This window comes from Bacillus nakamurai (assembly GCF_001584325.1).
Taxonomy (GTDB): Bacteria; Bacillota; Bacilli; order Bacillales; family Bacillaceae; genus Bacillus; species Bacillus nakamurai.
On record NZ_LSAZ01000001.1, the window covers coordinates 1 to 56,841 of the forward strand.

59 protein-coding genes and 10 pseudogenes are annotated in these 56,841 nt (G+C 45.6%); 56 read left to right on the forward strand and 13 right to left on the reverse strand.

Translation table 11 applies throughout. The annotated features are described in order from the left end of the window. The first annotated feature begins 278 nt into the window (after positions 1–278). The 7 genes from AXI59_RS00005 (at position 279) to sufB (ending at position 6,355) form a co-directional block, all read left to right on the forward strand. Positions 279–650: a carboxymuconolactone decarboxylase family protein gene (locus tag AXI59_RS00005; protein WP_061527041.1), complete on the forward strand. Its 372-nt coding sequence runs from the start codon at positions 279–281 to the stop codon at positions 648–650. A 189-nt stretch (positions 651–839) separates the two neighbouring features. After that, a complete protein-coding gene (locus tag AXI59_RS19910) occupies positions 840–992 on the forward strand; it encodes a YuzK family famiily protein (protein WP_167348351.1) in 153 nt (50 codons plus the stop codon). 176 nt (positions 993–1,168) lie between these two features. Continuing rightward, positions 1,169–1,954 (forward strand): Fe-S cluster assembly ATPase SufC, encoded by a 786-nt coding sequence (sufC, locus tag AXI59_RS00010; RefSeq protein ID WP_003151872.1) that lies wholly within the window; start codon positions 1,169–1,171, stop codon positions 1,952–1,954. 17 nt (positions 1,955–1,971) lie between these two features. Continuing rightward, entirely contained in the window at positions 1,972–3,285 is a 1,314-nt protein-coding gene (gene sufD / locus AXI59_RS00015; RefSeq protein ID WP_061522179.1) for a Fe-S cluster assembly protein SufD, read from the forward strand. Further along, on the forward strand, positions 3,285–4,505 hold the full coding sequence (gene sufS / locus AXI59_RS00020) for a cysteine desulfurase SufS (RefSeq protein ID WP_061522180.1): 1,221 nt from the start codon (positions 3,285–3,287) through the stop codon (positions 4,503–4,505). The genes sufD and sufS overlap by 1 nt, the downstream gene beginning before the upstream one ends. Then, positions 4,495–4,938, forward strand: coding sequence for a Fe-S cluster assembly sulfur transfer protein SufU (gene sufU, locus AXI59_RS00025; protein ID WP_061522181.1), 444 nt, complete (start codon positions 4,495–4,497; stop codon positions 4,936–4,938). The genes sufS and sufU overlap by 11 nt, the downstream gene beginning before the upstream one ends. 19 nt (positions 4,939–4,957) lie before the next feature. After that, on the forward strand, positions 4,958–6,355 hold the full coding sequence (sufB, locus tag AXI59_RS00030; protein ID WP_061522182.1) for a Fe-S cluster assembly protein SufB: 1,398 nt from the start codon (positions 4,958–4,960) through the stop codon (positions 6,353–6,355). Between the two features lie 51 nt (positions 6,356–6,406). On the opposite strand, the gene AXI59_RS00035 is transcribed toward sufB, so the two are convergent. Further along, positions 6,407–6,868 (reverse strand): DUF2691 family protein, encoded by a 462-nt coding sequence (locus AXI59_RS00035; protein ID WP_061527042.1) that lies wholly within the window; start codon positions 6,866–6,868, stop codon positions 6,407–6,409. Between the two features lie 73 nt (positions 6,869–6,941). Between AXI59_RS00035 and AXI59_RS00040 the strand changes: the two genes are divergently transcribed. From AXI59_RS00040 to AXI59_RS00050, 3 genes are read left to right on the forward strand one after another with little or no spacing between them, the layout of a single operon-like run. After that, complete coding sequence (locus tag AXI59_RS00040) at positions 6,942–7,622, forward strand: class I SAM-dependent methyltransferase (RefSeq protein WP_240491466.1); 681 nt, start codon at positions 6,942–6,944, stop codon at positions 7,620–7,622. A gap of 60 nt (positions 7,623–7,682) precedes the next feature. After that, positions 7,683–8,816 (forward strand): NAD(P)/FAD-dependent oxidoreductase, encoded by a 1,134-nt coding sequence (locus AXI59_RS00045; protein ID WP_061527043.1) that lies wholly within the window; start codon positions 7,683–7,685, stop codon positions 8,814–8,816. A gap of 49 nt (positions 8,817–8,865) precedes the next feature. Then, on the forward strand, positions 8,866–9,240 hold the full coding sequence (locus AXI59_RS00050) for a nucleotide excision repair endonuclease (protein WP_061527044.1): 375 nt from the start codon (positions 8,866–8,868) through the stop codon (positions 9,238–9,240). Positions 9,241–9,279: 39 nt separating this feature from the next. On the opposite strand, the gene AXI59_RS00055 is transcribed toward AXI59_RS00050, so the two are convergent. Continuing rightward, positions 9,280–9,552, reverse strand: coding sequence for a DUF1648 domain-containing protein (locus AXI59_RS00055; protein WP_061522186.1), 273 nt, complete (start codon positions 9,550–9,552; stop codon positions 9,280–9,282). 174 nt (positions 9,553–9,726) lie between these two features. Between AXI59_RS00055 and AXI59_RS00060 the strand changes: the two genes are divergently transcribed. Genes AXI59_RS00060 through AXI59_RS00070 form a run of 3 tightly spaced genes read left to right on the forward strand, consistent with a single transcriptional unit; the run spans position 9,727 to position 11,742 of the window. Further along, positions 9,727–10,209, forward strand: a complete 483-nt coding sequence (locus tag AXI59_RS00060) for an SdpA family antimicrobial peptide system protein (RefSeq protein ID WP_061522299.1) — start codon at positions 9,727–9,729, stop codon at positions 10,207–10,209. Further along, a complete protein-coding gene (locus AXI59_RS00065; protein ID WP_061527045.1) occupies positions 10,206–11,150 on the forward strand; it encodes a sporulation-delaying protein SdpB family protein in 945 nt (314 codons plus the stop codon). The genes AXI59_RS00060 and AXI59_RS00065 overlap by 4 nt, the downstream gene beginning before the upstream one ends. Next, positions 11,143–11,742 (forward strand): sporulation delaying protein family toxin, encoded by a 600-nt coding sequence (locus AXI59_RS00070; protein WP_240491468.1) that lies wholly within the window; start codon positions 11,143–11,145, stop codon positions 11,740–11,742. The genes AXI59_RS00065 and AXI59_RS00070 overlap by 8 nt, the downstream gene beginning before the upstream one ends. 32 nt (positions 11,743–11,774) lie before the next feature. On the opposite strand, the gene AXI59_RS00075 is transcribed toward AXI59_RS00070, so the two are convergent. Beyond that, positions 11,775–12,701: a MerR family transcriptional regulator gene (locus AXI59_RS00075; RefSeq protein ID WP_061522188.1), complete on the reverse strand. Its 927-nt coding sequence runs from the start codon at positions 12,699–12,701 to the stop codon at positions 11,775–11,777. Positions 12,702–12,896: 195 nt separating this feature from the next. Here AXI59_RS00075 and AXI59_RS00080 point away from each other — a divergent pair, with 195 nt between their 5' ends. The 6 genes and pseudogenes from AXI59_RS00080 to AXI59_RS20110 form a co-directional block, all read left to right on the forward strand. Beyond that, positions 12,897–13,883, forward strand: coding sequence for an SIS domain-containing protein (locus tag AXI59_RS00080; protein ID WP_061527046.1), 987 nt, complete (start codon positions 12,897–12,899; stop codon positions 13,881–13,883). Between the two features lie 46 nt (positions 13,884–13,929). Next, a pseudogene (locus AXI59_RS18905) lies at positions 13,930–14,130 on the forward strand (ABC transporter substrate-binding protein); the annotation flags it as partial. Continuing rightward, a pseudogene (locus AXI59_RS19595) lies at positions 14,125–14,310 on the forward strand (ABC transporter substrate-binding protein); the annotation flags it as partial. The pseudogenes AXI59_RS18905 and AXI59_RS19595, both read left to right, overlap by 6 nt. A 33-nt stretch (positions 14,311–14,343) precedes the next feature. Beyond that, on the forward strand, positions 14,344–15,222 hold the full coding sequence (locus tag AXI59_RS00090; protein WP_061527048.1) for a carbohydrate ABC transporter permease: 879 nt from the start codon (positions 14,344–14,346) through the stop codon (positions 15,220–15,222). Between the two features lie 3 nt (positions 15,223–15,225). Further along, a pseudogene (locus AXI59_RS20105) lies at positions 15,226–15,372 on the forward strand (carbohydrate ABC transporter permease); the annotation flags it as partial. After that, a pseudogene (locus AXI59_RS20110) lies at positions 15,361–15,576 on the forward strand (PfkB family carbohydrate kinase); the annotation flags it as partial. The pseudogenes AXI59_RS20105 and AXI59_RS20110, both read left to right, overlap by 12 nt. A gap of 24 nt (positions 15,577–15,600) precedes the next feature. On the opposite strand, the gene AXI59_RS00100 reads toward AXI59_RS20110, so the two are convergent. After that, positions 15,601–16,329 (reverse strand): transcriptional regulator FrlR, encoded by a 729-nt coding sequence (locus AXI59_RS00100; RefSeq protein ID WP_061527049.1) that lies wholly within the window; start codon positions 16,327–16,329, stop codon positions 15,601–15,603. A 156-nt stretch (positions 16,330–16,485) separates the two neighbouring features. Here AXI59_RS00100 and AXI59_RS00105 point away from each other — a divergent pair, with 156 nt between their 5' ends. Continuing rightward, positions 16,486–17,589 carry an ABC transporter ATP-binding protein gene (locus AXI59_RS00105; RefSeq protein WP_061527050.1) on the forward strand — a complete coding sequence of 368 codons (1,104 nt, stop codon included), beginning with the start codon at positions 16,486–16,488 and terminating at the stop codon, positions 17,587–17,589. Positions 17,590–17,670: 81 nt separating this feature from the next. Here the strand turns inward: AXI59_RS00105 and AXI59_RS00110 are convergent, their stop codons facing one another. Then, on the reverse strand, positions 17,671–18,543 hold the full coding sequence (locus AXI59_RS00110) for an endonuclease I family protein (protein WP_061527051.1): 873 nt from the start codon (positions 18,541–18,543) through the stop codon (positions 17,671–17,673). Positions 18,544–18,786: 243 nt separating this feature from the next. Between AXI59_RS00110 and allC the strand changes: the two are divergent. From allC to AXI59_RS00135, 7 genes and pseudogenes are all read left to right on the forward strand, one after another. Beyond that, positions 18,787–20,012: pseudogene (allC, locus tag AXI59_RS00115) on the forward strand (allantoate deiminase). Positions 20,013–20,030: 18 nt separating this feature from the next. After that, a pseudogene (locus AXI59_RS00120) lies at positions 20,031–21,284 on the forward strand (pyridoxal-phosphate-dependent aminotransferase family protein). A gap of 143 nt (positions 21,285–21,427) precedes the next feature. Continuing rightward, positions 21,428–22,624, forward strand: a complete 1,197-nt coding sequence (locus AXI59_RS00125; protein ID WP_061527092.1) for an MFS transporter — start codon at positions 21,428–21,430, stop codon at positions 22,622–22,624. A gap of 177 nt (positions 22,625–22,801) precedes the next feature. Beyond that, positions 22,802–22,903, forward strand: coding sequence for an XdhC family protein (locus AXI59_RS20755; RefSeq protein WP_167348352.1), 102 nt, complete (start codon positions 22,802–22,804; stop codon positions 22,901–22,903). Positions 22,904–22,935: 32 nt separating this feature from the next. Further along, positions 22,936–23,181: a hypothetical protein gene (locus AXI59_RS00130; protein WP_061527052.1), complete on the forward strand. Its 246-nt coding sequence runs from the start codon at positions 22,936–22,938 to the stop codon at positions 23,179–23,181. Between the two features lie 425 nt (positions 23,182–23,606). Continuing rightward, positions 23,607–23,732, forward strand: a pseudogene (locus tag AXI59_RS20760) (IS3 family transposase); the annotation flags it as partial. A gap of 554 nt (positions 23,733–24,286) precedes the next feature. Next, positions 24,287–24,667: a hypothetical protein gene (locus tag AXI59_RS00135; RefSeq protein WP_061527053.1), complete on the forward strand. Its 381-nt coding sequence runs from the start codon at positions 24,287–24,289 to the stop codon at positions 24,665–24,667. 38 nt (positions 24,668–24,705) lie between these two features. Here the strand turns inward: AXI59_RS00135 and AXI59_RS00140 are convergent, their stop codons facing one another. Continuing rightward, positions 24,706–25,419, reverse strand: a complete 714-nt coding sequence (locus AXI59_RS00140) for a cytochrome c biogenesis CcdA family protein (RefSeq protein ID WP_061527054.1) — start codon at positions 25,417–25,419, stop codon at positions 24,706–24,708. 41 nt (positions 25,420–25,460) lie between these two features. Between AXI59_RS00140 and resA the strand changes: the two genes are divergently transcribed. Beyond that, positions 25,461–25,997, forward strand: coding sequence for a thiol-disulfide oxidoreductase ResA (gene resA, locus AXI59_RS00145; protein ID WP_061527055.1), 537 nt, complete (start codon positions 25,461–25,463; stop codon positions 25,995–25,997). A 33-nt stretch (positions 25,998–26,030) separates the two neighbouring features. Here the strand turns inward: resA and AXI59_RS00150 are convergent, their stop codons facing one another. Next, positions 26,031–26,651 carry a hypothetical protein gene (locus AXI59_RS00150; protein ID WP_061527056.1) on the reverse strand — a complete coding sequence of 207 codons (621 nt, stop codon included), beginning with the start codon at positions 26,649–26,651 and terminating at the stop codon, positions 26,031–26,033. A gap of 735 nt (positions 26,652–27,386) precedes the next feature. Between AXI59_RS00150 and AXI59_RS00155 the strand changes: the two genes are divergently transcribed. Next, complete coding sequence (locus AXI59_RS00155) at positions 27,387–28,796, forward strand: hypothetical protein (RefSeq protein ID WP_061527057.1); 1,410 nt, start codon at positions 27,387–27,389, stop codon at positions 28,794–28,796. A gap of 275 nt (positions 28,797–29,071) precedes the next feature. Here AXI59_RS00155 and AXI59_RS20765 read toward each other — a convergent pair. Next, positions 29,072–29,213, reverse strand: a pseudogene (locus AXI59_RS20765) (hypothetical protein); the annotation flags it as partial. A gap of 144 nt (positions 29,214–29,357) precedes the next feature. Continuing rightward, positions 29,358–30,907: pseudogene (locus tag AXI59_RS00160) on the reverse strand (PucR family transcriptional regulator). A 181-nt stretch (positions 30,908–31,088) separates the two neighbouring features. Between AXI59_RS00160 and AXI59_RS00165 the strand changes: the two are divergent. The 12 genes from AXI59_RS00165 (at position 31,089) to yunB (ending at position 39,640) form a co-directional block, all read left to right on the forward strand. Further along, complete coding sequence (locus AXI59_RS00165; RefSeq protein ID WP_061527058.1) at positions 31,089–32,453, forward strand: allantoinase; 1,365 nt, start codon at positions 31,089–31,091, stop codon at positions 32,451–32,453. A 71-nt stretch (positions 32,454–32,524) separates the two neighbouring features. Beyond that, on the forward strand, positions 32,525–32,668 hold the full coding sequence (locus AXI59_RS20980) for a YunG family protein (RefSeq protein ID WP_476693132.1): 144 nt from the start codon (positions 32,525–32,527) through the stop codon (positions 32,666–32,668). Continuing rightward, positions 32,613–32,840 (forward strand): YunG family protein, encoded by a 228-nt coding sequence (locus AXI59_RS00170; protein WP_476693133.1) that lies wholly within the window; start codon positions 32,613–32,615, stop codon positions 32,838–32,840. The genes AXI59_RS20980 and AXI59_RS00170 overlap by 56 nt, the downstream gene beginning before the upstream one ends. A 26-nt stretch (positions 32,841–32,866) precedes the next feature. Then, positions 32,867–33,718, forward strand: a complete 852-nt coding sequence (locus AXI59_RS00175; RefSeq protein ID WP_061527059.1) for a DUF72 domain-containing protein — start codon at positions 32,867–32,869, stop codon at positions 33,716–33,718. 19 nt (positions 33,719–33,737) lie between these two features. Further along, complete coding sequence (locus tag AXI59_RS00180; RefSeq protein WP_061527060.1) at positions 33,738–34,559, forward strand: sulfite exporter TauE/SafE family protein; 822 nt, start codon at positions 33,738–33,740, stop codon at positions 34,557–34,559. A 20-nt stretch (positions 34,560–34,579) separates the two neighbouring features. Continuing rightward, entirely contained in the window at positions 34,580–35,968 is a 1,389-nt protein-coding gene (locus AXI59_RS00185) for a bifunctional metallophosphatase/5'-nucleotidase (protein WP_061527061.1), read from the forward strand. A gap of 465 nt (positions 35,969–36,433) precedes the next feature. Then, positions 36,434–36,832, forward strand: coding sequence for a hypothetical protein (locus tag AXI59_RS00190; RefSeq protein WP_061527062.1), 399 nt, complete (start codon positions 36,434–36,436; stop codon positions 36,830–36,832). A gap of 12 nt (positions 36,833–36,844) precedes the next feature. Continuing rightward, a complete protein-coding gene (locus AXI59_RS00195; RefSeq protein ID WP_061522202.1) occupies positions 36,845–37,048 on the forward strand; it encodes a helix-turn-helix transcriptional regulator in 204 nt (67 codons plus the stop codon). A gap of 48 nt (positions 37,049–37,096) precedes the next feature. Then, positions 37,097–37,303, forward strand: coding sequence for a hypothetical protein (locus tag AXI59_RS00200; RefSeq protein ID WP_061522203.1), 207 nt, complete (start codon positions 37,097–37,099; stop codon positions 37,301–37,303). A gap of 956 nt (positions 37,304–38,259) precedes the next feature. After that, positions 38,260–38,469, forward strand: a complete 210-nt coding sequence (locus AXI59_RS00205) for a hypothetical protein (RefSeq protein WP_061527063.1) — start codon at positions 38,260–38,262, stop codon at positions 38,467–38,469. 24 nt (positions 38,470–38,493) lie between these two features. After that, the gene (locus AXI59_RS00210; RefSeq protein WP_061522303.1) at positions 38,494–38,799 is read left to right on the forward strand and encodes a YunC family protein; all 306 of its coding nucleotides are present in this window, start codon (positions 38,494–38,496) and stop codon (positions 38,797–38,799) included. 67 nt (positions 38,800–38,866) lie between these two features. Beyond that, on the forward strand, positions 38,867–39,640 hold the full coding sequence (gene yunB, locus AXI59_RS00215; protein WP_061522205.1) for a sporulation protein YunB: 774 nt from the start codon (positions 38,867–38,869) through the stop codon (positions 39,638–39,640). A gap of 38 nt (positions 39,641–39,678) precedes the next feature. Here the strand turns inward: yunB and lytH are convergent, their stop codons facing one another. Beyond that, positions 39,679–40,656, reverse strand: coding sequence for an L-Ala--D-Glu endopeptidase (gene lytH, locus AXI59_RS00220; protein WP_061522206.1), 978 nt, complete (start codon positions 40,654–40,656; stop codon positions 39,679–39,681). A gap of 201 nt (positions 40,657–40,857) precedes the next feature. Here lytH and lipA point away from each other — a divergent pair, with 201 nt between their 5' ends. From lipA to AXI59_RS00240, 4 genes are all read left to right on the forward strand, one after another. Then, complete coding sequence (lipA, locus tag AXI59_RS00225; protein ID WP_061522207.1) at positions 40,858–41,754, forward strand: lipoyl synthase; 897 nt, start codon at positions 40,858–40,860, stop codon at positions 41,752–41,754. Between the two features lie 218 nt (positions 41,755–41,972). Next, positions 41,973–42,248 carry a YutD family protein gene (locus tag AXI59_RS00230; RefSeq protein WP_003151928.1) on the forward strand — a complete coding sequence of 92 codons (276 nt, stop codon included), beginning with the start codon at positions 41,973–41,975 and terminating at the stop codon, positions 42,246–42,248. 24 nt (positions 42,249–42,272) lie between these two features. Further along, positions 42,273–42,707, forward strand: coding sequence for a DUF86 domain-containing protein (locus AXI59_RS00235; protein WP_061522208.1), 435 nt, complete (start codon positions 42,273–42,275; stop codon positions 42,705–42,707). Positions 42,708–42,740: 33 nt separating this feature from the next. Next, positions 42,741–43,511, forward strand: a complete 771-nt coding sequence (locus tag AXI59_RS00240; protein ID WP_061522209.1) for a TIGR01457 family HAD-type hydrolase — start codon at positions 42,741–42,743, stop codon at positions 43,509–43,511. Positions 43,512–43,540: 29 nt separating this feature from the next. Here AXI59_RS00240 and AXI59_RS00245 read toward each other — a convergent pair whose 3' ends face one another. Next, the gene (locus tag AXI59_RS00245) at positions 43,541–44,041 is read right to left on the reverse strand and encodes a phosphatidylglycerophosphatase A family protein (protein ID WP_061522304.1); all 501 of its coding nucleotides are present in this window, start codon (positions 44,039–44,041) and stop codon (positions 43,541–43,543) included. Between the two features lie 144 nt (positions 44,042–44,185). On the opposite strand from AXI59_RS00245, the gene yutH reads away from it, so the two are divergent. From yutH to AXI59_RS00270, 5 genes are all read left to right on the forward strand, one after another. After that, the gene (gene yutH / locus AXI59_RS00250) at positions 44,186–45,202 is read left to right on the forward strand and encodes a spore coat-associated protein CotNH (protein ID WP_061522210.1); all 1,017 of its coding nucleotides are present in this window, start codon (positions 44,186–44,188) and stop codon (positions 45,200–45,202) included. Positions 45,203–45,401: 199 nt separating this feature from the next. Next, the gene (locus tag AXI59_RS00255; protein ID WP_061522211.1) at positions 45,402–46,703 is read left to right on the forward strand and encodes a homoserine dehydrogenase; all 1,302 of its coding nucleotides are present in this window, start codon (positions 45,402–45,404) and stop codon (positions 46,701–46,703) included. Beyond that, positions 46,703–47,761 (forward strand): threonine synthase, encoded by a 1,059-nt coding sequence (gene thrC / locus AXI59_RS00260; RefSeq protein WP_061527093.1) that lies wholly within the window; start codon positions 46,703–46,705, stop codon positions 47,759–47,761. The genes AXI59_RS00255 and thrC overlap by 1 nt, the downstream gene beginning before the upstream one ends. Then, positions 47,758–48,687, forward strand: coding sequence for a homoserine kinase (thrB, locus tag AXI59_RS00265; protein WP_061527064.1), 930 nt, complete (start codon positions 47,758–47,760; stop codon positions 48,685–48,687). Before thrC ends, thrB begins: the two co-directional genes overlap by 4 nt. Positions 48,688–48,785: 98 nt before the next feature. Beyond that, the gene (locus AXI59_RS00270) at positions 48,786–50,762 is read left to right on the forward strand and encodes a S9 family peptidase (protein WP_061527065.1); all 1,977 of its coding nucleotides are present in this window, start codon (positions 48,786–48,788) and stop codon (positions 50,760–50,762) included. Between the two features lie 41 nt (positions 50,763–50,803). On the opposite strand, the gene AXI59_RS00275 is transcribed toward AXI59_RS00270, so the two are convergent. Further along, positions 50,804–51,139, reverse strand: coding sequence for a NifU family protein (locus AXI59_RS00275; protein ID WP_197464687.1), 336 nt, complete (start codon positions 51,137–51,139; stop codon positions 50,804–50,806). Between the two features lie 79 nt (positions 51,140–51,218). Here AXI59_RS00275 and AXI59_RS00280 point away from each other — a divergent pair, with 79 nt between their 5' ends. Continuing rightward, positions 51,219–51,545 (forward strand): YuzD family protein, encoded by a 327-nt coding sequence (locus tag AXI59_RS00280; RefSeq protein WP_061522214.1) that lies wholly within the window; start codon positions 51,219–51,221, stop codon positions 51,543–51,545. Between the two features lie 39 nt (positions 51,546–51,584). Here AXI59_RS00280 and AXI59_RS00285 read toward each other — a convergent pair whose 3' ends face one another. After that, positions 51,585–52,652, reverse strand: coding sequence for an NAD(P)/FAD-dependent oxidoreductase (locus AXI59_RS00285; RefSeq protein ID WP_061522215.1), 1,068 nt, complete (start codon positions 52,650–52,652; stop codon positions 51,585–51,587). A gap of 265 nt (positions 52,653–52,917) precedes the next feature. Between AXI59_RS00285 and AXI59_RS00290 the strand changes: the two genes are divergently transcribed. From AXI59_RS00290 to AXI59_RS18920, 5 genes and pseudogenes are all read left to right on the forward strand, one after another. Continuing rightward, entirely contained in the window at positions 52,918–53,154 is a 237-nt protein-coding gene (locus AXI59_RS00290; RefSeq protein ID WP_061522216.1) for a YuzB family protein, read from the forward strand. Positions 53,155–53,286: 132 nt separating this feature from the next. Then, entirely contained in the window at positions 53,287–54,501 is a 1,215-nt protein-coding gene (locus AXI59_RS00295) for a NupC/NupG family nucleoside CNT transporter (protein ID WP_061522217.1), read from the forward strand. Positions 54,502–54,810: 309 nt separating this feature from the next. Next, a complete protein-coding gene (gene dapF, locus AXI59_RS00300) occupies positions 54,811–55,665 on the forward strand; it encodes a diaminopimelate epimerase (RefSeq protein ID WP_061527066.1) in 855 nt (284 codons plus the stop codon). Positions 55,666–55,739: 74 nt separating this feature from the next. Beyond that, positions 55,740–56,102: a HesB/IscA family protein gene (locus AXI59_RS00305; RefSeq protein ID WP_013353444.1), complete on the forward strand. Its 363-nt coding sequence runs from the start codon at positions 55,740–55,742 to the stop codon at positions 56,100–56,102. A gap of 49 nt (positions 56,103–56,151) precedes the next feature. Then, a pseudogene (locus AXI59_RS18920) lies at positions 56,152–56,383 on the forward strand (GNAT family N-acetyltransferase); the annotation flags it as partial. Positions 56,384–56,841: the final 458 nt, after the last annotated feature.

A 56,841-nucleotide genomic window follows, 5' to 3' on the forward strand; every position in this document is an offset into this window, starting at 1 on the left:
TTCGAAGGAGATGATCCTCCTCGACAAGTTGGTCGAGAAGAACAAATTCGGCTGCGTTTTGAGAAGAATTTCTTGTGTGAAACATGAGAAAGACACCGTCCTTTTGAAGTCTTTTCTCTATTATAAAATGGAGGAATGGATATTTTAAGGGAAAAATAAAGGCTGTCGAGATTTTCTCGACAGCCTGACCCCGGATGAACAATCCGGGGTTTTTTCGGGTATTAATCGCGGAACTGTCCATAATAAAGAAGAATGTTACCGAATGGAGGGATTATGAGTTGTATCAACACCATAACAACGGCGGGAGCTTACGTGACGCATTAAAACAATATAAAGAGGGCTTAGGTATTTTTGAACAAAAAATGCCGATGATGGGCCGGAAGTTTAATGAATTTACTGAGCAGTGCTTCTCAGCGGATTCTTTGTCAGAAAAGGAAAAACAATTAATCGCTCTTGGCATCAGCATTAACGCCCAAGATGAATTTTGTATGATTTATCATACGAAAGGATGCCTGGACCAAGGGGCGACAGAGGAAAATATCCTTGAAGTCGTAAGCGTCGCGGCAGCCTTCGGCGGAGGGGCCGCTCTCAGCCAGGGCGTAACCCTCGTACAGCAGTGCATTCAGGAATTCGGAAATACCGCGCATTAGAAGGAGCAATCGTTTGATTGTCCTTCTCAGACAGAGCTCGCAGGCCGCATTCGGCATATCCGAAAGTATTCAAGGGCACACTCTCTTTGGCTGCTGCAATGAATCATTGTTACAATGGAAACAAATACTTGAAGGGATTGATTCATTATCTGCAGCCAGGACAGACTGGACCTTGACTATACGTCGGAAATGGAAAAAGCGATGCAGCAGTCATACGGCATCGGCTATGAAGAATACGGACGGCGTCTTTCAAAAAGGATGGAAGTCGAACGGCAGAGGGAGCAGGAATATCAAAAAAGCAAACTCCTCGCAGCGCAGCTTAATGAGAAAATCGGTCTGTAAAAAAGGGTGGGATTCCGCCCTTTTTCTGTTTCTAACAGCTTTAATTACATGAAGATCTTTGATAAACTTTAGGAATGTTCCGGGTAATATAAAAAGTTGTATTTACTTTTCATTTGTTATAAAATTAGAATGAGAATAAATTGAGAATAATGATTATATATTTTGGAGGTATAGATATGGCTGCTTCAACATTAACGATCAAGGATCTTCACGTTGAAATCGAAGGGAAAGAGATTTTAAAAGGTGTAAACCTTGAAATAAAAGGCGGCGAGTTCCATGCTGTCATGGGACCGAACGGTACTGGTAAATCTACGCTTTCAGCTGCGATTATGGGGCACCCTAAATACGAGGTCACAAAAGGAAGCATCACCCTTGACGGCAAAGACGTATTGGAAATGGAAGTGGATGAGCGCGCGCAGGCCGGATTGTTCCTTGCGATGCAATATCCGAGCGAAATCAGCGGTGTGACAAATGCCGACTTCCTTCGTTCAGCGATTAACGCACGCCGTGAAGAGGGCGATGAAATTTCTCTTATGAAATTCATCCGCAAAATGGACGAAAACATGGAATTTTTAGAAATGGACCCTGAAATGGCACAGCGTTATTTGAACGAAGGTTTCTCAGGCGGGGAGAAAAAACGCAATGAAATCCTTCAGCTTATGATGATTGAACCGAAAATCGCCATTCTAGATGAAATCGATTCAGGCCTTGACATCGACGCTCTGAAAGTCGTTTCTAAAGGAATCAATAAAATGCGCAGCGAAAACTTCGGCTGCTTAATGATCACTCACTACCAGCGCCTTCTGAACTATATCACGCCTGATGTCGTTCACGTTATGATGCAGGGCCGCGTAGTCAAATCCGGCGGTGCGGAGCTTGCACAGCGCCTTGAAGCGGAAGGTTATGACTGGATTAAACAAGAACTTGGCATTGAAGACGAAACTGTAGGCCAAGAAGCGTAAGCGTTAGGGGGATTAACATGACATTGGAAACTAAACTATCCGTAGATCAGGACTATGTCAAAGGCTTTTCCGAAAAGCAGCAAGAACCTGCCTGGCTGAAAAACCTGCGCTTACAGGCTCTTGAAAAAGCTGAGGATCTGCCGCTGCCTAAGCCTGACAAAACAAAAATTACGAACTGGAACTTTACAAAGTTCGTCAAGCATACAGTAGAAAACGCGCCGCTTTCTTCTTTAGAAGATTTAGCTGATGAAGCAAAAGCGCTGATCGATATCGAAAACGAAGACAAAACGTTATATGTGCAGCGTGACCAAACGCCGGCCTTCCTTTCTCTGTCTAAAGAGCTGAAAGACAAAGGCGTTATTTTTACGGACATTTTAACGGCTGCGCGTGAGCACAGCGATCTCGTTGAAAAATATTTCATGAAAGACGGCGTAAAAGTCGACGAACACAAACTGACTGCGCTTCACGCCGCGTTAGTGAACGGAGGGGCATTCCTTTATGTTCCTAAAAATGTTCAGGTGGAAACGCCTGTACAGGCTGTTTACGTCCATGAAAGCAATGACACGACGCTGTTTAACCACGTGCTTATCGTCGCTGAAGACCACAGCTCCGTCACTTATGTGGAGAACTACGTCAGCACGGTGAATCCGAAAGAAGCCGTATTCAACATTATCAGTGAAGTCATCACAGGTGATAATGCAAGCGTGACGTACGGTGCGGTTGACAACTTATCTGCAGGTGTCACAACATACGTAAACCGCCGCGGATCTGCACGCGGACGCGACAGCAAAATCGAGTGGGCGCTCGGACTGATGAACGACGGCGACACGATTTCTGAAAACACGACAAATCTCTACGGCGACGGCACTTACGGCGATACGAAAACCGTTGTAGTCGGAAGAGGGGAACAAACGGAAAACTTTACGACGCAAATCATCCACTTCGGTAAGGCTTCAGAGGGCTATATTCTGAAGCACGGAGTTATGAAAGATGCCGCTTCTTCCATTTTTAACGGAATCGGCAAAATTGAGCACGGCGCGTCTAAAGCAAACGCTGAACAAGAATCACGCGTTCTGATGCTCAGTGAAAAAGCACGCGGAGATGCGAACCCGATCCTGTTAATCGATGAAGACGATGTAACTGCAGGGCATGCGGCATCTGTCGGCCGTGTGGACCCGATCCAGCTTTATTACTTAATGAGCCGCGGAATTCCGAAAGAAGAAGCAGAACGCTTAGTCATTTACGGATTCCTTGCGCCGGTGGTAAAAGAGCTTCCGATTGAAGGAGTTAAGAAACAGCTCGTTTCCGTTATCGAAAGGAAAGTTAAATAATGAATATCACTGATATTCGTGAACAGTTCCCGATCCTTCACCAGCAAGTAAACGGACATGACCTCGTGTATCTTGACAGTGCGGCGACTTCCCAGAAGCCGCGCGCTGTTATTGAAGCAGTGGACCAGTATTATAATCATTATAATTCTAATGTCCACAGGGGCGTCCATACTCTTGGAACAAGAGCGACAGACGGCTATGAAGGAGCGCGTGAAAAAGTCCGGAAGTTTATCAATGCGAAGTCAATGGCTGAGATTATTTTCACAAAAGGCACGACAACTTCACTGAATATGGTGGCGCTGAGCTACGCCCGCGCCAACTTAAAACCCGGTGACGAAGTGGTCATCACCCAAATGGAGCATCATGCGAATATCATTCCGTGGCAGCAGGCTGTTAAAGCAACTGGCGCGACTTTAAAATATATCCCGATGCAGGAAGACGGCACGCTTTCGCTAGAGGACGTCCGGCAGACTGTCACAAGCCATACGAAAATTGTGGCGGTCGCTCATGTGTCAAACGTGCTCGGCACGATTAACCCGATTAAAGAGATCGCGAAAATCGCTCATGACAACGGCGCGGTTATCGTAGTTGACGGGGCGCAAAGCACGCCGCACTTGAAAATCGACGTACAGGATTTAGATTGCGACTTCTTCGCGCTTTCTTCCCATAAAATGTGCGGCCCGACGGGAATCGGCGTGCTGTACGGTAAGAAAGAACTGCTTGAGAATATGGAGCCGGCCGAATTTGGCGGCGAAATGATTGACTTTGTAGGACTTTACGAATCAACTTGGAAAGAGCTTCCGTGGAAATTTGAAGCAGGCACGCCGATTATCGCGGGTGCGATCGGATTAGGCGCCGCGATTGACTTTCTTGAAGAAATCGGACTCGACGAGATTTCCCGGCACGAGCACAAACTTGCGGCTTATGCGCTGGATCGCTTCGCACAGCTTGACGGCGTGACGGTGTACGGGCCGAAAGAGCGTGCGGGACTCGTGACATTTAATCTTGAAGATGTCCATCCTCATGATGTCGCGACGGTTCTCGATGCTGAGGGCATTGCAGTCAGAGCGGGCCATCATTGCGCCCAGCCGCTGATGAAATGGCTGGATGTATCTGCTACTGCGAGAGCGAGCTTTTATCTGTATAATACAGAGGAAGAGATTGATAAGCTTGCGGAAGCACTCCAAAAGACAAAGGAGTACTTTACAAATGTCTTTTAATGCAAACTTAGATACATTGTACAGACAAGTGATCATGGATCATTATAAAAATCCGCGCAACAAAGGGGTTTTAGACGACAGTATCGTTGTCGATATGAACAACCCGACTTGCGGCGACCGGATCAGACTGACAATGAAGCTTGACGGCGATATCGTTCAAGAAGCGAAGTTTGAAGGAGAAGGCTGTTCGATCTCCATGGCTTCTGCTTCTATGATGACGCAGGCGATTAAAGGAAAAGATATAGAAACCGCCCTCTCCATGTCTAAGATTTTCTCAGACATGATGCAGGGGAAAGAGTATGATGACTCGATAGATCTCGGGGATATTGAAGCTCTTCAAGGCGTCTCAAAATTCCCGGCCCGGATTAAATGTGCCACCCTTTCATGGAAAGCACTTGAAAAAGGAGTCGCTGGCGAAAAAGGCGGCAATTAAAAGATTGGAGTGAAAATGGATGGCTAAAAAAATGCCTGAAATTGGTGAATACAAGTATGGTTTTCACGACAAGGACGTTTCCATTTTCCGTTCAGAGCGCGGATTGACAAAAGAAATCGTAGAAGAAATTTCTCGCATGAAAGAAGAGCCTCAATGGATGCTTGATTTCCGCCTGAAATCTCTTGAGCATTTCTATAACATGCCGATGCCTCAATGGGGCGGGGATTTAAACTCTTTGAACTTTGACGAAATTACGTATTACGTAAAACCGTCTGAGCGCTCAGAGCGTTCTTGGGATGAAGTGCCTGAGGAAATTAAACAGACATTTGACAAACTCGGAATTCCTGAAGCTGAGCAAAAATACCTTGCCGGTGTTTCTGCACAGTATGAATCAGAGGTTGTTTACCATAACATGAAAGAAGATCTTGAAGCACAGGGCATCGTTTTTAAAGACACGGACAGCGCGCTCAAAGAAAATGAAGATATTTTCCGCGAGCACTGGGCGAAGGTCATCCCGCCGACTGACAATAAGTTTGCGGCGTTGAACTCAGCAGTGTGGTCCGGCGGTTCTTTCATCTACGTGCCGAAAGGCGTAAAAGTGGAAACTCCGCTTCAAGCATACTTCCGCATCAACTCTGAAAACATGGGCCAATTCGAACGCACATTGATCATCGTTGACGAGGAAGCAAGCGTTCATTACGTAGAGGGCTGTACGGCTCCTGTGTACACAACAAACTCGCTTCACAGCGCGGTTGTTGAAATCATCGTCAAAAAAGGCGGCTACTGCCGTTATACGACGATCCAAAACTGGGCGAACAACGTTTTCAACCTTGTAACGAAACGTACGGTTTGTGAAGAAAACGCAACGATGGAATGGGTGGACGGAAACATCGGCTCTAAGCTGACAATGAAATACCCGGCTGTCATCCTTAAAGGTGAAGGCGCGCGCGGTATGACGCTTTCTATCGCTCTTGCGGGTAAAGGGCAGCATCAGGACGCGGGTGCGAAAATGATTCACCTTGCGCCGAATACGTCATCCACGATCGTATCAAAATCGATTTCAAAACAAGGCGGAAAAGTAACGTACCGCGGTATCGTCCACTTCGGACGCAAAGCGGAAGGCGCCCGCTCTAACATCGAGTGCGATACGCTCATTATGGATAACAAATCAACATCAGATACGATTCCTTACAATGAAATCTTAAACGACAACATTTCATTAGAGCACGAAGCGAAAGTGTCAAAAGTATCTGAAGAACAGCTTTTCTACTTGATGAGCCGCGGTATTTCTGAAGAAGAAGCGACAGAAATGATCGTAATGGGCTTCATCGAGCCATTCACAAAAGAGCTGCCGATGGAATACGCAGTTGAAATGAACCGTTTGATTAAGTTCGAAATGGAAGGTTCTATCGGTTAATGAGAAAAGGACGCGGCTGAAAAATGCCGCGTCCTTTTTGTTATTTGCATTTTATACGAACAGTCCCGTTCTCGTGTCATTCTCATCAGTGATATACGCCACGTCCGTAAACCCGCACTGTTTCGCATGTTCATAAAGCAATTCCAGCATGTGTTTATCCTTGCAATACAAAGTGGCATAAGAGCAGTCAGCAATTAAAAGCACAAGCTCGCAGGGACTCTTTATAAAATCCTCGTAAGTATGAATTTCTGAAAATCGCCCTTTTGGAAAAGCCTTCAAATCAGCAAAAATCATATAATAATGATGAGTCTCCAGCTTTTTTTTCAATTCAATTCCTTCAATGACCTGTTGATTTTCAGGGAAGAGGTCTTCATCTAATTGGCCGCTGTCAGTGATATAAGCCTCACCGTTACCAATGAACCAGGTAAAAGCGGAAGCAGGAAACGGTTTTAATATGTGTGCCGCAAAATTGCCATATTCATTAGGGATTTCAAACGTAATGCCTCGTTTCAAATGACCGCCTCTCTTTTCTTTATGATTGTCATGATATGGTATAATAGCTGGATAAAAAATGAAAGGGCTGAACATGATGACAACACGATATGGCATCGACGCACCGTATACAGCATTCGGTTTTGTACTTCTTGCGCTTATGTATGCTGCCGGCACTTGGCTTGGCTTCATTCCTCCTTTTTGGGGCTGGCTGACGGGTGCTTTGTTTTTGCTGCTCGGCTTGTGGATGCTGTTTTATTCAACGGTCATTAAAATATCGCATCGTCATCGGCTTCTTAAGCTTTCCGTATTACAGCCGGGACAGAAGGTGCTTGATGTCGGGACAGGGCGGGGGCTTTTGGCGATTGCCGCGGCTCAGAAAGGGGCGGCTGTCTCAGCGATCGACAAGTGGTCGGGCTGGGATCTTGGCGGGAACGGGAGAGAAGCATTTGAAATAAACAGGCGAGCTGAAGGTGCGCCGGAGATTGATCTATGTGACGGATTGGCACAAGACATGCCGTTTTCAGACAACACGTTTGACCTTGTCATTTCTCATTTCGTCGTCCATAACATTTCAGGCAAAAAGGAGCGGGAGCGCGCCATTTCTGAAATGGTGAGAGTGCTGAAGCCCGAAGGCACACTGGCTGTCTCAGATATCAAATACATATCCCAATACAGAGAGCTTCTTGAGAAAAAAGGCTTTCAGACACGAACTTATTCTTTTTATTATACATTTCCGTTTTCTAAAATAATCATTGCGAATCGGCCTGAATAGGAACGGTGCGCTTGATTTGTTAAAATAAATAAGACAAAACAGATAGAAAAGGTGTTATACATGAAGTCATATATCATCATCGGAGCCGGCATTCTCGGTGCATCAGCGGCTTACCATCTCGCAAAAGCAGGAGCTGAGGTAACGGTTATTGACCGGAACGAGCCGGGACAAGCGACTGACGCAGCTGCGGGAATCGTGTGTCCGTGGCTGTCACAGCGCCGCAATAAGGCGTGGTATGCGATTGCAAAGGGCGGGGCCCGTTATTATGATCAATTAATCAAACAGCTTGAAGCTGACGGAGAAACCGCAACCGGATACAAAAAAGTCGGAGCCGTCAGTCTGCATACTGATGAGCGAAAGCTTGATCAGATGGAGGAAAGAGCCTATAACAGAAGAGAGGACGCTCCAGAAATCGGGGACATTACAAGATTATCTCCGGCAGAAACGAAAGCCTTATTTCCCCCGCTGTCGGATGACTACGGAGCGGTCCATATCAGCGGCGCCGCCCGGGTAAACGGGAGGGCGCTTCGTGAGGCGCTGATGAACGCTGCGGTCAAACACGGCGCGTCTGTTCATAATGAAGATGCATCATTGCTGTCAGATCATCATACCGTCATCGGCGTGAAAACCGCCGAACGCACGCTGTACGCCGATCAGGTCATCGTCACGGCCGGCGCGTGGGCGAAGGAGCTGCTTGAGCCGCTCGGCATCAGCTTTTCAGTATCATATCAAAAAGCGCAAATCGTTCATTTGGAGCTTCCGGGAGAGGAAACAGGCAGCTGGCCCGTCGTCATGCCGCCGAACGACCAGTACATTCTCGCATTTGAAAACGGCCGGATTGTGGCCGGCGCCACTCATGAAAATGATGCCGGCATGGATTTGCGGGTAACGGCAGGCGGTCTCCGCGAGATTTTTGATAAAGCATTGACCGTGGCACCTGGACTTTCAAACGGCACGATGCTTGAGGCAAGGGTCGGGTTCAGGCCGTTTACGCCCGGATTTCTCCCTGTCATCGGCACGCTGCCGAATGTCAGCGGCCTTCTGATTGCCAATGGGCTCGGTGCTTCAGGGTTGACGAGCGGACCGTATCTCGGGGCCGAATTGGCGAAACTCGCGCTCGGGCAGCAGACGGAAATTGATCTGAGCCTCTACGATCCGGCCGGCGCGCTTGAAGGAAAGAATAGCTTTTCGTGACTTCTTATGTTACGATGGAGCTTTAATGAATAAGAGGACGTGACCCATTTTGATAAAAATAAACCTACCTGCTCCTGATGTAACCATTACAGAACGGCAGCAGTCACCGTCGGAAAATGAACCGGCGATTAAAGCGATTTACGGCTTCATTGATTTTCACCAAATTCCGAGAGACAAAGGCGGCATATTTATGTTTTATAACATTCATGATGAGCTGCTGTTTGTCGGGAAAGCCCGGAAATTAAGACAAAGAATCAAAAAGCATTTTGAAGACACTGTGTCGCCTGTTAAAAATCACAGAGACGAAGTGTATAAAATTCAAGTATGTGTCGTAAATGATCCGATGGAAAGGGATATTTACGAAACGTACGCGATCAATACCCTTCAGTCGAAATACAACATTGAGAAAGTATTTTATAAATAAGCAAAACCGGAGCCTTTTAAGCTCCGGTTTTATTTATGCTTACAGTGCCAGCCACATCACCGCAATGTGGACGACCAGAAGGCAATAGACGACAAGGAAAAACTGGACATATTGTTTTCTGATAAACATACAAACGATCATCAGCACGGGAAAAACCAGCACGCCGATCGTCTTATTAATCGCAATGTTGGGGCGATTCGCAACATCGTAATGAATGGCCATATCAGCAGGAAGAAACGGATAGAAAACAATCGACAGAATAAATGCCAGAACCACCGTTCCCCACAGCACTTTATCATTCATCAAAAACATATGAACACTCCTTTATTTTACATATAATAGTATATTAGTCCAAAAAATCCAATTTCTCAATATTTTACATGACAGATAGTGTATAATCATGTCAAATGAAATTTCCATATTTAAGGAGGGTTTCAATTGGCTGACATGAATCAAAACAAAGTGTTCTCATTCTTTTTTATTGTCATGGCCGCCTGGATGATCGTTTTGTTTTTTACGGTCATTGCAGCGCTTCCAAGCTCCGCCATCCAGTTAACCAAACATCAATCAAAAACCATTTCAATGATTTACCCGCAGAGCTGGGGGTTTTTCAGTAAGGACCCGAGAGAAGACAGCTTAAATATATACCCTCTCACCCCCGGCGAGAAGCTCAGATGGCCGAATAACTCGCTGAAAAATGTGATCGGCTTAAATCGGTACGGACGGACTCAGGGAATAGAACTCGGCCTTATGCTGGAAAAACTGCCGCCCAAAGAAAAATGGAAGGATTACACGGCAGGCCAAGATATTAAGAATACCACATTTTTGAAAGTGAAAAATGAGTCCCCATCCCCAACACTGAAAGGGAAAATGATTATTACATATGAACGGATTACCCCATGGGCATGGAGCAAACATACCAAAACCAAACGAACCATTAAAAAATTCATTGGAGTGGATGTCAATTGATGCAGGATGCAAAAAAACAGCTCACCTCATGGATCATGGAGAACCCGCCTTGGACAAATGTGTACGGGCTTGCCAGAAGCTTAATCGCGCTTGGCACTTTATTAACACTGCTGTTCAATCCGGCGTCTGTTTTCTTTAAAACACAAAATCAAGTGCTCGACTTTTCCAATACCTTCAGCCTGTTTTTGCTGTTTCCCGATTTTCAGCACATCGAGATCATCAAGGCGGTTTGTGTTTGTATTTTAGTCCTCGTTGTGATTGGCTGGCGTCCGCGTCTGACAGGTTTTTTCCACTGGTGGATCTCGTACAGCTTTCAAAACTCCGCCGTTACCCTTGACGGAGGAGATCAGATTGCCGCCGTTTTTACGCTGCTGCTGCTTCCGCTGACATTAACCGACCCGAGAAAATGGCACTGGGCCCCGTATGAAGAGTCCTATGCCGAAAGAAGGCTAGAGCCTTATTACCGATCTTTATGCTGGGCGACGCTGACGGTGATCAGAATTCAGGTCGCGATGCTGTATTTTAATTCCGTTGTCGCCAAGCTGATGGAAGAAGAGTGGCAAAACGGAACTGCCGTTTATTATTATCTGAACGATCCGATGCTCGGGCTGCCTGATGCGCTGCACGGCCTGTTTGATTTCATGCTGCAGTCCAAGCTCGTCATGATACCGACTTGGGGCACGCTCATTGTGCAAACCATTATGTTCTGCGCCTTGTTTGCTCCGAAAAAGTATTGGCGCCTGGTTTTATTTATTTCAATCTTTATGCACGAAATATTTGCTGTCATGCTGGGGCTTACTTCTTTTTCTATCACGGTGTCTGGTATTTTAGTTCTATTTTTGATTCCGGCAGAAAAAACAGTAGCTTGGAACCATTTCACCAAGCCATTTTTTAGATACAATTTTCTCAATAAAAGGAATAGGAGGAAATTATTTGGATAATCTAAAAGGGAACAAAAAGTCAATTGTAGCAATGATCATGGTGTTTGCCTTAATGGTTGCATTAGTAGGTCCGCAAGTATCAGCTAAAACCAATCCATCCGTCAGTTACTCCGGGGAAGAGATTTTTTCCGGAATCTTTTTCGGACAAGGTGAAGTCGCAAAGCTTCTCCCAGAGGTATGGGATTCCAAAGCCGTTCAAAAAATCGATCAGGATGAATTAAAACAAGTCTCAGACCAGGTCATCGCTGATATTAAAAATGCTTCTCCCACTTATTTTAAAGAATTAAAAACAGCGGTTTACAGCGGTGACTACGAGCAAGTAAACAGCATGATTGAAAAAGGTTCAGCGATTATGGCGAAAGTGCTCAAAGCGGAATTTGACAAAAACAGCTTTGACAAAGGAAAATCAACAGCCATCGGCCAATGCGCGACAGCTGTATGGGTATTTTTAAACGCGGCAGCCGCCATTGAAACGATTGCTTTGGCCGTAGCGGCCATTATTTTGACAGTGGCGAGCGTTGATGATGACTCTGATTTAGGAAAAGAGCAGCTCATCGCCAATGTTGTTGACAGAATTAATGCGCAGCACTAAAGCTCACGGGAGAAACGCTAAGGAAACGTGCCTTAGCGTTTTTTCAATTGCAGCGCCTGTTTTAAATACGCTTTTGAATCAAAACCGAGCGCCTCGTCCGCTTCTTTTTTGATTTCAAGCTGATATTGCACATACGTGTCATATTTCGGGCTCAGTTTCTGGAGGAGATTGCTGAAAGGCGACCCTTCCTTCAGCGCCGGTAAATCAGAAGCTGATTCCCCGAGTTTGATGAGGCTTTCTCTGTATTCTTCATCTGTCTGCACTCTCTTCACAAGCTGGATAAGGATGTTTTTATGGGTTTCCCAAGTTGCGGGATCTTTCTTCAATATCAGCTCAATAAATTGGTCGTGCTGGGCTTTGTATTGCTGAAGCTGTGCCGGATCCTCCTGTCCGAGCAGCTGCATCATCGGATGTGCCGCCGGGACTTCTTCCATATCATCCAATACTTTGATCAGCTCTGCCCAATTCTCTTTTTTCTCATCTGTATCAATGGCAAAGTCAAAGAATGGTTCGAACAGCGTCGCGATAAATTCTCCGAACTCTCCCGGGAACAGCTTTTTCAGCTGAAATCCCATATACTTCGGCTCATCGATTTTAACTTCTCCGATATCATGTAAAATGGAATCGACATTTTCTGTATTCTTCACGCGTTTCATCAGCATCTCCGTTAATTTCCGTTCCTGCTCCAGCTCTTCAATTTGCAGGCTGAGCTTTTGATGCTGCTGCTGTAAAATATCATGTAAGCTGCTGCCTTCTAATAAGAATGCTTTAATGTCGCTGACAGACAGCGCCAGCATTCTGAGAGCAGCAATCATTTTCAGCGTATTGACATCCTGATCCGAGTATTCCCGGTAGCCGTTGTCAGGATTTTTGCTGACCGTAATCAGCCCTTCCTGTTCATAATATTTGATGGCTTTTTTCGTGAGACCCGTCTGGCGGGCTGCTTCTTTTATATTCATTTTTGTATCACTCCTTGCTACCCATTCTAAACGTGTCTCTAAGGGTCAGGTCAAGAGAGTGAGGGAAATTAAACCGGGCCTATGTCGCCTATTATATTTTAGAAATTTCAGAAAATAATATTGATAACACTCCTGTTATGCGATTAATATAACGTTATATAACGTTATATAATAAAATACTGAGGAGTGAAGGATTTGAGTCAAACTGCCGCAAAAGTGAATCAACAGGTTCAGGCTTTCTTGCAAGATCTGAAAGGAAAAACGATTGATCATGTCTTTTTTGTCGCATGCGGAGGTTCTTCTGCCATTATGCACCCGAGCAAGTATGTGTTTGACAGAGAGGCGAAAGCAATCAGTTCCGATCTCTACAGCTCGAATGAATTTATTCAGCGCAATCCCGTGCAGCTCGGAGAAAACTCCCTCGTTATTTTGTGCTCGCATTCAGGCAACACGCCGGAAACGGTAAAAGCCGCCGGGTTTGCAAGAAAAAAAGGCGCGCTGACAATTGCTCTGACCTTTGAGCCTGACTCCCCGTTAGCGAAAGAAGCTCAATATGCCGCCGTATACGATTGGGGCGAAGAAGCCTTGGCGATGAATACAAACTACGGCGTCCTTTACCAAATTGTCTTCGGCGCTTTAAACGTATTGGAAAGCCATGCTGCGTTTGAGCAGGCGATCGACGGGCTTGATAAGCTGCAGGCTGTGTATGATAAAGCGCTTGAACAGGAAGCGGACAATGCAAAGGCGTTTGCGAAAGCCCACGAAAAAGAAGACATCATTTATACAATGGCAAGCGGTGCAAACTACGGCGTCGCTTACTCCTACAGCATCTGCATTCTGATGGAAATGCAATGGATTCACTCCCACGCCATTCATGCCGGAGAATATTTTCACGGACCGTTCGAAATCATTGATGAATCCGTTCCGTTTATTATTCTGCTTGGCTTAGATGAAACAAGGCCCCTTGAAGAGCGGGCGCTTTCCTTCTCAAAAAAATACGGCAAAAAACTGACTGTTCTTGATGCCGGAACATATGATTTTTCCGGAATTGATGATTCGGTAAAAGGTTATCTTGCTCCCCTTGTGTTAAACAGGGAGCTGAGAAGTTATGCGGATGCTTTGGCCGATGCAAGAAATCATCCGTTAAGCCAGAGACGATATATGTGGAAAGTCGAATATTAAAAACGCGGATTATATTACACCGGACTATATATAACATTATAGTCCGGTGATAAAGGAGGAAAAGCGTCTGAAAAAGCTCATCTGCCTGTTCGTTCTGTTATCCGTATTTCTGTTCATTGCTGCCGGCTGTTCAAGCCAAAGCAGTTCCTCAGACGGGAAAGTGACCTTGAAGTTTTTCCACAGGTGGCCGAAAGAGCCGGAAAAAAGCTACTTTGAAGAGGCGGTTAAGGAATTTGAAGCCGCTGCCGTACAGGATATCACAAGCGCTGAATCAATGGTGCCATGGTTTGATATGGATGTTGATGTTGAAATAGCGGATGTGTATGCCGCAAGCGTCCAGCAGATGCTTGGGGGCACGATGACGCCGCAGCAGGTGATGAAGGCGGTGCAGAAAGCTGCGCAGCAAGTCAAAGCGTCTGCTGAATAGAAAAGGCTCTTTTGTTAAAGGAGATGAATGTCCTTGGTCAACCAAAATCGATTCATTCCGTATTTGTTTCTCGCGCCGGCCCTGATTTTTTTACTTTTCGTTTACGTTCCGATTATTGAGAATGTGTTTCTCAGCTTGTTTGAATGGAGCTCGTTTAATCCTGAAAAAACGTTTATCGGATTGAAAAACTATATCGAGCTGTTTCATGACCCCGTGTTTTTCAAAGCACTCGGCAACAATGTGCTGTACGCGGTGATTTCGATTATCTGCCAAGTGTGCGGCGGATTAATTTTGGCGGCTGTGCTGGAAGACAGACTGGTGAGAAAATGGTCGCCGTTTTTCCGTACGGTATTTTTTCTCCCCGTCGTCATCTCCATGACTGTCATCGCTTTGCTGTTTGATTTTATTTATAACCCGGAGATCGGGCTCTTGAATCAGCTGTTGGAGGCGGTCGGTCTTGATGAGCTGACACGGGCCTGGCTCGGCGATGAAAACACCGCCATGCTGTCTGTCATTTTTGTTTCTCAATGGCAGTCTGTCGGTTATATCGCCATGTTATATATTGTAGCCATTCAAAAGATACCGGATGAATTGTACGAATCGGCACAGCTGGACGGCGCGGGCAAGGTGCAGCAGTTTTTTCACATTACGGTGCCGCAGACGAAGGAAATGTCGTTTGTTGCCGTGGTGATGACGCTGACCGGGGCGTTTACCGTGTTTAACGAGCCGTATATTTTGACAGGCGGCGGGCCGGGAAATGCTTCTGAAGTGCTGAGCACGTTTTTATATAAGAGCGCCTTTACAAAAGATATGATGGGATACGCCTCTGCGATCGCGACCGTGGTGCTTTTGCTTACACTTGCTTTGTCGCTCATACAAATGAAGTTTTTTAAAACTGGAAAGGAGGAGTAGCCGATGCTTCCTGAAAAGACGGGCTCATACAGAATGGAACCGGATCTGAATCAAACGCCGGCCGTCAAAACAGCTGTAAAACGGAGAAAATGGTATATCGGGGAAACGTCTGTATGGCTGTTTCTCTTTATCTATTTGATTGCCGTCGCTGATATAATAGATACATTGGGTGCGGGAGATTCTTTTATCGCCGGATTTCTTACCGGCTTTTTCGAGCATCAGGATATTCGCCATGCGCTTGAGGAGGCCGCGCGGACGGCTGCGAAAACGTGCGGGGTATTCGGGGCGTTCGGATACGGTCATCCATACAGGCCTGACGGCGGCAAAAGCAGTGAAAAAACGAGAATACTATAAGCAGTGTCTCGTTTTTTATGCCTGTTACGTGTAAGGACTGTTAATGGTAAATGTGACGCGGTCGGTATGCATTAAAAACAGCGAGCTGTAAATCGGCTGGTCTTTTGACATAAAAGCGGTTTTGTCAATTTCAAAAAGCGCATCCCCGATATCACAAGCCAAATACCGGCTTTCTTCCTGTTTGGCATACACGACATTCAACAGCTTCGTGTTATGGGTGGGGACGACCTGATAGTGCTGTTTCATAATATCATGCATGGATACGCCGTCACTGATGAACGTGTCGATATCGGGAAACAAATGAAGCGGATAGTGGGCGATTTCAAATGAGAGCGGCTGGTCGTCGTGAAATAAAATGCGTTTTAATTCAAGGACGGGGCTCTCAGGTGCGACGTTCAGCTTTTGAGCGATGGGTTTGGGCGCTTCGATGATTTCGTGGGAAAGGACCTGATGTTTCGGTTTTTTTCCTGTCGATTCCATAAATTCTGAGTAGCCGTTAACCGCGATCAGTTCCCGTTTTAGTTTAGGGCTTTTCACGAACGTTCCTTTTCCCTGCTGCCGAATGAGCCAGCCTTCTTCAACCAGGTCGAGGATGGCCTTTCTGACGGTTATCCGGCTGACATTGTACGTCTCACAAAGCTCGTTTTCAGTCGGCAGTTTGACGGAAGGGGAATAAATGCCCTTTTTAATGTCATCCGCAATAATTTGTTTCAGCTGAATATATAAAGGTTTTGAACTCCCGTTATTTAACAATAGGGCGGACCTCCTTATTTCATGTATTATTTATATTATATGTATTATGACGTTATAATACAAATTTGCTTTTATATTATGAATCTGGCAGAAACCCCGATTATTTTAAAAATAACAGAAAGCTGAGGCGGTTTCCAGTATTGGAGGAGGTTTCTAATGGCATCATTAACATTTGATCATATCAAAAAAACATATGGCTCTCAGTCACTGACAGTGAAGGATTTTCATTTAGATGTAAAGGATCAGGAGCTTTTGGTACTTGTCGGTCCTTCAGGCTGCGGCAAATCTACGACACTCAGAATGATCGCTGGGCTTGAGAGCATTTCAGAGGGGCAGCTTTATATCGGCGGTGATTTGGTGAATCATCTGCCGCCAAAGGATCGCGACATTGCAATGGTATTTCAGAATTACGCGCTGTACCCGCATATGACGGTATTTGATAATATGGCGTTCGGGCTCAAGCTTAGAAAAATGCCGAAAAAAGAGATTACAGAGCGTGTACGGGCTGCCGCCGATATTTTGGAAATCGGGCATTTGCTGAAGCGGAAGCCGAAGGCCCTCTCAGGCGGGCAGCGGCAGAGGGTCGCACTCGGCCGGTCTATCGTGCGTGAGCCGAAGGTTTTTTTAATGGACGAGCCGCTTTCCAACTTAGACGCGAAATTGCGTGTGACGATGCGCGCTGAAATCAGCAAGCTCCATCAGCGGCTGAAGGCGACCATCATTTATGTGACGCATGATCAGACAGAAGCGATGACGATGGGTGACCGAATTGTCGTGATGAATGAAGGAGACATTCAGCAGGCGGCAAGCCCCCGCGATATATATCACTATCCGGCGAATATGTTTGTGGCAGGATTTATCGGCTCGCCGGCGATAAATTTTATGAAGGGCGTGATTGAGGAAAAGCAGGGAGAGCTGTTTTTTGCCAACCCGTCTGTTCGTTTGCTTATTCCGAAAGAAAAAGCCGTCATGCTTAAGCAAAAAGGATATAACGGTCAGCAGATGATGCTGGGGCTGCGTCCGGAGCATATGGCACTCGCAAATTCTAACAAGACGTTTGGATCAGTGTGCCGGGCCGTTGCGGAGGTGTGCGAAAACTTAGGCGCGGAAATGCATGTTCATGCAGCTGCGGGAGAGGAACGGCTGACCGTCCGCCTTGATGGAGGCACGCAAGTCAGGACTGGCGATGTCATTCAGCTTGCCGTCAATATGGACCGGGCCATCTTTTTTGATGCTGAAACCGAGGAAGCCGTCTATTAAAAAAGGGAGCCTGATTGCCGGGGCTCCCTTTACATTTTTCATATGTTCAGTCAGAAAAAAGAGCCGGGGCCTCGTTCATCTTTACTGCCAAATCTCATCCGCCCATTCCGGATGGTCAATAAACGGGTTGCGGTTATGCTGGTAGTCTTCATAAATGACGTCATTTCTCCGTTTTTCCGTGCTGTCGACAGGGTCTTGTTTATTCCATTTGAGCAAAACGGACAGTTTCCCCATGTACGGAGCGGAGCCGTTTCCCGTTTTCTCATTCAGCTCAAGGTCTGGATATCCGTCATCTCCTTCATAACGCACCGCCATGTAAAAAAGCATGCGTGCGACGTCTCCCTTAACCTCATTCCGCGGCTCCCACGAATCGCCGTCATAGTAATTGCCCGGCGCTTTAGGGTATTCCGTGCCGCCGTTATCAAAATCCATGTTGCCCCTGGCGCTGTTCACCTGGACATCTGCCGGACGCAAATGATGAATATCCGTGCCGGGGCCTGCCGCGGTTCCGAAGTTTCCGTGTGACTTTGCCCACACGTGTTCGCGGTTCCAGTCGCCCACACTGCCTCCGTTTTTACTTTTCGCCCGTGATTCCTGTGTATAGAGCAAGATGACATTGTTCGGGTTTGCCGGGTCTTCATCAGTTTCCTTTAACGCATCCCACACTTGGCTGTAAGACAGCTTTGTATGACCGCTGATGATGCGGTGCAGGGCGCTTTTTAAGGCTGTCTCGCTTTTTCCCGAAGCTTCCTTGTAATACGTGTCTGTATCCGCCGAAGGAGCGAAGGAAGCCGAAGCGGACTGCGGTAAAACGTGTGTGCCGCCGGCAGTTGAAACCGCCAATCGGCTGTACAGGTTTATTTCGGTTGGCGCGCCTGCAGAGGCAGACGGCGCAACCCATCCGGAAATCAATAATAAACAGACGAGCGGCAGCATCCAATATTTTTTTGTCATTACTTGCCCTCCTTTCCCTCTATTATCCAAAAAATAAAGCTCAAATTCTATCTTTTTCGAAAAATGGTTCCTTTGAATCGGCACCCACCAGACTTTCGGCTTATGGGCGGGGAGAGGCAGAGTTTGGATAGTGTGTCTAAAAAACAAAAGATTTTTTAGATGAAATGATAATGAACTCAGCATGCGCTCCCTCTATAATGAAGGTCACCGTGACAGTCTGCCGGAATGAAAGGGAGTGAGTATATGGAACATCAGCAGCTTTCGGCTAATATCGGAATTACCGATTATATACACTGGCTGTCTCAATTCGGCGCATCCGCTGACGGCGGCGTGACGAGGCTTTTATACACAAAGGAATGGATGGATGCCCAGCTTGCCGTGAAAAAGAAAATGACGTCGTCAGGGCTTGAAACGAGATTTGATGATGTCGGAAATGTGTTTGGCCGGCTGAGCGGCACAGAGTCACCCGGCGAGCTGATTTTGACAGGGGCGCATATTGATACCGTTATTAACGGCGGAAAATATGACGGAGCATACGGCGTGCTTGCGATCATCCGCTTGCGGAAGACTTACGGACGCCCGAAAAAACACTAGAAGCTGTTTCGTTTTGTGAGGAGGAAGGGAGCCGTTTTCCCATGACCTATTGGGGATCGGGAAATATAACCGGTGCTTTCTCACTTTCAGATGCGGAAAAGCCAAGCGATGGCTCAGGTGTTTCCTTAAAAGAAGCAATGCTCCAAAAAAGCTTCGGATCAGGCCGTTACACCCCACCCTTCCGGACGGATATTAAAGCTTTTCTTGAGATTCATATTGAACAGGGACAAACACTTGAAAGATCGGGAAAGGATATCGGCGTTGTCACCGGAATCGCCGGGCAGAGGCGTTATAATATAACGCTTTTCGGAGAATGCAACCATGCGGGCACCACCTCGATGAAGTGGCGGAAGGACCCGCTTGCCGCGGGAAGCAGAATCATCCACGAGCTCGTCCTTTTGGCAGAAAAACAGCCGGAAGAACTTCGTCTGACCTGCGGGAAAATGACGGTTGAGCCGAATGTGCCGAACGTCATCCCGGGCCGTATTCAATTTTCCATTGATATCCGCCACCAGGAAGAGACCGTGCTGAGCGCCTTTCATCAAAAACTGGTATCTCTCATTGAAAGAATCAGTCACGAAAAAGGCGTCCGGCCCGTCATTGACGAATATATGAGAATAGAGCCGGTTCCGATGGATCAAACGCTGACACGAGCGGCTGTTGAAGCGGCAGTTGAACAGGGCGCAAGCTGTGAGGAAATCGTAAGCGGAGCCGGGCATGACGCTCAGATGATGGGCAGGACTTTTCCGGCCTGCATGCTTTTTGTGCCGAGCCGGGGCGGAGTGAGCCATTCGCCGCTTGAATTTACCTCCGCACATCAGCTGGATATCGGCGTCCGGACGTTAGCGAATGTATTATATAAGCTTGCTTATTAACATAAAGGAGGAATGGGCGTGCCAGTCAGAAAAGAATTGTGCCTCCCGCAAAGAACGATTATGACACCGGGGCCTGTCGAGGCGGACCCGAGAGTGCTGAGGGCGATGGGGGCCCCGATCATCGGCCAGTTTGACCCGGCCTTCACTGATATCATGAATGAAACGATGCAAATGCTCCGTGAATTGTTTGAAACGGAAAACCGCTGGGCCTATCCGATTGACGGCACATCAAGGGCGGGAATTGAGGCCGTACTGGCGAGTGTAATAGAACCGGGAGACAGCGTGCTCGTCCCGATATACGGCCGCTTTGGCTATCTGCTGACTGAAATCGCTGAGCGGTACGGAGCAGACGTTCACACGATGGAATGCGAGTGGGGAACAGTATTTCGTCCTGAGGACATTATCAGCGAGATGAAAAAGGTTCATCCGAAAATTGTGGCCATGGTGCACGGAGAAACGTCAACAGGACGCATCCATCCCTTGAAAGAAATCGGGGAAGCGTGCCGCGCTCAAAATGCGCTCTTTATCGTTGATGCCGTAGCCACGATCGGAGGCTGTGCCGTGAAAACTGATGAGTGGAAAATCGATGCGGTCATTGGCGGAACGCAAAAATGTTTATCAGTTCCTTCTGGGATGGCGCCGATTACATATAACGATCGGACGGCGAAGGTGATTGCGGCTCGTAAAAAGGTGGAGCGCGGCATCGCGACGGAGGCTGACGGGGTGTGATTTTCCGACCATCGTCCGATTACGAGCAATTATTTTGATTTAAGCCAGCTGGAAGACTATTGGAGTGAAAGAAGGCTGAATCACCATACAGAAGCGACCACTATGCTGTATGCGCTGAGAGAAGGTGTGCGCCTTGTTCTCGAAGAAGGGCTTGATGAACGTTTCCGCAGACATCGCCGCCATGAAGAAGCGCTTGCGGCGGGGCTTGAAGCGATGGGTCTCGTTTTATTCGGTGATCCGGAATGCAAACTTCCGGTCGTCACATGTGTGCAGATTCCGCAAGAAGCCGATGGAGAATCTGTCAGGCGTATGCTGCTGTCGCAATTTGGAGTTGAAATTGCCAGCTCGTTCGGACCGCTCTCAGGAAAAATGTGGAGGATTGGGACGATGGGCTACAGCTGCAGAAAGGAAAATGTGCTGTTTGTGCTGGCCGGACTCGAAGCTGTTCTCATCAGGCATGGTGTTCCCGTCAAAGCGGGCAAAGCGCTGCAGGCGGCGCTTGATGCATATGACATGTCAACTGAAACAGCGGGAGCTGAATAGCTTGCGTTATATAGCTGTCATAAGGCCTTAACAGGAAATCATCTGGACTTTATTCCCTTTTCCCCGTTATACTGAAAGAGATAAAAAATGACAATTCTGGAATGATCGCCTGTTTTGTCTGGGGGAGAAGGTAGTGAATCATGATGACGTACATAGGCAGATTATCAATTTTAATGTTTAATATGTTTATAGCAATGCTTGGAATCGGGCTGATTATTCCGATCATGCCTGCATATATAACCGAATTCGGAGCGACTGGGAGTACGATGGGCCTTCTTGTCGCGGCGGCGGGGGTTACGCAGCTCTTATTTGCGCCTATTGCCGGGGAAATAACCGACAAATACGGACGGCGTAAACTGATTATATTCGGCATTGCAGCGTTTGCGGTGTCGCAATTGATATTTGCATTTGCCGGCAGTCTGTGGCAATTGTTTGCGTCCCGGCTCTTGGGCGGGATGGGCGCCGCATTTTTAATGCCGTCCATGTTTGCGTACATCGCCGACATCACGACGGAAGAAGAGCGGGGCAAAGGAATGGGGCTGTTCAGCGCGGCGATGACACTCGGAGTCGTCATCGGGCCCGGCGTCGGCGGCTACTTAATTCATTACGGCATGTCCGTTCCGTTCATTGTGTCCGCAAGCCTCGCTTGTTTTTCAACGGTGCTCTCATTTTTCTTTCTGCCTGAAACGCTGGACCGGGAAAAGCAGATGGAAGCCCGCGCGAAAAGAGAAAAGCGTGAACATCTCCTGCAACAAATGTCGCGCGCGCTCAAATCGCCGTTTGCCTTTATGCTGATTTTGGTTTTTGTGCTTAACTTCGGTATTATGAACTTTGAATCGATTTTCGGCCTTTATGTTGATCATAAGCACGGGTTTAAAGCGTCTGACATTGCTTTCATTATTACGGTTGCCGGCCTTATCGGTGTTTTTGTGCAGGCAGTAGGCGTCAGTTTTCTCGTCCGCAAGTTCGGGGAGAAACGTGTCATCAACGCCACCCTTATCGGCGCAGCGGCCGGACTCGTATGGTGCCGGTTTGCCGGCTCATATTGGACGGTGTTTGCGGCCGCTATCTTTTTTCTTATGTTGACGTCTCTGCTCAGGCCGGCAGTCAATACGATGCTATCAAAGCTGGCTGGTGATCAGCAGGGCTTTGCAGGCGGGATGAATACATCATTTATCAGCTTGGCAAATATCGCCGGACCGTCAGCAGCCGGTTTTCTCTTTGATATTAATATGGAAATTCCGTATATGCTTGGTGCGGCTATTCTCGTCATCAGTTTTCTGGCTGCGCTGAGCTGGGGCAGAAAAGAACAGGCCCGGCCGTTTACGCAAGAAGGATAATCGAAAGCCTCCGGGAAGCCGGGGGCTTTTGATTTTCTCTGTTTGTTTTTTCTTACAAAACCGTCTTTCTCTTGTCGTATTTTCTTACTGAAAAAAAGAAATGCAGCCTGTTTTCTTCTATCCTTTTTACAAGTTACCTAAAAAAGGAGGCCGCCTGCGGAAAATATACATAATATTTTGGATATTGTTCTTCAGGACCAGCAAGATGCGGTGCGAGCGACGATTGTGGAGGTGGAAGGCTCCGCTTACCGTAAAGCAGGGGCTGCCATGCTGTTTTAAAAAAACGGCGGATGTGTGGAAGAGGGTGCGGGATGCAACGGGTCGTTTCCGTTTATATAGAGCCGATTATGAACGAAAAACGAAAGTATTACAAAAAAGTGAAGGATTGTCCGGGTAAGGGAGAAGCGGTCATATCCGTATCCTCTGTAAAAGACAGGCATTATGTATTTATGACAGACTCGGAAACGTTCGGGGATTGGCCAGCTGCGCGGTGTTCTGATATAGAAAGAGAACTGGCAGAATCAATACACGTGGTGAAAATGATTTTTATAGAATGAAAACCCCTTTGCCTGACTTTTTAAAGGATAAATACATGAGCAGTATCAGTTTGGTATTTGAACGATTAAATTCAATTTTGAATAATTTAAAAAAGGAGTCTTCCGAATGGGACTGACCCCAGAAGATGAGACGAATAAAAAATACCTTCAAGTTTGAAAAACGGATATTTGCTATCCAACTGATGTGAAAATGAAAGCAATCAAAATGAGGCTGGCGGGAGTGCCGATCAAGAAGTCTTAAAAGACTTAAGCTTCCGAAACGAGAAGCAGTTTAAAACATGGATGAAATGGTATAAAACAGGCGAACTCCACCGTTTTGAACAAGCAGTATTCCTTCGGAAACGGCTAAATCGTTGCTTATTCTATAGGCAGCTGCCAAAATACAGATTTTGTTTGTGCTGCATACTTTGGTTCATCTGCCCTCTTACACATCTTATGTATATCAGCGACAGTCAAAGAAAGAGGCATTATCATGAGCATGTCCGGTAAAGGGACATGCTCATGATAATGCCTACATCGAATCATTTCATTTCTCGCTAAAGTCTGAAACGTTCTAGTTTGCACTATTATAACCATATTCATATTCATGCGATACTAAACAACCAGCCGCCGGTCATATACCGGCAGCTGGCTGCTTAAATGTGTTTTGATCCCTGTCTCAAAAACGTGGGTCAGTCCCTACTTCCGTCAGGTGTTTTTTTAGTTACAAGACCATTAACAAAGGGAGAGGTCGAAAAACAGATTAAGCGTGCACTAGCACCTCTTTATTACTATCAGGGCAAAGGAAGCAGTCAACAGTGCATACGATCCAAAAACAACGAATGCTGTCAAACGGTTCAATGTATACACTGCTTTACTGCTAAAGGGATATAAGACCCGAAAAACGAAATAAAGCTTGTCACTTCTGAAATAAATGAAGCAGCTCATTAGTAGGGCTGTTTCAAAATAATATAAGGTTAATGAATCGGTAATGGAATTGAATATTTTGGGAAAAATAAAGAAATCTCTAGAATAGAGGTTCTGAAAAATGGTAGAATGTTTTGTGTTCAATAATTTTACATACTTGTAAAATTATATTAAATTAATTCGAGAGGGTGAAAGAAACATGAAAAAATGTTTAAGTGCTGTAGTAATTGGTTGTGTAGTCTTGTTCAGTTCTTTTATGGTACATCAAGAATCAGTTTTGGCAGCTCCACAAGTGGAAACAATTCTCCAAAAAACGCAAACTTCAAGCTCTACGAAGAGAATTAAAGTTAAGTCAGGTCAAAATTTGCAGGTCCGTGCCTTCCCCTACAACAATAAAACTATTAAGTTGACCGTATTCAAAAATGGTAAGGCGTGGACAAGTGACCTAACAAATTCTCCATTCATCTATGATTATACTTTTAAAAAGCCTGGTGCGGGAGAATATTCACTAAGATTATATTGCGGAAAAAATGGCGGTCAAAAAGGTTGTTATGGTCAAGGTCTACTCACTGTGAGATAATGTAAAACAAAAGACGCCAATTGCTTGGCGTCTTAATATTAACTCTGAAATAAGGTCGTAAGGTTTGAGAACCATATGTTTATCCATATCATTTTATTGGTGTATAAGAGTACGCCAATGATAACAAGTAATCCGCCGCCTATTTTTAACAGCAGGTTTGAATATTTCAGGAACACTCTTGCTTTGCCGATGAAAAATGCCATCAGAAAAAACGGGATGGCAAAACCTAATGAATATCCGGTTACGTTGATAAAAGTATCTATCGTGTTTGGATTGTTAAAGTTTGCGTACATGATCGTTCCAAAGATCGGACCAATACACGGGGTCCATCCTGCAGCAAAAATGATGCCGACTAATATTGAATTGAATACACTGATTTTGCCTCTTTTAAAAGAAAATCTTTTTTCCTGCATCATGAATTTTGGTTGAAATATGCCTAATAAAAATAACCCCATAGCACATACGAAAATTCCGCCAAGCATTCTAATCAGACCTTTATATTCAGTGAAAAATTTCCCGACTGAACTGGCAGAGAACCCTAATATGTAGAAAATGAATGAAAATCCTAATAAAAAGGATGCAGCATGAATAGCAATATTTTTATTCAGCGTTTTAGAATTTGTGTGTTTTAACTCATTGACGGAAACCCCAGTAATATAAGAGATAAATGAGGGGTACAGAGGTAAACAGCAGGGTGAGACAAATGACAAAAACCCACCGGCAAAAGCCAGCCATAACGTTACGTTTTCCATCGGAGCAGCTCCTTTTTTTATTAATATTTTGGGGTGAGAACATGAAACGAAAAAGATTATTGCTCAGGATGTTCATTTTGCTTTTACTTTTTACGGCAATAGGATTTGCGCTATATCAAAATTTATTTGCAGCAAACAGCAAGGAAGTCGTACAAGTCAACAAGCCCGCGGCGAACTTTAAACTGACACAACTTAATGGAGAACCTATTGAATTAAAACAACTTAAAGGAAAGGCTGTACTGGTTAATTTTTGGGGTTCATGGTGTGAACCGTGCAAAAATGAAATGCCGTCCATACAAGAAGCATATAATCATTATAAGAAAGATAAGTTCGAAATTGTCGCAGTTAATGTTCAAGAATCTGACATTGCTGTGAAAAGTTTTATGAAAAGTTACGGTCTATCATTTCCAATTGCTTTAGACAAGGAAGGGGAAGTGTACCGATCATGGGAGATCTTTAATCTTCCAACATCCGTCTTTATAAATCCTGATGGAATCATAGAAAGGAACTATGAGGGTGAAATGTCAATGAATCAATTAGACCAGTGGATAAGAGATATATTACCTAATAAATCTTAGTAACTCAAAAAACCCCGTTTAAGGGGTTTTATATTAATTAATTTTAGCAGTTAGAACTCTATATGACCCACTACCATAAAGGCCAATAACTACTCTTGTAGTGTATTCAAGTGGGGTATATTTCAAAGCTTTAAATTTTCCTGAACTCCGAATCTCCCAAACACTAGGGTCTAATTTAGAAACAGATGTTGAATGAGATTTTGAATAAAGCGGTCCGGTTAAATAGACATCGTAACTGTTGCCTTTAATTTTGCCTTTTTCATAAGTGAATTTACCGCTAACGGTGTGTTTAAAACCTGTGCCAGGAAAAGTATTAGCGATGTAGCCAGAATAGGATTTTTGTTGTACTGCTTGGATGGAGCTATCGCCAGATGTCTTTGTATTAACTCCTAGTTCAATTCCATCTCCTTGTACATTTAGTGGCTTTTTGACTACAACATTTGTTTTGCCGGCTGCAAGTTGCTTGTTTACTTCTTTTTGAGCATCATCAAGAGCTTGATTTGCCTTATCAATAGTGAATGTACTTTCTGTGTGAGTGGATTCTTTCGGTGTCTGTGCATTAACATCAGTAGGGCTAAAGGCTAGTGACAATGCAGTAACCGGAAGCAAAAGGGACGAGAACAAAACTTTTTTACTTAATGATTCTAAACGCATATTGATCAACTCCTCTTCACATGATAAAGTACAATACAATGGTACCATTACATATAATGGTTTGTCTACTAAATAATGGTAATTTTTATTTAAAAGGAGGAATGAAGTTGTTAAGTACTGTTTTTGGGGTCGTGACTCTATTTATAGTCTTTTATTTAATCAACTATATTGGCCAAAAGCTTGTGAAGTCATCCATTAACCAAACGTTCCTGCTCTCTCTGTCTATCATCGAAGCAGTTATCGTTTTAGTTTTGTTCTATTATAGACCATTTTTTCTTTGAGTTACATCGGGCTGTACCCAGCTGGTTACTTTCTTTATAAAAAAAACGAGATGAACATTGCTGTAAGCTTGCAGAGAAAACGATGTTTTTTCTGCAAGCTTTTTTGAGTTTATGAGTATTGTGGAACAGAGAAAGAGCTGTGTGGCCATCTCCTTTCATTTTGCTATTAGCCTGTAAGGCATCAGGAGTCAAGCTGGGTAACCCCCGCCGAGACTGCGCCAAAGCGGGGGCTGCCTGCGGCAGCCTTCGGGAAATTGAGGCGTCTCAGTGGTTTAGGGGAGCTTTTTAAATACATCTGCCTTCTGGTGTTTCTCCATTATATTTTCTTTTTGCAAATCCTATCGATTTTAAAGAAGCACGGTATGGTGAAAATAAAATAATATCTGGTGTATAACTCCAGGTTGTTAAACATAGCCTAACATATACATAATTTTGAAGATTAGGAGGAATATTGATGGAAAATTTATCAAACAGTGTTTGGGTTTGCCGCAGTTTTTATAATAGGACTGAACATCTGGATGATATGAATCAGCTCCTGTTTGGTGAGGGGAAATTTGTATTTGAATCCTCTAGTGCTCCGGAAATCATTAGAGGGACCATGACTTTATCTCCTAAAAACCATTACCGTCTTACCTTAAAAGGCTATTTACAGGGAAGTCATGTCAGATTTCAAGGAAAGGGAATGAAAGGAACTCCGACAAGCGGCTGGGTTTATGATTTTATTGGTTACTTCGTGCCTGAATGGTCAGGCGGTATAGAGCAGAAATCTGTCCTTGTTGGTTCATTAATCAGAACAGCACCTCATGATGGGAAATCTGCAGGAGAGACAGCTTCCTTTATTGCAGTCCAGAGAGACTTTTTGGAAGTTCGTGAAGTCCTTCCGCTTCCGGATAAAGTGTTACATATGCTTGCATCAAGAAAGCATCGGCTGCATCATTTTATTTGGCATTCCATTAGGGATCGTTGGTGTATACTGAGCGAGAAAAAAAGAAAGCAAATGAGAGAAAAAGGCTGGCAGCCGGGAGAAAAATCTGATGAAAGGCCTTCAATAAACAGTGCGGGCGCCCCTTATATTAGTAATGGATCTGGAGAAGATTTTTTATTTATGCATCGCAGAATGATTCAGGAGGTCAACTCAATGATGGACAAGCCTATTTGGGGATGGCCTGAAATTCCGGCTCCAGGATCTTTAGATATTGACGTCATACCAGCCAAACCAATTTCAGAAGAGGATCTCTCATTAGGAAATCCAGATGGCTTTGCTGTTCCGCCAGCTTGGGACAGCAGTAACGAACTATTAAATAAACGGATCAAGCAACTTAAGGCCGATGGTTTCTATTGGTCACGGATGAAGTGGTGGGACCGGGAATTTAAGAATTCGCAATACCTTAGCACCCTTACACTTGGGGAATTAGGATCTTTACTTGAATGGACTGTCCACAATGACATGCATATGCGCTGGAGCTCGGTTCCCAGAGATCCTATTTCGGGAGAGGTGCTGCCGGATGGACGAAAGAACCCTGATGATTTAGATTTTAAATGGGATGAGCCTCATTATGACTTTTTGGGAGATCCTTATTCAGCACATGTCAACCCTATTTTTTGGAGATTGCATGGCTGGATTGATGATCGTATCGAAGATTGGTTTCAAGCTCACGCAGCAGTCCATCCTGAAGAGATAGAACGATCAGAGATCAAAGGTGTGCCATGGTTTAAAAGGGGAAAGTGGGTCCATATTGATCATCCTTGGTCAGGACCGTTACATGGGTGCCTTGATGAAAAAGACATGGAGATGATCGTCCATATTTTATTTCGTGACCCGTGCTTATGTTCAAAAGAAAATGCGTTCACTCATTGGTATTAAATAAATCAAACCATTAAACATCAAATGGATTCCTATTTAGTTTGGCATTAACCTTAACAAGCGGTTTCGGATTCTGCTCAGCAGAAAAACAAAGTCAAGATACGTTTCAAGGTTGCTTCCGATCGTCTTCAAACAAAGCGCTGAAACCCGAATGGCGGCTCGGCTCCGTGTATACCTTATGCACCCTCTTTGTTTTCATAAATCCGGCCGATATGTCAATAGACAAATAACGGCCGGCTGCTGTCTTCCGGCAAGGTGGCAATGCCGCACGATTACAAATCAATCGCCAGAAGGTATGAAAGCTCATCTGCTGTCAAAATTGAGCGCGCGGCCGACAAGTAAAGATATCCCTGCGTACATTGTTATTGCTAATACATGTAAACACGATCCACGATTTTTGTTTTTCTTCCGCTGCATTCCCTCCTTCTTCCTTATATTACTTTTAGTAACATGATATTGCTTGAAGGACGGGATGTCATTGGACACTATTGCTGAAACAATCGTGGTATATGAACGGAATCTCCAATATGACTTATTTCATGTAAGAAAATGTGATGGGAATTAACTGATGAGCCGCTGCATCCTCAATGCGAGCCGCAGGCGCATCGTCGTCTCCGGATCTTTTAAACTCTTCCCGAGCAATTCTTCGCATTTTTCTAAACGGTAGATCACCGTATTTCTGTGTACATACAAGCGCTTGGCTGTCTCTGAAATTTGGCAGTGTGTCTCCGGTCAGCCAGGCTTTGGAGGGTGGCATGATAAAACTTTTTCAAATCCTCCGCAGAGAGCAGGCGGAGAAGCTCAGGCACATCTTTGGCATGATAGATTTGAATAAACGCTGCGCTTCGGGACAAGTGGCCTGAAGAAAGCGCGTCAGAAGCCTCAGTAAAGGCGTCGGGCACATCAATCAGCCTTTGGCAGATGCTGCTGACGCCAAAGGAAACCGTCCGTTTAAACTGCGTTCTGACCTGCGCTTGAAACTGCTCCAAAAAACTGATGACCGATGCGTGTATTTCATTCCAGCTGTCTGTCGCTTCAATTAAAAGAATACCGACGTTTCCTTTCATGAAGAGGTGAGGCGGAAATGGAAAAGCTGACAGCTCACCTTCGAGCAAATCAAACACATGGTCAGAAGCATGCTGATTTTCGGTCAAGCTGATCGTTTTATCGTTTCGGTCAAGCTTTCCTGCAATGCACATATATTTTTGATCCCAGCGGAGCCGGAATTCTTTAGCGCGGCTTTTGATCTCTTCATGGCCCGTGAACGAGCGCTCGATGAAATTACTGAAAAATTCATTACGGGCCCGTCTGCTGAATTGTTTCAAGGCATTTTCTTTCAGCAGTTCAAAGGAAATCACATTGGCCGCCTGTTCAATTGTTAAAATCAGGCCTTTATCAGCGGCCTGCACAAGCTCCGGCACGACCAAATAGCCGCAGTTTTTTTCATAATTGAGGATCGGCAGGACAGAATACGCCTTCCGGTCGGACAGCATGGAAAAGCAGGTGAAGAAAGGGCCAGAAAGAGAATAAAGGGTGTTTTTCAATGCAGCGGTGTCAAAGGATGTGTGATGGGACGACGACCTAAGTTTTGTATGCTGATCCAAGAGCAGCACAGGGAGCCGTAGAATGGCTGAAAGCTTTTTGAGCAAGGATTGCAGGCCTTTGCCGCTCATAATGTGGTTTGTGAATTTTTTATGTGCGTAAATCGCCTGCTGCAGTTCGTTCGAGCGGATATCAAGAATATGGCTCAGCGTGACGTTGACGATATCTCCTAGCCTGGTGTCCTCCGGAAGCTCAATGATCGGAAACTCATATTGATCTGCAAGCTCCGCCATATCTTTCGGAATCACATCGAGATAACGCTTCGTTTTAATACCGAGTCCCGCGCAGCCCCGTTTTGCCATATGGCGGATTAAGTCTTTCAGAAGCTGCGGACGGTCCTTTACGTGATAAGCCGTGGTGACAAGCAATTCGTTTTTATGTAAAAAATCAGCGATGTCAGGGGCGTCCATCATATTGACGTGCTGCACCTCCCTCCAGCCGCCCGACCGGCCTGCGATTACCGATGCGTTTTTATAAGCGGGAATCTTCAGCACATCATAAATATTCATTCATCATTCTCCTTTCGGGTTCTAAAGACAACCATTGGTTAATATGAATAAAAATCATGAAAAATTATAGCGGTTTTGCTGATGTATTACGAACATAGTAGCAGTAAACTGATAATAATAGACGCATTTTGGTACAAAAACTGACACAAAAAATCGTCATCCTTACAGGGAGGAATATGAAATGGCCTATGATGTAATTGTAAAGGGTGCGAAGGCTGTAAGAAAAGACGGGGCAGAGCAAGCCGACATCGCCGTAAAGGACGGAGAGATTGCTATGATCGGCCCCGCCATTAATGAAAAAGCGGACAAAGTGGTGCAGGCGGAAGGCATGTATGTGTTTCCTGGAGCGATTGACTGCCATGTGCATTTCAACGAGCCCGGACGGGACGACTGGGAAGGCATCGAAACCGGATCGAAAATGATGGCTGCGGGCGGGTGTACGACTTATTTTGATATGCCGCTGAATTGCATTCCGTCTACGGTGACCGCTGAAACCATGCTGGAAAAGGCGGAAATCGCAAGCCGAAAGTCAGCGGTTGATTTTGCGCTCTGGGGCGGATTGGTCCCCGGGCACACTAAAGATATCAGGCAGATGGCAGAGGCCGGGGCCATCGGTTTTAAAGCATTTTTATCAAAATCAGGCACCGAGGAATTCCATTCAGCCGATGAGCGGACTCTTTTAAAGGGAATGAAAGAAATCGCGGCCTGCGGGAAAATTTTGGCCCTGCATGCGGAAAGTGATGCCCTGACCCGTTTCTTGGAGGCGGAGTATGCTTTACAAGGGAAAATTGATGCCGACGCCTATGCTTCCTCCCGTCCGGAAGAAGCCGAATGCGAGGCCGTGCAGCGCGCCATTGAATATGCAAAAGCAACCGGATGCCCGCTCCATTTTGTACATATCAGCACGAAAAGAGCCGTGCTTCTGATTCAGCAGGCGAAAGAAGGCGGCGCGGATATCACCGTTGAAACCTGCCCGCACTATTTATTGTTCAGCCACGAAGACTTCCGCCAAAAAGGAGCGGTCGCCAAATGCGCTCCGCCGCTCCGTCCTGAAGCTGAGAAAGAAGAATTGATCGATATGCTGTCTGCGGGGCTGATTGATATGGTGTCTTCGGATCATTCTCCCTGCCATCCGTCCCTCAAACGCGAGGATAACATGTTTCTGTCGTGGGGAGGAATCAGCGGAGGCCAATTTACGCTGCTCAGCATGATTCAATTGGCGCTCGAACGGGGGATTCCTTTTGAAACGGTTGCCGAATGGACGGCGGCAGGCCCTGCAAAGCGCTTCGGTTTAACGAAAAAAGGACGGCTTCAAGCAGGCTTCGATGCTGATTTTACGATCGTGCAGCCGGAGCCTTACACCGTAACGAAAGAGACGCTGTTTGCCAAACATAAGCAAAGCCTGTACGAAGGCCACGCCTTTCCTTACCGCATCGCTGCGACATACAGCAGGGGGCGCTGTGTGTATCAGGATGGAGAAACTAAAGACAGCGGCGCTTCCGGAACGTTTCTGATTCCAACTGAAAAAATCAAGCCGATCCTCTGACGGGGAGCGGCTTTTTTATCGTTTTGAAAGCGGATATCGTGGTATTTTTTTATAAAAAGGAGAAAAACACATTGTATGATCACATCATGCCTATATTAACGGCGACGGAAGATTGCCCGGCTGAAGGCCAGTGCGGTGTCACGGCTTTAGTCATCCAAGATGTTTACGGCGGCGCTATTCTCAAAACAAAAACCGGGAGCAAGCTGGCATTTTGATAACCAAATAGACGGGGAGATATATGACTTCACGAACGGACAGTTTTCAGAGCACCGGCATATCCCTTCTTCCAGAAGTGAGGCATTTTCAGACACCAATGAGAAACAATACCGGTATCTCAAAAAAGCGTTCAGAAAAAACATGGAAAAGGAAAGTGGAAAATACCTGTGATAAACTAGGATGAGAGGTGAAGGAATGTGATCTATATCGGACTGACGGGATGGGGGGACCATGACAGCATCTATCCGCCCAAAACAGCAAGCCAGCAAAAATTGCAGGCTTATTCATCCCACTTTCCCATCGTTGAATTGGACGCGAGTTTTTATGCCATTCAGCCCGCCCGCAATAATGAAAAATGGGTCAAGGAAACGCCTGAATCCTTTCAATTTGTGATTAAGGCTTATCAAGGAATGACGGGCCATCAGCGCGGCGATATTCCGTTTGAAACGAAGGAAGACATGTTTGCGGCGTTTAAGCTGTCATTGACGCCGTATTTACAGCATAATAAGCTTGCCATGGTGCTGTTCCAGTTTCCGCCGTGGTTTGACTGCAAGAAAGAAAACGTCGCCTATTTGCGGTGGTGCAAACACCAGATGGGTGATATCCCATGCGCGCTTGAATTCCGCAATCGGTCGTGGTTTTCGCCCCCATTTTATGAACAAACGCTTTCCTTTATGAAAGCGGAAGGCTGGATCCACAGTATATGCGACGAGCCGCAAATCGGCGAGGGCAGCATTCCGACTGTGCTGAAAGCAACTGATGAAGAGAAAACGCTTGTCCGGTTTCACGGCCGGAATAAGCAGGGCTGGATCAAACCTGACGGCGGCCAAAACTGGCGTGAGGTCAGATATTTATACCGCTACAACAAACAGGAGCTTGAAGATTGGATAAATAATCTCCGAAAACTGGAAAAACAGTCGCGCAATTTATATGTGCTGTTTAACAATAATTCGGGCGGAGACGCTGCTGATAACGGCATGCAGATGCTTGAGATGTTAAATATTAAATATACCGGGCTTTCGCCGAAGCAGCTCGATTTATTCAGCTAGAAAAGAGGTTTCACGATACATGTCTTATCTTATTTTGGTTTTACTGGGTTTTATCGCCGGAACGGTCGGAAGTCTGATCGGGCTTGGCGGAGGAATCATCATCGTGCCAGCGATGCTCTATTTAAGCACGATGACCTCGTTTTTTCATGACGTGACACCGCAGATTGCAATTGGGACATCGCTTTTGGTGATTATTTTCACGGGGCTTTCGTCAACGCTTGCCTATATGAAATATAAAACAGTGGATTACAAAAGCGGCCTGATTTTTTTCATCGGTTCAGGTCCCGGAAGTATCATCGGGGCGTATTTGTCTAAACTTTTTAATGCTCATACGTTTTCTGTCTGGTTCGGGCTTTTTATGATGATTATTTCAATCACATTAATGCTGAAGGCGAAAGCAAAACCGGTCAATAGAGAGCATAAAGGGATGATCCGCACGTATCAGGACGAATCAGGAGAGGTATATACATATTCGTACCGCGTCTTTACCGGTATAGCGATTGCTTTTTTTGTCGGCTTATTGGGCGGTCTTTTCGGCATTGGCGGCGGCTCTCTTATGGTTCCGGCCATGCTGCTGCTGTTTTTATTCCCGCCTAAGGTCGCAGTGGCGACGTCGATGCTGATTATTTTCTTATCCTCTGTGACAGGCTCCGTGTCACATATTGCAGAGGGTCATGTCAATTGGCTGTATGCGTTATGCCTCGTGCCGGGCGCTTGGTTCGGCGGAAAAATGGGCGCGTGGGTCAATAAGCGGGTGCAAACGAAAACGATCGTGCTCCTCATGCGGATCGTATTAATGTTGATCGGCTGTGAATTAATGTATCAAGGGATATTCAGCTAAAAGAATGAGGGAGAGAGTGTATGTTGGAAAAGCTCCGTTTATATCATACGAATGATTTGCACAGCCATTTTGAAAATTGGCCGAAAATCGTACATTATATTGAACAAAAGAAAAGAAAGCATGCAAGAGACGGGGAGGAAACACTCGTATTTGATATCGGGGACCACATGGACCGCTTCCAATTCGTAACGGAAGCGACTTACGGAAAGGCGAATGTCGATTTGTTAAACCGCCTTGAGATTGATGCTGCCGCCATCGGCAATAATGAAGGAATTACGCTGCCGCATGACGAGCTGGCAGCCTTATATGATCATGCCGCGTTTCCCGTGGTTGTTTCCAATCTGTTTGATGCGGACGGAAACCGCCCCCGATGGGCTGTGCCTTATCTCGTCAAAACGCTGAAAAACGGAATGACGGCCGCCGTGCTCGGCGTCACGGTGCCATATTATCCCGTGTATGAAAAACTAGGCTGGACGGTGACTGATGCTTCTGAAAGCATTAAACAATCACTTGACGCGGTCAGCGGAAAAGCGGATATCATCATTCTTCTGTCGCATTTAGGCTTGATAGATGATCGGGAAGCCGCCGAGAAATTTCCCGATATTGATGTCATTCTCGAATCACATACACACCATCTGTTAGAGGATGGGCAAACGGTTAACGGCGTCCTGCTGGCATGTGCGGAAAAGTACGGGAACTATGTCGGCTGCGTCGAGCTGACGATAGACGGTGAAAAGCGGCGCATCGTTCATAAACAAGCGTCGGTCGAAAAGATGTCGGAATGGCTCGGGGAATCTGAGGATACGAATGCCTTTTTGAAAGAAAAGGAGCAGGAAGCCGAAAACATCCTTTCTGTACAGATTGCTGATCTGAAAGAAGAGGCGGGCGTGAACTGGTTTGAGGAATCACCGCTGCCGCTGCTTTTGGCTGATGCGCTGAAAAGCTGGTGCGGCTGTGAAGTCAGCATGGTAAACTCAGGCGTCATTTTGGGGCCGTTAAAGGCGGGGCCTGTAACAAAGCTTGACTTGCACCGCATCTGCCCCCATCCGATCAATCCGGTCGCTGTGCGCCTTTCTGGCAAGGAACTAAAAGAAACGATCGGACAGGCTGCAGCAGAAAACATGGAGCAGCTGCGGATTAAAGGACTCGGCTTTCGCGGGGAAGTTATGGGCAAGATGGTGTACGCCGGAGCAGAGGTACAGACAGACGTGCTTGATGACGGTGTGACTCATCTTATCAATGTGAAAGTGAACGGAGAAGAAATTAATGAAGACCGGATGTACTCAGTCGCGGTCCTTGATATGTTTACACTGGGAAAACTGTTTCCCTACATCCGCGATGCAAAAGAAAAACAATATTTTATGCCGGAATTTTTAAGAGATCTCCTCGCCTGGAAGCTTGCTCAATAGTCGGAAAACCTGCAACAAGCCTTAGATATTTTTGTCTAAGCGTTTTTCTTTTTAACTCACGGTACAGGTTAGTGAAATAAATAATACATCGAAAACTAGTCAAAGAAAGCCGATTGGTGGCGGTTTATCTGCACCGGCAAGAAATATTATGAAAAATATTACTACGTTTATGATTTCCTTACTTATTTTCCGTTCATAATAACGTTAACCTCTTTAATGATGATATGAATTATAGAGAAAAAAAATTAGAATTTCTATACGTGAATAGTGGCTAGTATGCAAGGGGGGAAATTGGACTTAGTTTCTGTTTTCTTTAGTTAAAATGGTTTAAATGATGAAATATTTCGTTACTTAGAGAACTATTATTTACCGATTGACGTTTGTTTGATAAAATGTTATTATGAAGTTAACTTCACGTGAAATAAACTTCACCCCAAGAGAATAAGTTGATTAGGAGAGGTACGTTTGAAAAATCTATTCATACAGCGTTTTTTAGTCTCATCCTTGGTAATTATATTGGGAATCATTCAAATAATTCTCGATACATCAGTAGGATTATATTCTGGCTATATCGCTTTATTCCTAGGTGGAATACTTTTGTTGTACTCAACAGATTCTTACATTACATCCCGAAAGAATAAATCACTAGAAAAGGAATTATCAAAGGAATATGACGAAAGAGATGCTTTAATTGATGGAAAAGTTGCTCACTTTTCTTTGCGTATTCTGATATGCGAAATTTTAATTCTTATGTTTTTAACTAATTTTGTGGTAATCCCAACAAATACTGCATTATTTGTTGTCTTAGTATCTTTAATATTTAGTGAAATTGCGTCTAGAAAGTATTACAATCTTGTCCTTTAATTCGGAGGATTTATGAAAAATAGAGTAAAAGAATTGCGAATAGAATATGGAATAACGCAACAAGAATTAGCTGATAAAGTAAGTGTATCTTCTAGAACGATCATCTCATTAGAAAAACAAAAGTATAATCCATCTGTGCTACTTGCGTATAAAATAGCTTCAGTTTTTAATTTATTAATCGAAGAAACTTTTATTTTCAATGAGGATGACAAATAATACATTTCACAAACATGCACATATTAAACAAACAACGGAGGAATAGTAATGCTTTTTATACCTTTTATTTTTGGGTTAGCTTTTGTAGTTTGGGGTATTTATCGGATGAGAACAGATGATGGCTTATTTGGAAAAAATCGAAAAAACAAAAACATATTCAATTTACTGTTAATGGGAGAAGCTTCAGGATTAGGACAATTTTTGGGTGGAATTCTGTTTATTATTATAGGGATTGTTGCATTTATTGTAAAGTAGTTATAAATAAGAAGTTCAATTTTTCACTGAAATATTGTGAATAAAATCACTTAAATCATCATGGACTTTAGTGTAAGATGGTTCAATAAAATAATCAAACTTTTTTATAAAAAAATGAATCGATCACATTAAATACGAGCATGTTTTGATCAATCTATTTTCAAAACATGCTCTTTCTTATTGTTCGTTTATCAAGGTTATTAGTATCAATTTGATCAAACTTTATTTTAAAGCAACAGCAACGGCTATGCGGCAGTGCGACGAAGGGAAGCTGGTCGAGGAAGAAAACCGGCAGCCCGTGGCCATGGCCATACCTGCGCCGGCGGCATAACTGCAGCTGAAGGAGCGCGTCGGTTCCGAAAGAACCGTCAGGGAAGCCAAGGAGTAACGTAGTACACGTGCCCCGTTGCAGGGAAATGGAATTTAAAAAGCGGTCCAGACGGCGGACCGAAGTCTGTAGGGGGAGAAGCAATGGCCAATTATTCGTCTTTGGACCACTGACCAGTAATATCGGTAGTATTACTTATTTAAGGTTCATGGGTCTTAAAAAAGGAACGGAATTAGAACAGAAGACTCGTATTCTATAGGTGTAAAACAAAAAAATACACATTTATTATGTTTCTGAATTGCACATTTTGAATAAACAACAGGGAAATTGTAGGATGTTAAGAATCTTAGTTGTAAACCCTTTCCTTATATGGTAATTTTGATTTGTAGTACCAAATTAATCCTGGATGGAAAGGGGAGATTCAATGGAAAGGTCAAAACTTTTATAGTGTAAAAAGGGACAATTATGGCCATGACACAGAACGCTTAAAAGAGAAAGTGCTATCAATTCATTTTGAATGATCATAGTAACTAAACAAACATTAAAACAAGAAGGCATCTATGATACAACTGACTGTTATTAGGTGTATTTTTTTTATCTAAATAAACAAAATTAAGGAGAGATTACATTGAAAAAGAAGGTTCTTGCTTCAATCACGTTGGGAATAGCCTTACTAGGTGGCCAAGCAGCTTTTGCTAGTCAATCGGATGATGTTAATCACGGAGAAATTAATTTGGATGAATCCAGAGACTTAATGAGTGCTCTGAAATTAACCAAATCATCAGCCAGTGGCGGCACTTGGTATCATGGTTTTGAAGGCCCGTCCTTCTCATCATAAAGTAGGGAGAAGGGAGTGGCTGATTTGGTCAATATGACACCGATTTTCATAGATGGAACGCCGTTTACCGCCGTCACAATCCAGCTTCCCAAAACAAACTTTATGGCCGTCACATGTGAACACGGATACATTATGTGCGGAGCGCTTGATATTGCCCTATTGAACGACAAATTAAAGGAACGCGGCATTATTGCCGGACGCGCCGTCGGCGTCCGCACCATTGAACAGCTTTTGGACGCCCCTTTAGAGTCCGTCACCTTTGCGGCAAAAGATCTCGGCATCCATGCGGGCATGAAGGGGAGAGAAGCTCTGCTGAAAATGGCAAAATAAATTGGCCCGGCTATTACTATGTCCCTCCTAACAAGCATACATTGTGATATGTAAGGGGGGATTTTTCTTGCCTAGATACCGGGGCCCTCTTCGCAAGAGAGGGCCTTTGCCTTTTCGATATGTGATGCTTTTGTCGTTTGTCTTTTTCATCATATCGACTGCAATCAGCCTTTGGATGATCAACGTCTCGATCAAACCGGTGCTTATGAACATCGGGGAAATGGAAACAAAACGTGTGGCGACGGAGGTCATTCAGGAATCAATTGAAGAATATATGTCTCATAGCGATAATGTGAAAGATATGGTGGATATGAAAACGGATGAAAACGGAAAAGTCACCACAATGGATTTTAATACACAAGTGGTCAACAGTATGAAGACAAAGGTGACAAAGCAGCTCCAAGCCCATTTGAAGGAAGCGGAATCGCACAATAAGCAGCATGAAACAAAAAAAGGCAGTAAAACCGCTGATAATATTATGATTAATATCCCTTTAGGGCAAGTCACGGGAAACAGCATTCTCGGAAATCTGGGGCCGAAAATCCCCGTCCGTTTTAATCTGATCGGTGACGCATTAACCGATGTGAAAACAAAAATCAAGCCGTACGGCATTAACAATGCCCTCATTGATATTAGTATTTTTGTGGAAATTAAAGTGAAAGTCATCATTCCGTTTGCCAGCGAAACCTCAGTTGTCACAAATAACATTCCGGTCTCAATTAAAGCAATCCAAGGAGAGGTGCCGCAATTTTATAACGGAAGCGGCGGATCTGGCGTGACGCCTTCCGTACAGCTGCCGAGCGAAAAACAGGAGAAATCCGGAACCGATAAAGGCAAATAAAACACACAGCCGCTTTATTCTTCCCGGCGGCTGTGTGTTCATTTTTTCTTGCGTATCTCGTTTCGCTCCCATGCCCTTAAATGCGGATACGGATCAAAGGACCATTCCGTCCGGCCGTTATCCTTATACATGCCGTAATGAAGATGCGGCGGAAATTTCCCCGCGGTGCCCGGCGGACCGTAGCCGGAGCTTCCGACAGAACCGATCACCTCTCCCGGCTTGACGATCTGGCCTTTATGAACCCCTTTTGCAAAGCCGTTCAGGTGGGCGAAGTAGTGATACGTATTATGAATGTCCCTGATGCCGATTCTCCAGCCTCCGAAGCGATTCCAGCCTTTCATTTCAACGATTCCGTAGCAGGTGGATCTGACGGGAAGCCCGTAATGGGCGAAAAGGTCCGTCCCTTCGTGAATCCGCCTCCCGCCGAAGCCGCGCGCGGCGCCCCATGTGCTCCGGTAGCTATAATCCGTTTTGATGGGCAGCGGAAAGGCATGTTCTCCAAGATCGATGCGCCCGAACGTTTTGAACAATTTCATAAATTCGCTGATAATGCTGACCGTCTGATCCCGGCGGTAATAATTCCAGAGACCGATGCGGATATGATCCAGATCCGTCCCGAACGTCATTAAATATTGGGCAAACGTATAAAGGATATCCTCATCATTACTTACCTCGGCTTTTCCGTCGCCGTCGCCGTCCAAGCCGATTCCGTCAAATACTTTAATGCTGAGCGGCGCGTCATCCTTAGGATTAGGATTTTCCGGCCCGCTCCATATGTGATCTGGAATATAAATGCTGATGATTCCAGCTTTTTCAGGCAAGTCTTTTCGATTATCCCGCACGTTTTCCTCATATTGATCAACAGCTGCAAGCGCGTACCAAGGAATCTGAGTGACCGCTTCGGCTTTACGGTACAATTCCATCCGCTTGGCATAAACGGAGTCAGATGGCTCTTTCCCGGCAGCAGCCGGGCAGAAAACAGACAAAAGGAGAAGAACAGATAACAGAACTTTCACAACATGATCTCCTTTCATATTGAATACAAATAGTTTGCGGCAACAATTCGAGAAAATGTGAGTAATTCTCTTCCCTTGTCGAGAAATTTTTCCTATGTTAAAGTGACTAATGAATAGAAAACCGCAAGTTTTGCATCCATCGTGAAATAGGAATTTTTCGCACAAGAAAACGAATACAGGGATAATGGAGATGATGGGGAAATGGCGAAGAAAGACGAGCATCTGAGAAAGCCTGAATGGCTCAAAATAAAGCTGAACACGAATGAAAACTATACGGGCCTGAAAAAATTAATGCGTGAAAATAACCTGCATACCGTATGTGAAGAAGCAAAATGCCCGAACATTCATGAATGCTGGGCTGTCAGACGTACGGCGACATTTATGATTCTCGGGTCTGTTTGTACGAGAGCCTGCCGCTTCTGCGCGGTAAAAACGGGCCTTCCGACGGAGCTTGATTTGCAGGAACCGGAACGCGTGGCCGATTCAGTCGCTCTGATGAACTTAAAACACGCCGTGATCACAGCCGTAGCGCGTGATGATCAGAAAGACGGCGGAGCAGGCATCTTCGCGGAAACGGTTCGCGCCATCCGCAGAAAAAGCCCGTTCACTACGATTGAAGTCCTTCCATCTGATATGGGCGGAAACTACGACAACCTGAAAACATTAATGGACGCCCGTCCCGATATTTTAAACCACAATATTGAAACCGTTCGCCGCCTGACGCCGAGAGTCCGTGCCCGCGCAACGTATGACCGTTCTTTAGAATTTTTACGCCGGGCGAAAGAAATGCAGCCTGACATCCCGACGAAATCAAGCATCATGATCGGTCTTGGGGAAACGAAGGAAGAGATTATCGAAGTGATGGACGACCTGTTGGCGAACAACGTAGATATCATGGCAATCGGCCAATATCTGCAGCCGACGAAAAAACATTTAAAAGTCCAAAAATACTACCATCCGGACGAATTTGCAGAATTAAAAGAAATCGCTATGCAGAAAGGCTTCAGCCACTGTGAAGCAGGCCCGCTTGTCCGCTCATCTTACCATGCCGATGAACAAGTAAACGAAGCGTCTAAAAAACGCCAGGCCCAAGCATAATTAAAGCCCCAAAAACCCAAAACGCCGCAGGTTTTGGGTTTTTGTGATGGTTTATTTTTTCTCTTCGTATAAGGCATCTTGAATAAGGATCAGCTGAACCGTTAAACTGGATATAAAAGGAATGAAAATTTCCTGCCCGCTCGATTCGCCTGATTTTGCAATTGATGGACAGAAGTCAATGAATTATGATAGTAAAGAGTGATAAAAGAGGTGAAGACATGATTCTTATTCAAAATGCCGAGTTTGAACTCGTTCACGATTTTAAAAACGGCTTTAATGAAGAAGCGTTCAAAGCCCGCTATTCAGACATATTAAATAAATATGACTACATTGTGGGAGACTGGGGATACAGTCAGCTGCGGCTCAAAGGCTTCTTTGATGACCAGAATCAAAAGGCAACCTTTGAAACGAAAATCAGCACATTAGACGAATACATTTACGAATACTGCAATTTCGGCTGCGCGTATTTTGTCTTGAAACGGATCAGAAAATAATACATGCAAAGGGGATGCTGTCACGTGTATTTTGTTGACAGAAATAAAATCGAACAAACACTCCGATTTTTCGAAAGCCAGCTGGAGCTGTTTACAAGCCAGACGGATTGGCAAACAGACATTGAAAAAAGAGCGCTTGAGCGCATCGGCCATATTATGATCGAATGCATTCTCGATGTCGGCAATGATATGATTGACGGCTTTATTATGCGTGACCCGGGCAGCTACGACGATATCATGGATATTCTGACTGATGAAAAGGTCGTAACGGAAGAAGACGGAAGCCGGCTGAAGCAATTGATTTCATGCCGGAAGCAGCTGGTGCAGGAATATCAGCAAGCTGATCATCAGGAGCTGTTTGCTCTCGTCACGGCAAATCTGGACGTGCTCCAAGCCTTTCCGGCCCGCGTGAGAACTTATCTTGAAACAGAGCTCGGCCCTGTTTCCGCTTTTAAATAACAACGAGAAACAAATTCCACAGGAGTGTTGAGGATGAAAGCATATAAAGGATATTTAATTGACTTGGACGGCACAATGTACAACGGTACCGAAAAAATTGAAGAAGCGTGTGAATTTGTGAGAACACTCAAAGCGCGCGGCATTCCGTATTTATTTGTGACAAACAATTCCTCACGGACGCCGAAGCAGGTAGCGGATAAATTAATGAGCTTCGATATCCCTGCATCCGAAGAGCAGGTTTTCACGACAAGCATGGCGACTGCGCAGCATATCGCCCAGCAGAAAAAAGATGCATCGGTATATGTTATCGGTGAAGAGGGCATCCGTCAGGCGATTGAAGAAAACGGCCTGAGCTTTGGAGAAGAAAACGCTGACTTTGTCGTTGTCGGAATAGACCGCGGGATTACATACGAAAAATTGGCGACGGGCTGCCTTGCCATCAGAAACGGCGCCCGGTTTATATCAACAAACGGCGATGTCGCCATCCCGACAGAAAGAGGGCTTTTGCCGGGGAACGGCTCGCTTACATCCGTATTGACGGTATCAACAGGCGTGCAGCCCGTCTTTATCGGCAAGCCTGAATCCATCATTATGGAACAGGCGATGCGCGTGCTCGGAACGGATATTTCTGAAACGCTGATGGTCGGCGATAACTATGCAACAGATATTATGGCCGGCATCAATGCTGGAATGGACACGCTGCTTGTTCATACCGGCGTAACGAAGCGGGAGCATATGGCTGATTATGACACGAAGCCGACGCATGCGGTCGATTCTTTAACGGAATGGATTGAATATATGTAAGAAAAAAAGGGGCGGCCGTTCGGCCGCCCTTATTCTGTATTTCTTGCGTGATGAGCCAGGCGGCTTGAAGCCGCGGCGGCGATCGCTCCGACAATATCATCGAGAAACGTATGGCATTCGCCGGTTGACTTATCATTTAACCGCGCGAGGATGCCCGGTTTTTCCTTATCGATGTAACCGTAGTTTGTAAAGCCGATGGAGCCGTATATATTTACGATAGAGAAGGCGAGCACCTCATCAACCCCGTACAGGCTTTCATCGATCGCCAAAATGGTTTGAAGCGGCTCAGACAGTTTTTTTTGCTCGGTGAGCATGTCTAATTCAATCCCCGTTAAAATGGCATTCTGCACCTCCCGTTTTGCGATCACCCGGTTTACATTCAGCTTACATTCCTCCATAGTCAAATCGGGATGATATTGTTTCTGGAGAAAAAACACAAGCTCGGCAATATCGGCCACCTCTACCCCCCGTTCTTTTAAACGCGTTCTCGCGACGGCCTCCACCTGATTCAGCTGTTCTTTTTCTGACATTTGCTTCACCCAATCTTTTTTTACTAGTTTATACAACATCCGGTCCGATGTTTCTCCTCCCGCTTAGAAGGATTACAATATGTATTCATAATTTCACCGATGTATGATTACGATGTGAATAGCCCCAATCTTACAGAGGTGATTATGATGAAAGACATTATTAAAGAAAAGTACGGCATTCAAATCAGGCAGCTTTCCGTTTATCAGCGGTACCAGTGCTTTCAAACGCCAAATTCCTTTTTTCTCATCATTCCCGTCTCCCATTTTTCCCAATCAGAGCTGACGGAGCTTTATTACATGAGTCAGTATTTACAAGAACAAAGTGACCCATACGTTTGTGTGTTTATCTTAACGAAGGAAGGGGAGCTGACCTTTAAACATGAGGACAAAACGTTTGCGCTATTAAAGGCGGCGCTCCCGGCCTTAAACCGGTCGTTTTCTGTCGGCGCGGAGCTTGCAGAATTCCACAGAAAGGGCAGAGGCTTCCCGTACGAAGTGAAAGAAGCGGGCCGAATCGGCCAGTGGAAGGATTTATGGGGAAAGCGCGTGGATCAGCTTGAATCATTCTGGATGCAGAAAATCCGTATGTCCCCGCTTGAGCCATTTGAAAAGAAAATGATTGAATCGTTTCCTTATTATTCGGGCTTAGCGGAAAACGCCATTCAATATTTAGTGGATACGGAACTGGACGACAATCCCCAGGCCGAGGATTCGGGAACAATCTGCCACCAGCGGATGGAGCGCAACACATGGTCTGAGGAATCATTAATCCGCATCCCGGGTGATTGGGTATTTGACCATGCGTCCCGCGACATATCGGAATATATGCGGAGCACGTATTTATATCATCGCGACGATTTACTCAATAACGGATTTCAGTTTCTGCAGGAATACGAACAAATCACGCCTTTATCCTCCTTTTCCAAACGCCTGTTTTACAGCCGCCTCTTATTTCCGCTTCATTACTTCGAGACGGTAGAGAGCTATTACATCTCTCCGGATTCCGAAAAACACTTTTATGAAGAGCAGCTCGACTACATCCTTGCCGATTGCGGGCGGTATGAACAGTTTTTACAAACGTGCCATGACATGATGAATGTAGGATCAGCCCAGGTATTTGTCCCGCCTGTCGCCTGGCTCGGAAAAGGAAACAGTTCGTAAGAAAATATGACGCAAAAATATTTAGAAAATATAGAATCTTGTCATATCAAGGTGTTAAGCGTTTACAATTCTATAAAACCAAGGGACGGCCGCTTGTCAAAACAAATAGGGGCTTATATAATATTTGTAACTTAAATGTCTGTGAAGGGTTAACAATTGTCCTTTATGAGTGGACAGATGGAGGAAAGGTGGAGTTTTTTTGAAAGCGATTCGTATTGGACTGTTAGGACTCGGAACCGTGGGAAGCGGTGTCGTAAAAATCATTCAAGACCATCAGGATAAGCTCATGCATCAAGTCGGCTGTCCGGTAACGATAAAAAAAGTGCTGGTGAAAGATATTGATAAAAAAAGAGAAGCCGAACTGCCGAGAGAAGTGCTGACGACAGAGGTGTACGACGTCATTGATGATCCTGATGTCGACGTCGTCATTGAGGTCATCGGCGGCGTGGAACAGACGAAAGAATACCTGCTTGACGCTTTAAAAGCGAAAAAACACGTCGTAACCGCTAATAAAGATTTGATCGCCGTTTACGGTTCAGAACTGCTGGCGGCTGCTAAAGAAAATAGCTGTGACCTGTATTATGAAGCGAGCGTCGCCGGTGGAATCCCGATTTTGCGCACATTGGAAGATGGGCTTTCCTCTGACCGGATCACAAAAATGATGGGAATTGTCAACGGAACGACAAACTTTATCTTAACGAAAATGATCAAAGAAAAAAGCCCGTACGAAGAAGTGCTGAAGGAAGCGCAGGACCTCGGATTCGCAGAAGCGGACCCGACCGCCGATGTAGAAGGCTTGGACGCGGCGCGCAAGATGGCTATTTTAGCCCGTCTCGGGTTTTCCATGAATGTCGATCTGGAGGATGTCAAAGTGAAAGGCATTTCCCAAATCACTGACGAAGACATCAGCTTCAGCAAGCGCCTCGGCTACACGATGAAGCTGATCGGCATTGCCCAGCGTGATAACAGTAAAATCGAGGTCAGCGTTCAGCCGACGCTTCTCCCCGATCATCACCCGCTCGCTGCCGTTCATAATGAATACAACGCCGTATACGTGTACGGAGAAGCCGTCGGGGAAACGATGTTTTACGGACCGGGAGCGGGAAGCATGCCGACAGCGACATCAGTCGTGTCAGATCTTGTCGCGGTAATGAAAAACATGCGTCTCGGCGTAAACGGAAACAGCTTTGTGGCACCGCAGTTTGAGAGAAATCTGAAGCAGCCGTCCGACATCTATGCCCAGCAATTCTTAAGAATCCACGTGAAAGACCAAGTCGGCTCCTTCTCGAAAATCACATCCGTTTTCTCAGAACGGGGAGTGAGCTTTGAAAAGATTCTGCAGCTGCCGATTAAAGGGCATGATGATCTCGCTGAAATCGTGATTGTCACGCACCATACGTCAGAAGCGGATTTCAGCGACATCCTGCAAAACTTACATGATCTCGAAGTCGTACAAGAAGTGAAAAGCACATATCGAGTAGAAGGGAACGGTTGGAGCTAATGTGGAAAGGGCTTATCCATCAATATAAAGAGTTTTTGCCTGTGACAGATCAGACGCCGGCGCTGACATTACATGAAGGCAATACGCCGCTGATCCATCTCCCGAAGCTTTCTGAAAAGCTCGGAATTGAACTGCATGTCAAAACAGAAGGCGTCAATCCGACGGGATCGTTTAAGGACCGCGGAATGGTGATGGCGGTTGCCAAAGCAAAAGAAGAAGGAAACGATACGATCATGTGCGCGTCAACCGGAAACACATCCGCCGCTGCTGCGGCATATGCGGCGAGAGCCGATATGAAGTGTATCGTCATCATTCCGAACGGAAAAATCGCGTTCGGAAAGCTTGCGCAAGCCGTCATGTACGGAGCGGAAATCATCGCGATAGACGGAAACTTTGATGACGCGCTTGCAATTGTCCGTTCCATTTGTGAAAAATCTCCGATTGCATTGGTAAACTCGGTAAATCCGTATCGGATTGAAGGGCAGAAAACAGCCGCCTTTGAAGTATGCGAACAGCTTGGCGGAGCGCCGGATATTCTGGCGATCCCTGTAGGAAACGCGGGCAATATCACCGCTTACTGGAAGGGCTTTAAAGAATACCATGAGAAAAACGGCACGGGTCTTCCGAAAATGCGCGGTTTTGAAGCGGAAGGATCTGCGGCCATCGTCCGCGGCGAAGTCATTAAAAATCCTGAAACAGTGGCAACGGCCATTCGGATCGGAAACCCGGCCAGCTGGGACAAAGCAGTGCTTGCCGCAGAAGAATCTGCCGGAAAAATCGATGAAGTGACAGATGAAGAAATTCTCCATGCATATCAGCTGATGGCCCGTGAAGAAGGCGTGTTTGCCGAACCAGGCTCTTCTGCCTCCATTGCCGGCGTTTTAAAACAGGTGAAATCCGGTGAAATTCCAAAAGGAAGCAAGGTTGTCGCGGTCTTAACCGGAAACGGCTTAAAAGATCCGAACACGGCAGTAGATACCTCTGACATTCAGCCGATGACTTTGCCGACAGATGAAGACAGCATTCTTGAATACTTAAACGGAGCGGCGCGTGTATGAACGAGGCGGATATGCTGTTTTCCATTACCGTTCCGGGAAGCACCGCTAACTTAGGGCCGGGTTTTGATTCGGTCGGGATGGCGCTCAGCAGATATTTGAAGCTATCGGTTTACCGAAGCGGAGAATGGGGGTTTTCTCCTGAAACGGAAACTGTCGCCGGCATTCCTGCAGGTACGGACAATCTGATTTATCAAGTCGCCAAACGGACGGCTGACCGCTATAATGAAGAGCTGCCGCCTGTTCACGTGAAAGTATGGAGCGATATTCCGCTCGCCCGCGGACTCGGCAGCAGCGCGGCCGCTATCGTCGCCGCGATAGAGCTTGCTGACGAATTATGCGGATTGCAGCTGTCAGAAAGAGACAAGCTGCATTTGGCCAGTCTGGAGGAGGGCCACCCTGATAATGCCGCTGCGTCCCTCACAGGAGGGCTTGTCATCGGACTTCACGAAGAAGAGGAGACACATATCGTGCGCGTGCCGGATGCGGACATTGACGTTGTCGCGGTCATCCCGTTTTATGAAGTGCTGACGAGAGACGCAAGAGACGTGCTTCCGAAACAGCTTCCTTATCGTAACGCCGTAAAAGCGAGCGCCGTCAGCAATCTTCTCATTGCCGCCATCATGTCAAAAGACTGGATGCTGGCGGGGAAAATGATGAGTAAAGACTTGCTGCATCAGCCGTACCGAGCCATGCTTGTCCCTGAATTGCCGAAGGTGGAGCATGTGGCTGAGTTAAAGGGAGCCTATGGGACGGCACTGAGCGGAGCGGGTCCGACAATTCTTGTGCTGACTGAAAAAGGAAAGAGAGAGGAGCTGAAACAGCAGCTTTCCCTGAACTTCCCGCACTGTGAAATTGCGGCGCTGACCGTTCCGAGAGAAGGAAGTGTCATTGAACGGAATCCTTTGCAGCAGGTGAAAAGTGTATAATGTTAAAAAGCGTTCTTCACGGCAAAGAAGAACGCTTTTTTTCAAGAGAAGGATTTTTATTTAGGGAAGCGAAATAAAAAGAAAAGGAGGAGAATGAATTGAAAAAACTCATAACCGAAGAAGACATAGCGGCTCTTGTATCCGTGACTGACCCCCAGTATGCCCCTGACGGCAAACGGGCGGCATACGTACAGACAAAAGTCAACCAAGAGCAGGATTCGTATTCCTCAGCGATTATGATGTATGACGCCGACACCGGAACGTCAAGCCGATGGACATACGGGGAGAAGAAAAACACCAGTCCGAGATGGTCTCCGGATGGACGGCGTCTTGCTTTTGTTTCTGACAGGGACGGCGGTGTTCCCCAGCTCTTTATCATGAACGCCGGCGGAGGAGAGGCTGAAAAAGCAGCCGATATCCCATGGGGCGTATCTGATCCTATATGGTCTCCCGACGGCAAATCAGTGCTTCTATCCGTCAGTCTGACTTCATCTGAACGTGCGGATGATCAAGAAAAAAAGAAACGCAACGAATTTGAGCCTGTCGACATTCAAACATTAACGTACAAACGTGACGGAAAAGGTTTACTGAAAGGAAGCTGGACACAGCTTGTGCTTGTCAATCTGGAAACGGGAAATCTTCAGCAGCTTACGGATCATGAAGCCGACCATTATGACGCGGCATTTTCTCCAAATGGCGAATGGCTTGTGTTTACGGCCAATTTAACCGATCAGGGCGATGCCAGTAAGCCGAGCGATGTCTATCTAATGGAGCTGAAAAGCGGCCGACTGAAGCAAATTACGCCGTACAGCGGTTCCTTTGGTTCGTGCGCGTTTTCACCGGACGGTTCTTATATCGCCATGCTCGGCCATGAAAATGAATATCGCAATGCCACATTAGAAAAGGCATGGCTCTATGACATGAAAAACGAACGGCTGTCTTGTCTGACTGACATGCTGGATGTCCACTTAAGCGACGCGCTTATTGCGGATTCGCTTATAGGAGGCGTTACCCCGCGTCCGGTATGGACAAACGACGGCCAAGGATTTTATGTCCTCGGAACCGAGCAGGGAAGCACCGGAATTTATTATATTTCAATAGACGGACTCGCTTACCCGATTCGGTTAGAAGATGAATACGTAAACGGCTTTACTTTCCATCCTGATCAAAAAAGCTATATCGCCGTCATTGCCAAGCCGTCATGGCCCTCTGAGCTTTACTGCATTCCGCTGAGAGAAGGGGAGGAGAAACAATTGACGGCTGCCAATGACCGGTTTGTCGGGGAGCACATCATATCCGTGCCGGAAAACCTGCAATATGAAACAAAGGACGGGCTGACGGTGAACGGCTGGTTTTTAAAGCCCGCCCGATTTGAAGAAAATAAGACATATCCCCTCATCCTTTACATACACGGCGGCCCTCACATGATGTACGGACATACATATTTTCACGAATTTCAAGTGCTGGCGGCTCAAGGGTATGCTGTCGTGTATGTGAATCCGCGAGGCAGCCATGGCTATGGACAGGACTTTGTCAATCGTGTCAGGGGGGATTACGGCGGAGGAGATTACCGCGATGTCATACAGGCTGTGGATGAGGCAGTGCAGGCCTATCCGTTTATTGACCGGGAGCGTCTCGGTGTGACGGGGGGAAGCTACGGAGGATTTATGACGAACTGGATCGTCGGCCAGACAGACCGATTTAAAGCGGCTGTCACGCAGCGTTCTATTTCAAACTGGTTCAGCTTTCACGGTGTCAGTGATATCGGATACTTTTTCACAGACTGGCAGCTTGGGCACGACTTATTTGAGGAAACAGACAAGCTGTGGGAGCGTTCGCCTGTAAAATATGCGTCACAAGTCACGACCCCGCTTTTAATTCTTCATGGAGAGCGTGATGACCGCTGTCCGATAGAACAAGCGGAGCAGCTTTTTACCGCTCTGAAAAAATTAAACAAAACAACTGCGTTTGTCAGATTTCCGGGGGCTGCGCATGAATTGTCACGCAGCGGCCATCCTAAGCAGCGGATGAAGCGCCTGAACTATATCTATTCGTGGTTTGATCAATATTTATAAAAATAAAAAACCAGGCTGTGAGATCAGCCTGGTTTCTTCGATTAAAATACTTGTTCTACTTCAACGACACCCGGCACTTCTTCAAGAAGGGCGCGTTCGATTCCCGCTTTCAGCGTAATCGTTGAACTTGGGCAACTTCCGCATGCGCCAAGGAGGCGAAGCTTTACAATCCCTTCGTCCACGTCGACAAGCTCACAGTCACCGCCGTCACGAAGCAAAAACGGGCGTAATTTATCCAATACTTCCTGTACTTGTTCTTTCATTTCAACCTCAGTCATGACATTCGCTCCTTTCATATGCATAAAACCATTATATTCACAGTAACGATAAAAATCTAATGTTTGGTTTGCAAAGTTGCTTTCATTATTATAGCACATCTATACTTGTACATAAAAACCGTTTTTTATACAAAAGCTGCCCCGTCCTTTGTATACTGGTGTAAAGGGGATGATAAACATGACAGAACCGATTATGCTCAGCGTTTACGGTGCGGAAACCATCTGCGCAAGCTGCGTGAATATGCCCGGCGCCAAAGATACCTTTGAATGGCTGGAGGCGGCGCTGAAGCGGAAATATCCTGATCAGCCATTTAGGATGCAGTATATTGATATTAATGAACCGCCTCAACAAGAAGGCATTCAAGAGCTCTCGGAACGAATCAGAAGCGATGAATTCTTTTATCCGCTCGTTTTAGTGGAGGATGTCATTGTGGGGGAAGGGAATCCGAATTTAAAAGATATATATGAAGAAATGGAAAAGCGCGGCTACGTACCTGGCCCATAGAAAAAAGCCGCTGACGGCCAATCAGCGGCTTTGCTTTTATCATCCGTTATGATGCTTGTACATCCATAAAAGCCCGGATTTTAACAAGCGCGGCACACGCCCGATCAGCGGACGATCGGCGACAAGGCCGAAGCCCGCTTTTTTTCCGAGTGAGCCGAGCACGCCTTTCAGCTTAAACTGCGGCATCGTTTCCGGCAGCTCTTCCTGGTTCCAGCGTTTTTGTAGAATTTGTACGATTTGTTCAGCCTGGGCTTCGGCCAGCTGGGCGCTGGGCGCATGCGGAAGGCTTGCGCAATCGCCGACGACGTATACATGCTCATCGCCCGGAATATTGTGGTGCGGTGTTAACACGACGCGGCCTTGTGCGTCTTTTTCTGCATCTAAGTCTCTTACGGCCTGATTCGGCTGAATTCCGGCCGTCCACACGATGGCATCGGCGTGAATGGCTTCGCCGTGGTTATACACGATGCCGTCTTCCACTTGTGTAATATTCGCTTTATTGATAATGGTGACTCCGTGTTCCTCAAACCATTTTTGCACATATTTGCTCAGCCGTTTCGGAAAGCTTGATAAAATCAGTTCACCGCGGTCAAATAAGATAATGTTTAAATCGTCACGGCTCTCTCTTAATTCACTGGCAAGCTCAACGCCGCTTAATCCCGCTCCGACGATAGCGACAGCTGCATTTGCGCCGAGGTTGTTCAGTCTTTGATAGGTTGCGCGTGATTGGTCAATTGTCTGAATGCTGTATGTGTATTCCGGCGCGCCGGGCACGTTATGATACTTATCCTCGCAGCCCAGCCCGATCACCGCGTCATCGTAAGAAATCGGTTCCCGGTCATGGAACAGCACTTGTTTATTTTTCGTGTCAATGAAAGACACCTCTCCGTATTGAACATCCAAATTCGGGTGTTCAGGAAAAGACACTCTGATATGATGATCAGAAATAGTGCCGGCAGCAAGCGCATAATATTCTGTTTTTAAGCAGTGATACGGATTTCTGTCAATCAGCGTAATTGAAATATCTGACGGAAGCTGGTTCGGCAATAAACGGTGAAGCACCCGCATGTTCCCGTAACCCCCGCCGATCAAGACCAATTTTTTCATTATGATTCCCCTTTTGCCCGAAAAATATGGTAGTCAATGTTGTTACAAAATAACGAACTATGTAAAATAACATCTAGAATTATATCGAATTTGATCTAAAACCACAATAATAGTTTTAAAATAACCTACAAATTGACCAGAAAGCGCACAATAGTAAAACCTTTACCTTGAATTAATATGTTACGATAATACTTGCGCCAAACCATCTCTTTGACGAAAAGCGGAAATTCCGTTAGGATAAGGTACATATGTGAGGTGAAACCGCATGAATCCGATGATTGAATTCTGTGTCAGCAATTTAGCGCGCGGTTCCCAGGAAGCACGGGAGATATTGGAGAAGGACCCGAATCTGGACGTGCTTGAATACGGCTGTTTAAGCTATTGCGGAAAATGCATGGAGTCCATGTTCGCCCTTGTCAACGGCGAAGTGGTCACAGGGAACACGCCGGCTGAACTTGTTGAAAACATATATACATTCATAGAAGAAAATCCGATGTTTTAATCAGTGGCTCCGAGCGGGCCTCTTTTTTTATTGCTCCGAGTTTTGGCAAAACAAAAAATTTGTAGACAGCAAAAATAAATATTGTTATCTTAATAAAGACTTTTTTTAAATAAAATTTTAGAGGTGGATTCATTGAATATAGTTTGGGGGCTGCTCGGGGCAGCGGCTGTATTAGCCATTGCTTTTTTGTTATCAGAAAAGAAAAGCAAAATTAATGTACGAACCGTCATCGTCGGTTTATGTTTACAAATTGCCTTTGGATTCATCGTGTTAAAGTGGGATGCGGGACGGGCCGTGTTTTTATGGTTTTCAAGCCGCGTTCAGCTTCTCATTGATTATGCGAATGAAGGGATCAGCTTTATTTTTGGCCCTCTTTTGAAAGTGGGCAGCAGCCCGGCATTTGCATTGAGCGTTCTGCCGGTCATTATTTTCTTCTCGGCGCTCATTGCTGTTTTGTATCACCTGAAAATTATGCAGCTCATTTTCCGCGTCATCGGAGGCGGGCTGTCAAAACTTCTTGGGACAAGCAAAACAGAATCGCTTGCAGCGGCAGCGAATATTTTTGTCGGCCAAACCGAATCACCGCTTGTCATTAAACCGCTGATTGCCGGATTAACACGTTCCGAGCTGTTTACGATTATGACGAGCGGCCTTTCGGCTGTAGCAGGCTCCACTCTTTTCGGCTACGCGCTGCTCGGCATTCCGATCGAATATTTGCTGGCGGCAAGCTTTATGGCGGCCCCGGCCGGTCTTGTCTTCGGTAAAATACTGATTCCGGAAACGGAAAAAACGCAGACGGTAAAAGGCGATTTTAATATGGACGAAGGTGAAGGCGCCGCGAATGTGATCGACGCCGCCGCAAAGGGCGCGTCCACAGGTCTTCAAATTGCTTTGAACGTCGGCGCTATGCTGCTTGCGTTTGTCGCATTAATCGCTGTTGTGAACGGAATTCTCGGCGGAATCGGCGGCTGGTTCGGTTTCAAACATATTACATTAGAATCCATTCTCGGGTATGTGTTTTCTCCAATCGCATTTGTGATCGGCGTTCCTTGGCATGAAGCGCTGGGAGCCGGAAGCTATATCGGACAAAAGCTTGTATTGAATGAGTTTGTCGCTTACTCAAACTTCGGCCCCCATATTGCAGATTTTTCAAAAAAAACGTCTACCATTATCAGCTTTGCCTTGTGCGGTTTTGCCAACTTCTCATCCATTGCGATTATGCTCGGCACACTGGGCGGTTTGGCGCCAAGCCGCCGTTCGGACATTGCGCGTCTCGGATTGAGAGCGGTCATTGCGGGAACGCTCGCAAACCTTCTCAGCGCCGCGATCGCCGGCATGTTTATTTAAACGTAAAAAAAAGCCACGATTTGTGGCTTTTTTTCTATTTTCATCTATTTGCTCGTATGCAGCAGCTTTTTTTGAATTAAATGTGTTTTCTTCATTCATTGTTAAGCGCTTCCAGTGTTTGATAATTCGTGAGCTGCCCTATTATACTATTCTGCCCGTTTATTCATCAACGATTTTGGTTTTAAACGATAAAAGCTCCCTGCATATAATTGCAGGGAGCTTTTATGTATGAAAAACGGGGGATAATTGTATTGTGTCCGCTAGAAAGAGCTTTTATACTAAGAGAAAGAAAAAAAGTTGGAGGCCGATATGAATTCATTTCGTTTTACCAAGATGCACGGTCTTGGAAACAGTTATATATATGTGAACCAATTTGAAGAACAGCTGCCGGAAGAACGGCTGGCTGACATCGCCATAAAGGTGTCGAGCATTCATACGGGCATCGGCTCAGACGGATTGATTCTGATCTGCCCGTCTGAGAAAGCACCCGTAAAAATGAGGATCTTCAATAATGACGGTTCAGAAGGAAAAAACTGCGGAAACGGTCTTCGCTGTGTGGCAAAGTACGCATACGAACATAAGCTGACAGAAGAAACGTCCTTTTTCATTGAAACGCTGTCAGGGCTAGTGAAAGCAGACATTAAAGAGGAAAACGGAATTGTGCGTGAAGTCGCAGTTGATATGGGCGAACCGCGCCTCACAAAAAAAGAGCTGCCGATGGAGGGCAATGGGGATGAACAGACGATAAATGAAACCTTCTCATTTGGAGAAGCGGAGCTCGCGGGAACAGCTGTTTCAATGGGAAACCCCCACATTGTTTTTCCGATTGAAGATATCAATCAAGCGCCTTTGACAACGCTCGGACCCGTCATTGAAAAAGATCCGAGATTCCCGGAAGGCGTCAATGTCGAATTTGTGGAAACGGTAAATGCCAACGAGCTTCATTTTCGCGTATGGGAGCGGGGCTCCGGCATTACACAGGCATGCGGAACCGGTGCCTGCGCAGCGGCTGTCGCATCTGTATTAAACGGTGTATCCGAACGGAATCAGGATATTACTGTTCATTTAGCCGGGGGCGACCTAGTGATTAACTGGCAGGACAACGGACATGTCCTTATGACGGGCCCTGCTGAAACCGTATGTGACGGCGTCTATTTTCTGTAAACAGCTCGTTTGAGAATTGGGTCTTTCATGTTTATAATAGATAACAGCATCCGTTTTAAAAAGGAGGTCATACCATGAGTGTTCCCGTAACAATTACTGAAGCAGCGGCTTTGCACATAAAAGATATGATGAAAGAGCACGAAGAAGAAAACGCGTTTCTCCGTGTAGGCGTAAAAGGCGGCGGCTGCAGCGGCCTGTCTTACGGAATGGGTTTTGAGCATGAAAAAGGCGAAAAAGACAGCTTGTTCGAGCAGCACGGCATCAACGTTCTGGTCGACAGCGAAAGCCTTGATATTATGAACGGCACCATCATCGATTTCAAGCAGTCTATGATGGGCGGCGGTTTCACCATCGACAATCCGAACGCCATCGCATCATGCGGCTGCGGTTCTTCTTTCCGCACGGCCAAAAACGCCGGTACGCCGGAAGAGTGCTAGACTGATCAATCCTATGCCTTCTTGAAAAGGATCTGTCCTTTTTCAAGAAGGCTTTTTTGTACTCGAAAAAAGGACGGGGATACATATGCTGAAAGACATAGTGGAAAAGGCTGTCAGGCTGGTGACCGATTATACGTTTCATGATCGTAAACTGCATCGGATTGAGGCTGGAGTCATGCCGCACAACACGCCGTCGATCAGGGGGCGAAAATGTGAAGATTATTAATGGAAAATGGGACGATCACCAGGTGCTGGCGATTATTGATCCGAAAGTTAAATAAATGATATCCTCCTCTATTTGATATGTCTTCTTAAATCCTTTAGAGTGAGTCTGGCTCCAGGTCAACTATAAATGCAAAATCACCTGGTTTGCTCTGGGAATCTTAGCAGTCAACATCAATGTTTCTATTTTGTCAGTGTGACGCTGTTCAACTCTTCAGATCATTCTTCTATTTCTTCTTCATTTTGATTGATTTTCCTTTCTAGTCTATTTAAATCAATTGTTATTGAAACAAAAGGCAGAATAATGATATCATTCTCCTTTTTGGATTTTCGTTCAAAACATTATTGTTTATAAATCTGAATAAAAAGAAAGAGTATTTGGTGCTGAAATTCGAGAAAACACCCTATTCGAATCATAATACTAAAGTCATAATTTATATAAATTGTATTGATTTTTTCGTAGGAATAAACTAAGTTGTAAAAGTATAGAATATTTAAATTATTTTGTAAGAAAAGG

What these genes read in the sequence shown, in the direction of transcription:
- AXI59_RS00140 (WP_061527054.1), bottom strand. Translation starts at nt 25,419, where the DNA reads ATGGAAAACGTAACGTTATGGCTGGCTTTTGCCGGTGGGTTTTTGTCA.
- thrC (WP_061527093.1), top strand. Translation starts at nt 46,703, where the DNA reads ATGTGGAAAGGGCTTATCCATCAATATAAAGAGTTTTTGCCTGTGACA.
- AXI59_RS00105 (WP_061527050.1), top strand. Translation starts at nt 16,486, where the DNA reads ATGGCATCATTAACATTTGATCATATCAAAAAAACATATGGCTCTCAG.
- AXI59_RS00135 (WP_061527053.1), top strand. Translation starts at nt 24,287, where the DNA reads ATGAAAAAATGTTTAAGTGCTGTAGTAATTGGTTGTGTAGTCTTGTTC.
- AXI59_RS00185 (WP_061527061.1), top strand. Translation starts at nt 34,580, where the DNA reads ATGTTGGAAAAGCTCCGTTTATATCATACGAATGATTTGCACAGCCAT.
- AXI59_RS00125 (WP_061527092.1), top strand. Translation starts at nt 21,428, where the DNA reads ATGACGTACATAGGCAGATTATCAATTTTAATGTTTAATATGTTTATA.
- AXI59_RS00130 (WP_061527052.1), top strand. Translation starts at nt 22,936, where the DNA reads ATGCAACGGGTCGTTTCCGTTTATATAGAGCCGATTATGAACGAAAAA.
- AXI59_RS00150 (WP_061527056.1), bottom strand. Translation starts at nt 26,651, where the DNA reads ATGCGTTTAGAATCATTAAGTAAAAAAGTTTTGTTCTCGTCCCTTTTG.
- AXI59_RS00165 (WP_061527058.1), top strand. Translation starts at nt 31,089, where the DNA reads ATGGCCTATGATGTAATTGTAAAGGGTGCGAAGGCTGTAAGAAAAGAC.
- AXI59_RS00170 (WP_476693133.1), top strand. Translation starts at nt 32,613, where the DNA reads ATGTTTACGGCGGCGCTATTCTCAAAACAAAAACCGGGAGCAAGCTGG.
- sufS (WP_061522180.1), top strand. Translation starts at nt 3,285, where the DNA reads ATGAATATCACTGATATTCGTGAACAGTTCCCGATCCTTCACCAGCAA.
- AXI59_RS00275 (WP_197464687.1), bottom strand. Translation starts at nt 51,139, where the DNA reads ATGTGCTATAATAATGAAAGCAACTTTGCAAACCAAACATTAGATTTT.
- sufD (WP_061522179.1), top strand. Translation starts at nt 1,972, where the DNA reads ATGACATTGGAAACTAAACTATCCGTAGATCAGGACTATGTCAAAGGC.
- AXI59_RS00290 (WP_061522216.1), top strand. Translation starts at nt 52,918, where the DNA reads ATGAATCCGATGATTGAATTCTGTGTCAGCAATTTAGCGCGCGGTTCC.
- lipA (WP_061522207.1), top strand. Translation starts at nt 40,858, where the DNA reads ATGGCGAAGAAAGACGAGCATCTGAGAAAGCCTGAATGGCTCAAAATA.
- AXI59_RS00110 (WP_061527051.1), bottom strand. Translation starts at nt 18,543, where the DNA reads ATGACAAAAAAATATTGGATGCTGCCGCTCGTCTGTTTATTATTGATT.
- resA (WP_061527055.1), top strand. Translation starts at nt 25,461, where the DNA reads ATGAAACGAAAAAGATTATTGCTCAGGATGTTCATTTTGCTTTTACTT.
- AXI59_RS00040 (WP_240491466.1), top strand. Translation starts at nt 6,942, where the DNA reads ATGATGACAACACGATATGGCATCGACGCACCGTATACAGCATTCGGT.
- sufU (WP_061522181.1), top strand. Translation starts at nt 4,495, where the DNA reads ATGTCTTTTAATGCAAACTTAGATACATTGTACAGACAAGTGATCATG.
- yutH (WP_061522210.1), top strand. Translation starts at nt 44,186, where the DNA reads ATGATGAAAGACATTATTAAAGAAAAGTACGGCATTCAAATCAGGCAG.
- sufB (WP_061522182.1), top strand. Translation starts at nt 4,958, where the DNA reads ATGGCTAAAAAAATGCCTGAAATTGGTGAATACAAGTATGGTTTTCAC.
- AXI59_RS00195 (WP_061522202.1), top strand. Translation starts at nt 36,845, where the DNA reads ATGAAAAATAGAGTAAAAGAATTGCGAATAGAATATGGAATAACGCAA.
- AXI59_RS00245 (WP_061522304.1), bottom strand. Translation starts at nt 44,041, where the DNA reads ATGTCAGAAAAAGAACAGCTGAATCAGGTGGAGGCCGTCGCGAGAACG.
- AXI59_RS00230 (WP_003151928.1), top strand. Translation starts at nt 41,973, where the DNA reads ATGATTCTTATTCAAAATGCCGAGTTTGAACTCGTTCACGATTTTAAA.
- AXI59_RS00060 (WP_061522299.1), top strand. Translation starts at nt 9,727, where the DNA reads ATGGCCGCCTGGATGATCGTTTTGTTTTTTACGGTCATTGCAGCGCTT.
- AXI59_RS00285 (WP_061522215.1), bottom strand. Translation starts at nt 52,652, where the DNA reads ATGAAAAAATTGGTCTTGATCGGCGGGGGTTACGGGAACATGCGGGTG.
- AXI59_RS00240 (WP_061522209.1), top strand. Translation starts at nt 42,741, where the DNA reads ATGAAAGCATATAAAGGATATTTAATTGACTTGGACGGCACAATGTAC.
- AXI59_RS00075 (WP_061522188.1), bottom strand. Translation starts at nt 12,701, where the DNA reads ATGAATATAAAAGAAGCAGCCCGCCAGACGGGTCTCACGAAAAAAGCC.
- AXI59_RS19910 (WP_167348351.1), top strand. Translation starts at nt 840, where the DNA reads ATGGAAAAAGCGATGCAGCAGTCATACGGCATCGGCTATGAAGAATAC.
- AXI59_RS00305 (WP_013353444.1), top strand. Translation starts at nt 55,740, where the DNA reads ATGAGTGTTCCCGTAACAATTACTGAAGCAGCGGCTTTGCACATAAAA.
- AXI59_RS00280 (WP_061522214.1), top strand. Translation starts at nt 51,219, where the DNA reads ATGACAGAACCGATTATGCTCAGCGTTTACGGTGCGGAAACCATCTGC.
- AXI59_RS00180 (WP_061527060.1), top strand. Translation starts at nt 33,738, where the DNA reads ATGTCTTATCTTATTTTGGTTTTACTGGGTTTTATCGCCGGAACGGTC.
- sufC (WP_003151872.1), top strand. Translation starts at nt 1,169, where the DNA reads ATGGCTGCTTCAACATTAACGATCAAGGATCTTCACGTTGAAATCGAA.
- AXI59_RS00155 (WP_061527057.1), top strand. Translation starts at nt 27,387, where the DNA reads ATGGAAAATTTATCAAACAGTGTTTGGGTTTGCCGCAGTTTTTATAAT.
- AXI59_RS00200 (WP_061522203.1), top strand. Translation starts at nt 37,097, where the DNA reads ATGCTTTTTATACCTTTTATTTTTGGGTTAGCTTTTGTAGTTTGGGGT.
- AXI59_RS00055 (WP_061522186.1), bottom strand. Translation starts at nt 9,552, where the DNA reads ATGTTTTTGATGAATGATAAAGTGCTGTGGGGAACGGTGGTTCTGGCA.
- thrB (WP_061527064.1), top strand. Translation starts at nt 47,758, where the DNA reads ATGAACGAGGCGGATATGCTGTTTTCCATTACCGTTCCGGGAAGCACC.
- dapF (WP_061527066.1), top strand. Translation starts at nt 54,811, where the DNA reads ATGAATTCATTTCGTTTTACCAAGATGCACGGTCTTGGAAACAGTTAT.
- AXI59_RS00045 (WP_061527043.1), top strand. Translation starts at nt 7,683, where the DNA reads ATGAAGTCATATATCATCATCGGAGCCGGCATTCTCGGTGCATCAGCG.